At 70.9% G+C, this 57671-nt stretch carries 50 protein-coding genes (2 of these 50 cut by a window edge); 32 read left to right on the forward strand and 18 right to left on the reverse strand.

The annotated features are described in order from the left end of the window. A protein-coding gene (locus ACGFIK_RS24185) for a RyR domain-containing protein (protein ID WP_327025793.1) crosses the window boundary here: on the forward strand, positions 1-779 show its 3' end. It extends 1009 nt beyond the left edge of the window; 779 of the gene's 1788 nt are visible here — the last part of the coding sequence; the start codon falls outside the window, past its left edge; its stop codon occupies positions 777-779. After that, a complete protein-coding gene (locus tag ACGFIK_RS24190; protein ID WP_327025794.1) occupies positions 769-1266 on the forward strand; it encodes a hypothetical protein in 498 nt (165 codons plus the stop codon). The genes ACGFIK_RS24185 and ACGFIK_RS24190 overlap by 11 nt, the downstream gene beginning before the upstream one ends. Before the next feature lie 11 nt (positions 1267-1277). On the opposite strand, the gene ACGFIK_RS24195 is transcribed toward ACGFIK_RS24190, so the two are convergent. The 5 genes from ACGFIK_RS24195 to ACGFIK_RS24215 form a co-directional block, all read right to left on the reverse strand. Further along, a complete protein-coding gene (locus ACGFIK_RS24195) occupies positions 1278-1904 on the reverse strand; it encodes a response regulator transcription factor (protein ID WP_327025795.1) in 627 nt (208 codons plus the stop codon). Beyond that, entirely contained in the window at positions 1901-3091 is a 1191-nt protein-coding gene (locus ACGFIK_RS24200; RefSeq protein WP_393341462.1) for a sensor histidine kinase, read from the reverse strand. Before ACGFIK_RS24200 ends, ACGFIK_RS24195 begins: the two co-directional genes overlap by 4 nt. A gap of 10 nt (positions 3092-3101) precedes the next feature. Beyond that, positions 3102-3539 carry an ABA4-like family protein gene (locus tag ACGFIK_RS24205; RefSeq protein WP_393341465.1) on the reverse strand — a complete coding sequence of 146 codons (438 nt, stop codon included), beginning with the start codon at positions 3537-3539 and terminating at the stop codon, positions 3102-3104. Between the two features lie 46 nt (positions 3540-3585). Beyond that, complete coding sequence (locus ACGFIK_RS24210; protein ID WP_393341468.1) at positions 3586-4470, reverse strand: hypothetical protein; 885 nt, start codon at positions 4468-4470, stop codon at positions 3586-3588. A 150-nt stretch (positions 4471-4620) separates the two neighbouring features. Next, on the reverse strand, positions 4621-5682 hold the full coding sequence (locus ACGFIK_RS24215; RefSeq protein WP_393341471.1) for an FAD-binding oxidoreductase: 1062 nt from the start codon (positions 5680-5682) through the stop codon (positions 4621-4623). A 302-nt stretch (positions 5683-5984) separates the two neighbouring features. Here ACGFIK_RS24215 and ACGFIK_RS24220 point away from each other — a divergent pair, with 302 nt between their 5' ends. Beyond that, entirely contained in the window at positions 5985-7469 is a 1485-nt protein-coding gene (locus ACGFIK_RS24220; protein WP_393341474.1) for a helix-turn-helix domain-containing protein, read from the forward strand. Then, positions 7466-8005, forward strand: coding sequence for a GNAT family N-acetyltransferase (locus ACGFIK_RS24225; protein WP_327025801.1), 540 nt, complete (start codon positions 7466-7468; stop codon positions 8003-8005). The genes ACGFIK_RS24220 and ACGFIK_RS24225 overlap by 4 nt, the downstream gene beginning before the upstream one ends. A 9-nt stretch (positions 8006-8014) precedes the next feature. On the opposite strand, the gene ACGFIK_RS24230 is transcribed toward ACGFIK_RS24225, so the two are convergent. Continuing rightward, the gene (locus tag ACGFIK_RS24230) at positions 8015-8182 is read right to left on the reverse strand and encodes a hypothetical protein (RefSeq protein ID WP_327025802.1); all 168 of its coding nucleotides are present in this window, start codon (positions 8180-8182) and stop codon (positions 8015-8017) included. 231 nt (positions 8183-8413) lie between these two features. On the opposite strand from ACGFIK_RS24230, the gene ACGFIK_RS24235 reads away from it, so the two are divergent. After that, the gene (locus tag ACGFIK_RS24235; protein WP_327025803.1) at positions 8414-9544 is read left to right on the forward strand and encodes a methyltransferase domain-containing protein; all 1131 of its coding nucleotides are present in this window, start codon (positions 8414-8416) and stop codon (positions 9542-9544) included. Between the two features lie 210 nt (positions 9545-9754). Here the strand turns inward: ACGFIK_RS24235 and ACGFIK_RS24240 are convergent, their stop codons facing one another. Genes ACGFIK_RS24240 through ACGFIK_RS24260 form a run of 5 tightly spaced genes read right to left on the reverse strand, consistent with a single transcriptional unit; the run spans position 9755 to position 14761 of the window. Beyond that, the gene (locus ACGFIK_RS24240) at positions 9755-10651 is read right to left on the reverse strand and encodes a hypothetical protein (RefSeq protein ID WP_327025804.1); all 897 of its coding nucleotides are present in this window, start codon (positions 10649-10651) and stop codon (positions 9755-9757) included. A 13-nt stretch (positions 10652-10664) separates the two neighbouring features. Then, complete coding sequence (locus tag ACGFIK_RS24245; protein ID WP_327025805.1) at positions 10665-12227, reverse strand: AAA family ATPase; 1563 nt, start codon at positions 12225-12227, stop codon at positions 10665-10667. A 10-nt stretch (positions 12228-12237) separates the two neighbouring features. Continuing rightward, positions 12238-12792: a hypothetical protein gene (locus ACGFIK_RS24250; RefSeq protein ID WP_327025806.1), complete on the reverse strand. Its 555-nt coding sequence runs from the start codon at positions 12790-12792 to the stop codon at positions 12238-12240. A gap of 3 nt (positions 12793-12795) precedes the next feature. Next, entirely contained in the window at positions 12796-12990 is a 195-nt protein-coding gene (locus ACGFIK_RS24255; RefSeq protein WP_327025807.1) for a hypothetical protein, read from the reverse strand. A 1-nt stretch (position 12991) separates the two neighbouring features. Next, positions 12992-14761 (reverse strand): hypothetical protein, encoded by a 1770-nt coding sequence (locus tag ACGFIK_RS24260; RefSeq protein ID WP_327025808.1) that lies wholly within the window; start codon positions 14759-14761, stop codon positions 12992-12994. Between the two features lie 664 nt (positions 14762-15425). Between ACGFIK_RS24260 and ACGFIK_RS24265 the strand changes: the two genes are divergently transcribed. From ACGFIK_RS24265 to ACGFIK_RS24275, 3 genes are read left to right on the forward strand one after another with little or no spacing between them, the layout of a single operon-like run. Next, positions 15426-16739 carry a hypothetical protein gene (locus ACGFIK_RS24265; protein WP_327025809.1) on the forward strand — a complete coding sequence of 438 codons (1314 nt, stop codon included), beginning with the start codon at positions 15426-15428 and terminating at the stop codon, positions 16737-16739. Beyond that, complete coding sequence (locus ACGFIK_RS24270) at positions 16739-18673, forward strand: caspase family protein (protein WP_327025810.1); 1935 nt, start codon at positions 16739-16741, stop codon at positions 18671-18673. Before ACGFIK_RS24265 ends, ACGFIK_RS24270 begins: the two co-directional genes overlap by 1 nt. Next, complete coding sequence (locus ACGFIK_RS24275; protein WP_393341479.1) at positions 18670-22602, forward strand: CHAT domain-containing protein; 3933 nt, start codon at positions 18670-18672, stop codon at positions 22600-22602. Before ACGFIK_RS24270 ends, ACGFIK_RS24275 begins: the two co-directional genes overlap by 4 nt. Positions 22603-22794: 192 nt before the next feature. Here the strand turns inward: ACGFIK_RS24275 and ACGFIK_RS24280 are convergent, their stop codons facing one another. Next, the gene (locus ACGFIK_RS24280; RefSeq protein ID WP_327025812.1) at positions 22795-23133 is read right to left on the reverse strand and encodes a hypothetical protein; all 339 of its coding nucleotides are present in this window, start codon (positions 23131-23133) and stop codon (positions 22795-22797) included. A 428-nt stretch (positions 23134-23561) separates the two neighbouring features. Here ACGFIK_RS24280 and ACGFIK_RS24285 point away from each other — a divergent pair, with 428 nt between their 5' ends. After that, positions 23562-24263 carry a CBS domain-containing protein gene (locus tag ACGFIK_RS24285; protein WP_327025813.1) on the forward strand — a complete coding sequence of 234 codons (702 nt, stop codon included), beginning with the start codon at positions 23562-23564 and terminating at the stop codon, positions 24261-24263. A 94-nt stretch (positions 24264-24357) separates the two neighbouring features. Here the strand turns inward: ACGFIK_RS24285 and ACGFIK_RS24290 are convergent, their stop codons facing one another. Next, entirely contained in the window at positions 24358-24987 is a 630-nt protein-coding gene (locus ACGFIK_RS24290; RefSeq protein ID WP_393341482.1) for a DUF6518 family protein, read from the reverse strand. A 101-nt stretch (positions 24988-25088) separates the two neighbouring features. After that, the gene (locus ACGFIK_RS24295) at positions 25089-25724 is read right to left on the reverse strand and encodes a hypothetical protein (RefSeq protein WP_393341485.1); all 636 of its coding nucleotides are present in this window, start codon (positions 25722-25724) and stop codon (positions 25089-25091) included. A 116-nt stretch (positions 25725-25840) separates the two neighbouring features. Here ACGFIK_RS24295 and ACGFIK_RS24300 point away from each other — a divergent pair, with 116 nt between their 5' ends. Next, on the forward strand, positions 25841-26188 hold the full coding sequence (locus tag ACGFIK_RS24300) for a hypothetical protein (RefSeq protein ID WP_327025816.1): 348 nt from the start codon (positions 25841-25843) through the stop codon (positions 26186-26188). A gap of 26 nt (positions 26189-26214) precedes the next feature. On the opposite strand, the gene ACGFIK_RS24305 is transcribed toward ACGFIK_RS24300, so the two are convergent. Then, complete coding sequence (locus ACGFIK_RS24305) at positions 26215-26982, reverse strand: FadR/GntR family transcriptional regulator (protein ID WP_327025817.1); 768 nt, start codon at positions 26980-26982, stop codon at positions 26215-26217. 176 nt (positions 26983-27158) lie between these two features. Between ACGFIK_RS24305 and ACGFIK_RS24310 the strand changes: the two genes are divergently transcribed. From ACGFIK_RS24310 to ACGFIK_RS24365, 12 genes are all read left to right on the forward strand, one after another. Continuing rightward, on the forward strand, positions 27159-28409 hold the full coding sequence (locus tag ACGFIK_RS24310; RefSeq protein ID WP_393341488.1) for an ABC transporter substrate-binding protein: 1251 nt from the start codon (positions 27159-27161) through the stop codon (positions 28407-28409). A gap of 69 nt (positions 28410-28478) precedes the next feature. Further along, complete coding sequence (locus ACGFIK_RS24315) at positions 28479-29429, forward strand: sugar ABC transporter permease (protein ID WP_327025819.1); 951 nt, start codon at positions 28479-28481, stop codon at positions 29427-29429. Next, positions 29426-30241 carry a carbohydrate ABC transporter permease gene (locus ACGFIK_RS24320; protein WP_327025820.1) on the forward strand — a complete coding sequence of 272 codons (816 nt, stop codon included), beginning with the start codon at positions 29426-29428 and terminating at the stop codon, positions 30239-30241. Before ACGFIK_RS24315 ends, ACGFIK_RS24320 begins: the two co-directional genes overlap by 4 nt. Before the next feature lie 5 nt (positions 30242-30246). Beyond that, positions 30247-31395, forward strand: a complete 1149-nt coding sequence (gene dgoD / locus ACGFIK_RS24325) for a galactonate dehydratase (RefSeq protein WP_327025821.1) — start codon at positions 30247-30249, stop codon at positions 31393-31395. A gap of 2 nt (positions 31396-31397) precedes the next feature. After that, positions 31398-32036, forward strand: a complete 639-nt coding sequence (locus tag ACGFIK_RS24330) for a bifunctional 4-hydroxy-2-oxoglutarate aldolase/2-dehydro-3-deoxy-phosphogluconate aldolase (RefSeq protein WP_327025822.1) — start codon at positions 31398-31400, stop codon at positions 32034-32036. After that, the gene (locus ACGFIK_RS24335; protein ID WP_393341492.1) at positions 32033-32992 is read left to right on the forward strand and encodes a sugar kinase; all 960 of its coding nucleotides are present in this window, start codon (positions 32033-32035) and stop codon (positions 32990-32992) included. Before ACGFIK_RS24330 ends, ACGFIK_RS24335 begins: the two co-directional genes overlap by 4 nt. A gap of 21 nt (positions 32993-33013) precedes the next feature. Continuing rightward, entirely contained in the window at positions 33014-34243 is a 1230-nt protein-coding gene (gene manD, locus ACGFIK_RS24340) for a D-mannonate dehydratase ManD (protein WP_327025824.1), read from the forward strand. Continuing rightward, the gene (locus ACGFIK_RS24345) at positions 34233-34814 is read left to right on the forward strand and encodes a gluconokinase (RefSeq protein WP_327025825.1); all 582 of its coding nucleotides are present in this window, start codon (positions 34233-34235) and stop codon (positions 34812-34814) included. Before manD ends, ACGFIK_RS24345 begins: the two co-directional genes overlap by 11 nt. Beyond that, a complete protein-coding gene (locus tag ACGFIK_RS24350) occupies positions 34708-35154 on the forward strand; it encodes a lantibiotic dehydratase C-terminal domain-containing protein (RefSeq protein ID WP_327025826.1) in 447 nt (148 codons plus the stop codon). Before ACGFIK_RS24345 ends, ACGFIK_RS24350 begins: the two co-directional genes overlap by 107 nt. Next, positions 35151-36386, forward strand: coding sequence for a M50 family metallopeptidase (locus ACGFIK_RS24355; RefSeq protein WP_327025827.1), 1236 nt, complete (start codon positions 35151-35153; stop codon positions 36384-36386). The genes ACGFIK_RS24350 and ACGFIK_RS24355 overlap by 4 nt, the downstream gene beginning before the upstream one ends. Positions 36387-36855: 469 nt before the next feature. Further along, complete coding sequence (locus tag ACGFIK_RS24360; RefSeq protein ID WP_327025828.1) at positions 36856-37509, forward strand: hypothetical protein; 654 nt, start codon at positions 36856-36858, stop codon at positions 37507-37509. A 191-nt stretch (positions 37510-37700) separates the two neighbouring features. After that, positions 37701-39530, forward strand: a complete 1830-nt coding sequence (locus tag ACGFIK_RS24365) for a RiPP maturation radical SAM C-methyltransferase (protein ID WP_393341497.1) — start codon at positions 37701-37703, stop codon at positions 39528-39530. Positions 39531-39542: 12 nt separating this feature from the next. Here ACGFIK_RS24365 and ACGFIK_RS24370 read toward each other — a convergent pair whose 3' ends face one another. Together ACGFIK_RS24370 and ACGFIK_RS24375 are read right to left on the reverse strand one after the other, a co-directional pair. Further along, complete coding sequence (locus ACGFIK_RS24370) at positions 39543-39839, reverse strand: hypothetical protein (protein WP_393341500.1); 297 nt, start codon at positions 39837-39839, stop codon at positions 39543-39545. 134 nt (positions 39840-39973) lie between these two features. After that, entirely contained in the window at positions 39974-42826 is a 2853-nt protein-coding gene (locus ACGFIK_RS24375) for a BTAD domain-containing putative transcriptional regulator (protein WP_393341503.1), read from the reverse strand. A 199-nt stretch (positions 42827-43025) separates the two neighbouring features. Between ACGFIK_RS24375 and ACGFIK_RS24380 the strand changes: the two genes are divergently transcribed. Beyond that, complete coding sequence (locus tag ACGFIK_RS24380) at positions 43026-43991, forward strand: LuxR C-terminal-related transcriptional regulator (RefSeq protein ID WP_393341505.1); 966 nt, start codon at positions 43026-43028, stop codon at positions 43989-43991. Between the two features lie 41 nt (positions 43992-44032). Here the strand turns inward: ACGFIK_RS24380 and eis are convergent, their stop codons facing one another. Beyond that, a complete protein-coding gene (gene eis, locus ACGFIK_RS24385) occupies positions 44033-45220 on the reverse strand; it encodes a GNAT family N-acetyltransferase (RefSeq protein ID WP_327025833.1) in 1188 nt (395 codons plus the stop codon). A 447-nt stretch (positions 45221-45667) separates the two neighbouring features. On the opposite strand from eis, the gene ACGFIK_RS24390 reads away from it, so the two are divergent. The 9 genes in view from ACGFIK_RS24390 to ACGFIK_RS24430 are tightly spaced (at most 1 nt apart) and all read left to right on the forward strand, a layout consistent with a single transcriptional unit that may run on beyond the window. After that, positions 45668-46954, forward strand: coding sequence for a SidA/IucD/PvdA family monooxygenase (locus ACGFIK_RS24390; protein ID WP_393341507.1), 1287 nt, complete (start codon positions 45668-45670; stop codon positions 46952-46954). Beyond that, a complete protein-coding gene (locus tag ACGFIK_RS24395) occupies positions 46954-47319 on the forward strand; it encodes a cupin domain-containing protein (protein ID WP_327025835.1) in 366 nt (121 codons plus the stop codon). Before ACGFIK_RS24390 ends, ACGFIK_RS24395 begins: the two co-directional genes overlap by 1 nt. A 1-nt stretch (position 47320) precedes the next feature. Further along, positions 47321-48943, forward strand: a complete 1623-nt coding sequence (locus tag ACGFIK_RS24400) for a class I tRNA ligase family protein (protein WP_393341510.1) — start codon at positions 47321-47323, stop codon at positions 48941-48943. A 1-nt stretch (position 48944) separates the two neighbouring features. Next, the gene (locus ACGFIK_RS24405; RefSeq protein WP_327025837.1) at positions 48945-50102 is read left to right on the forward strand and encodes an FAD-dependent oxidoreductase; all 1158 of its coding nucleotides are present in this window, start codon (positions 48945-48947) and stop codon (positions 50100-50102) included. Continuing rightward, positions 50099-51448 (forward strand): ATP-grasp domain-containing protein, encoded by a 1350-nt coding sequence (locus tag ACGFIK_RS24410; protein WP_327025838.1) that lies wholly within the window; start codon positions 50099-50101, stop codon positions 51446-51448. The genes ACGFIK_RS24405 and ACGFIK_RS24410 overlap by 4 nt, the downstream gene beginning before the upstream one ends. After that, positions 51445-52482, forward strand: coding sequence for a methyltransferase (locus tag ACGFIK_RS24415; RefSeq protein WP_327025839.1), 1038 nt, complete (start codon positions 51445-51447; stop codon positions 52480-52482). The genes ACGFIK_RS24410 and ACGFIK_RS24415 overlap by 4 nt, the downstream gene beginning before the upstream one ends. Then, positions 52479-55832, forward strand: a complete 3354-nt coding sequence (locus ACGFIK_RS24420) for an amino acid adenylation domain-containing protein (RefSeq protein ID WP_327025840.1) — start codon at positions 52479-52481, stop codon at positions 55830-55832. Before ACGFIK_RS24415 ends, ACGFIK_RS24420 begins: the two co-directional genes overlap by 4 nt. Next, positions 55829-56620: an alpha/beta fold hydrolase gene (locus ACGFIK_RS24425; RefSeq protein ID WP_393341514.1), complete on the forward strand. Its 792-nt coding sequence runs from the start codon at positions 55829-55831 to the stop codon at positions 56618-56620. Before ACGFIK_RS24420 ends, ACGFIK_RS24425 begins: the two co-directional genes overlap by 4 nt. Next, on the forward strand, positions 56617-57671 hold the 5' portion of the coding sequence (locus ACGFIK_RS24430; RefSeq protein WP_327025842.1) for an FAD-binding oxidoreductase. The gene runs 343 nt beyond the window's last position; only the first 1055 of its 1398 coding nucleotides appear in the window; the start codon lies at positions 56617-56619; its stop codon lies off the right edge, out of view. Before ACGFIK_RS24425 ends, ACGFIK_RS24430 begins: the two co-directional genes overlap by 4 nt.

Genomic DNA, 57671 nt, shown 5'->3' on the forward strand with positions numbered 1-57671 from the left:
CCGGGTTGGCGCAGTTCACCACGGGCGGATACGACCGCATCTACCTCTGCCTGCCCGGCGAGAACAACGGACTGCAGTTCGCCCTGGACACTCCCGCCTTGTGGCAGGGCACCCGAGGCAGTGTCTTCGTGCCGGTCTACCGGCAGGCCGCTCTGGCGGCCGCCTTCCACGGCGACTCCCGACACGACCTGCTCGACGAGGTGCACGGCAAGCTGTGTCTCTACCCGGTGCTGACCCACGCCTGCGAGGCCGGGCTGATCGCCGAGGATCTCACCGAACGGTTGGCCCGGCAGATCCACGAGCGGTACCTGCACGCCCGACAACAGGCCGGGATGAGCTTCGGGGAGGCACCCGCAATGGTCGACTGGTCCGGGCTGCCCGAATCCCTGCGCCGGGCCAACCGCAGTCACGTCCAGGACATCGCCGCCAAGCTGCTGAACCTGGGCTGCGTGGTCGCCCCCCGGCACGGAAACACCGGTGACGCCTCGGCCGCCGGGCAGGCCATCGCCGACGGCATCGAACAGTTGGCCCGGCTGGAACATGAACGATGGTGCCAGGAACGGCGGGCGGAAGGCTGGACGTACGGTGAGCCGCGTGACGAACTCCGACAGCGGCATCCCGAACTACGCCCCTGGGACGAGCTGAGCCCGGCCGTGCAGGAGCAGAACCGTGAGGAGATCCGGGCGCTGCCGGATGTGCTGTCCGACAGCGGCTTCGAGTTGATCCGGCTGACCAGCCCGGTGCCCGCCCCACGGCCGGGAGCGGTCGATGGGCCGTGAACCCGGCCCGCTGCGGGTCGGCATCACCGGCCACATCCACCTGACCCGCGGCAGTGTGGGGCCGATCGCCGCGGCCCTGCGGGCCGAACTGGGCCGGCTCAGCGACCACCCGGTGCGGGGTGTCACCTGCCTGGCCGACGGCACCGACCAGATCTTCGCCCGGGTGGTGCTGGCCACCGGCGGCACCTACGAGGTGATCCTGCCCGCCCTGGACTACCGCGACACGATCACCGCCGCCCACCGGGCCGACTTCGACGACCTGCTGGGCCGGGCCAGCGTCATCATCCACACCGGGCACCGCCACTCCGGCACGGCCGCCTACCTGGCCGCCAACGAGGAACTGCTGAGCCGGGTGCAGTGGCTGATCGCGGTCTGGGACGGGTCGGCCGGCCGCCACGCGGCCTCGACGGACCGGACCATCGACATGGCCCGGCAGCGGGGCATCCCCACCACGGTGCTCTGGCCCGAGCAGGCCCACCGCAGCTAGATCTCGGCCCCTCAGACCCCGTGGGCGAACAACGCCAGGCGTACCCGGTTGGGGCTGCCGGTCTTCGTCATCAGGCTGGTGATGTGGGTCTTGACGGTGGTGACACCGATGTGCAGCCGCTGGGCGATCTCCGTGTTGGACAGGCCCTCGGCGACCAGCCCCAGCACCTCCTGCTCCCGCGCGGTCAGCCCGTCCAGACGTTGGGGGGTGCCCGGGCGGGCGTGCACCGCCCGCTGCACCAGCCGCCGCAGCACCTGCGGGCTGAACGGGCTGTCCCCGGATGCCGCCCGTCGGATGCCGTTGAGCAGCTCGGTGGGGGGTGCGTCCTTGAGCAGGAACCCGCAGGCCCCGGCGGTCAGGGCCGGATACAGGTGGTCGTCGTCGCCGAAGGTGGTCAGCACCAGCACCCGGGTGGCCGGCCGCTCGGCGAGGATGCGACCGGTGGCGGTGATCCCGTCCACCCCCGGCATCCGCAGATCCATCACCACCACCTCGGGCCGCAGCCGGGCGGCCAGGGACACCGCCTCCCGACCGTTGTCGGCCTCCCCGACCACCTCGAGGTCGGGGGTGGACTCACACAGCATCCGCAGACCGGCGCGGATCAGATGCTGATCGTCGACCAGCAGCACCCGGATCATGACACCCCTCCCGTGGCGGCGGGCAGCACGGTGCGTACCTGCCAGCCCCTGCCCGGCTGCTCGACCGGCCCGGCCGCCAACCGGCCGCCGAGCACCGCCACCCGTTCCCGCATCCCCGCTATGCCGTGGCCACCGCCGTCCGGCAGCCCGGCCGGCACCCGGCCCGGCCCGTCGTCGACCACCTCCCAGTGCACGGCCCCCTCGACCACCCGCACGGTCAGCCGGGCCACCGCGGCGGCACCGGCGTGCTTGGCCACATTGGTCAGCGCCTCCTGGGTCAGCCGCAGCACCGCCAGACCCCGTACCGCGTCGATTGCACCGATCGCCGGGTCGATGTCGGCCTCCACGGTGATCCCGGCCTGGCGGGCCCGGTCCACGGCCGCCCCCAGGGCGGCCGGCAACGCCGACGGCTCGATCGCGGTCAGCGCCGCGTCCCCGCGTACCGCCTCGGGGTCGCGCAGCACCGCGACCAGCCGGCGCAGGTCCGCCAGGGCCGCGGTGCCGGTGCCGTGCACGTCGTCGAAGACCGCGCCCACCCGGGGATCCAGGTCGGTGAGGACATGCCGGGCCACACCGACCCGCAGCACCATCGAGGCCACATGATGGGCCACCACGTCGTGCAGTTCCCGGGCGATGGCGCTGCGTTCGTCCGCGCGGGCGGCCCGCTGCTCCGACTCCCGGCGGCGCTGCTCCTCCGCCGCCCGCTGCTGCGCCTGGGCGGCCAACTCCCGGGTCGTCCGGACGACCAGGCCGAGCAGCAGCGGAACCCCGACCTCCAGCAGCAGCCCGACCACCCCGGAGAAGAACCGGGGCAGGGGCCTGCCGATCGAGTCGGTCAGGGCCACCGCCGCCAGCCCGGCCGCGGCCAGCCAGATCGTCCGGGTGGACCCGGCGCGCATGGTCAGTTCGAGCAACGCCCAACTGGCCCCCACCTGGTTGATCGTGATGTCGTCCAGGAGTCGGATCGCCACGGCCAGCAGGGCGGTCTGCGCCACCAGGTTGACCACCGGCCGGTGGTGCAACAGCAGGCCGAGGGAGAAGGCGATCACCGCCAGGGTCCACTGGGTGGCCACCGGCCCGCTGCCACCGAGCGGGTTGAAGATCAGGTAGCCGAGGCCCGCGAGGTCGAGCAGGAGCATCCGCGCGAAGCTGTCCCGCGCGTCGAACAGGCGTCCCACCCACCCCACGGAGATCACCCTAGCCCTCCGGATCGGTACGGCGGGGAGTCCACCTGCCCCGTAGGGCCAGGTACGCGCCCAGGCCGAGGGGGCCGAGGAGGATGGTCAACAGCAGCACCGGCGCCATCACCAACGACGGCACCTGCCGCTTGCGACTGTCCAGCCAGGCCCACCGGCCGACGAACAGATCGAACACGATCATGTGCGCCCAGCCCGCCGCCGCGCCGTTCTGCTCACCCAGCAGGCCACGTACCCCCTGAAGGGTCGGGGATGCCACCGCCGGCAGCACCTCGCCGAGGGCGGGCAGCACCAGCAGCGCGTAGATCACCACACCGGGGAGCACGATCCACGGCGAGGCGATGACCCGGGCGGTCACCGACCACTTCGGTGCCAGGATCATCAGCGCCCAGAAGGGCGCGGCCACCGCGAAGGTCAACGTGAACAGCACCTCGGTCATCTCTGCGCTCCTTCTCCCGGCCCCGCCCACCTGATGCTGCGCGCCCTCATGCCGCCAACGCCACCTCGGGTTTGCGGCCCCGGACCACCACCAGCGCGGCGGCGGTGACCGTACCGACCAGCAGGGCCGCCGCGACCCCCAGGGTCAGCAGGTCCGGCCGCAGCAGCGGCTGCCCCCGCAACGCCTGCCAGGTCAACAGCAGGGTCAGCCCGGCGTACGCGCCACCCGCGACGAGCAGCAGCCGAGCCCGGGTACCCCCGTCGAGACGGCCACCGCCGAACCGGCCCAGCAGGATCGCCAGGATCGGCAGCACCTGCATGGCGTGCAGCCCCACGAAATGGCCGATCCGCAGATCCCCACCGGTGCTGCTCCACCCCACCAGCGGCAATCCGGGGCCACCGTCGGCCACCCCCACGCTGTGCGCCCCGGCGATCCCCTCGACGGTCGACGTCTCACCGGCCATCACCATCGGGGTCGCCACCACCATGCCGAGCAGCGCCAGCCCCATCCCCAACCCGATCGCATACCGGCCGGCCCGGTCGGCGATCGGCTGCCGCAGCACCACCACCGCGAGGACCAGGTGCGCCACGGCCAGCACCATGATCGCTACACCCATCAGCATCCACAGCACCGCGTTCAACGGGCTGCTCACGTTGTAGTGGCTGGTCGTGCCCCGCAACACCTGACCGACGATGATGGCCATCTCCACCACCCCCAGCGCCACGATGAGGGTGGCCGTCCACTCCGCGACCCGGCTGCGTCGGCGCAGCAGGGAGAGCAGCCAGGCCAGGGTCACCCCGTACAACACGAAGGACACCGCGAACTTCAACGGCTTGAGCCAGATCGGCACACCGGTCGACACCCGATCGTCGACCACGACGCCGACGGCGGAGACGACGGCGAGGCCCGCCATCGCCCAGACGAAAACCATAAGTGGACGGTGCCAGGACGTCCCCTGGCGCGGATAGGTAGCAGTCATACCCCGATGCTGTTCGGCGGGCTGCCGCCGCGCGCCCGACCGCAGGCCCCAACCGCGACCACAGGTCTGGCCGCCACCTCCTACCCAGGTAGGAGAGGTCGGTCAGCGCCACGGGATCCCCTCCGGCAGGTGGATGCGGTCGGCGGGCACCCCGGCGGCGAGCAGCCGCAGCCGGGAACCGGCGAGCATCGCGGGTGGCCCGCAGACGTACACCTGCTGGTCGGGGCGCAGATGGTCCAGCGCGACCGTGAGGGCGTCACCCTGCTCACCGGGCTCGGCGCTCAGGTCGTGGGAGAGGGCGGCCACGATCCGCAGCCAGGGATGGGCCTGGGCCAGCCTGTCCAGGGTGATCGCGTCGTACAGGTCGGCGAAGGTCCGGGCCCCGACGACCAGGGTGACCTCCGGTTGAGCTGCTGCGGCGGCGATCTGCTCGACCAGGGCACGCAGCGGCGCCAGCCCGGTGCCACCGGCCACCAGCAGCAGGGGAGTCGGGGAGTCGGGCAGGGCCAGGCCGGTGGGGGTCGGTGGGCCGAGCCGCAGCAGGTCGCCGGGGCGTACCTGATGGGCCAGCCGATGTGAGACGTCGCCGCCGGGCACGGCACGGACATGCAGCTCCACGGTGCCGTCGGCGCGCGGCGCATTGGCCGGGCAGTACCAGCGCCACCGCCCCGGATGCTGCGGCACGTTAACCGGCACCGCGTCACCGGGCCGGAACGGCAGCCGCCGCCAGGGGCGTACGGTCAGGGTGGTGATGGTGTCCCCGGCCCGGTCCCGGCCGAGGACCTCGACCGGCCAGGAGGCCGGCCCGTCACCCACCCGGGCGGCGGCGCGTTCGACCAACCGCCAGGCCCGCCGCCAAGTCGCGGCCCCGGGCGGCATCGACGGTACGGCGACAGTCAGCGCCGCCCCGACCAGGGCCGCATGGTCGGGGCGCAGCCGGTGCTCCCGGTACACCCGGCCGAGGACGGTCAGCAGGGCCGACCGCCCCGGCCGGTCGTCACCGCCACCCACCAGCCGCAACAGCCCGGCGACGATCAGCGGCGCATCCCCCTCCGGCAGCAGCCCCGGGCAGCCCTCCTGCACGGTGTCCCAGAACCGGGCGGCGGCGCGACCGAAGACCGCCTCGGCGATGCCGCCGGATGTCACGGCAGGGTGGTCGCGCATGTGAGCCTCCGGTGCGATGGACATTCTGAGACGGCACCGAGGCGGGCGGGAGCGGTGACAGATCGTACGGGGGAAGGCCGATCCGCCACCGGAGCCGGCACCCGCCCCGGGCCGTGTCTCCACCCTGGACCCGGCCGACCCACCCCGATATGCCGGAATGATCGTCAGCGGAATTCGCGCACCGTATGCAGTCGGTGGCAGAATGTGGCCGGGTCGATATGCGTGGCGCGCATACCGGCATCGCCGGAAACGGCTTGAATAGACGGGCTCGACCCAGTCGCCCACGAACGGCGAGGTTGCCGGTGACACCTGCCAACTGCCCCCGCTGCGGGGGACGCCTGGCGCGCGACAACCACAGCGGACGCTGCGCCCACTGCCAGGCCGCCGAACGCGACCGGCTCACCGCACCCCCGGCCGTGCCACCACCCTTCTGGGACCACCAGCCGGTACGCGCCGCGCTGGCCCGACGCCACCTGGGGCACCTCATCCGGGCCTACCGGCACCACCCGTACCACGGTCGGCTGCCGCTCACCCAGTCCGTGGTGGCCGGGTGGCTCGGCATCACCCAGGCCCAACTCAGCCGGATCGAGAACGGCCCCGCACCGATCCACCTGGACCGCCTCACCCACTGGGCCACCCTGCTGCGCATTCCCGAAAAACTGCTCTGGTTCCGGCTGCTCCGCAAAGGTGCGGACCCGGCTCCGGTGGGCTGGGCCTCTTCCGCACCGCATTCACCCGACGAGAAGCCGGGTACTTTGGACGCATCACCCTATGGGGAGGTGGTCACCACGAACCGCCGACAGTTCACCACTCTGGCCGCTCTGGTCGGTCTGGGCTCCAGCGACCAACTGGACCTGCTCACGCGATCCGTCGACGCCACACCCGCCATCGGCATGGACCATGTGCGGCTGGCCCGCAGCGTGGTGGATGATTTCCGACGGGCGGACGCCGTCATCGGCGCGAACGGTCTTCGGGAGGTGGCGATTCACGTCCACGCCCGCCTGTCGGAGTTGGCGGCGAAGGCACGCTACAGCCGTGATGTGGGTGAAGCCCTCCAGAGTGCCCTGGCTGACCTCGCCATCGAAACCGCCTGGCTGGCGATCGACTCCGAGCACCGGGCCACCGCCCGGCCATACCTCAACGAGGCGATCACCCGCGCACGGATCGCCGACGACCCGCACGTCGAGGTACGTGCTCTCACCCAACTCTCGCTGCTGCTGCGGCCGGTGCAGCCGATCGAGTCGTTGCACTGCGCCGAGGCCGCCCTGCGCAACTCCGCCGGTTGGGCCACCCCACGCCTGCGGACGCTGCTGCATCTGCGCCGGGCGCACACGCTCGCCGAACTCGGTGACGCCAGCGCTCACGAACGCGCCATGGCCAAGGCCCGGCACGAGTTGGAGCGCGGCCCGCACGAGGACGACGAAGGCTTCGTGCACTTCGTCAACGAGCAGGAGGTGCAGGGCATCCGTGGCCTGTCGTACCTAGACCTCGACAAACCCGACCGCGCGGCCGAGGCGTTCCGGTCGGTCGCCGAGCATCCCTCGCCACAACATCGGCGCAACCAGGTCTATTACGCCGTCCACCTGACCGAGGCGACCCGCCGGCAGGGAGACATCAACGAAGCTGCGCGAATGGCCCTCGATGTGCTGCCCGCCGTGCGGCGGCTGAACTCCCAGCGAGTCACGAAGCATCTGGGCCAGATCAGGTCCGACCTCGGTCGACTGCGGCAACCAACAGCGCCGGTCCGAGAATTCACCCAGGCATATGACGAGCGGATCGCCCCATGATCGACAAGCTTGTCCTGGAGACCATCAACGCCGCGGAATCCGAGGAGCGCACCGACGATCTCGTCGCCCTCTACGTGGAGATCTACACGGACGCCGGGGAGTTCTACGGTGAGGACCGGTACCGACGCCAACTCACGCTGCACCGCCAGCGACCCGGGTGGCAGATGGTGACGGCAACGGTCGACGGCGAACTGGTCGGCTACATCTACGGATTCCCACTGGCGCCGGACACCAAATGGTGGAACGGCATCGAGGAACCGTATCCGGCGGGCTTCACCGAGGAGGACGGGCGGCGTACCTTCGCCCTCAGCGAGCTGCTGGTCCGCCCCGCCTGGCAGCGCCAGGGGATCGCACGGGCGCTACATGACGAACTCGTCGGTGCCCGCCCTGAGTCCCGAATGACCCTGCTCGCCCGGCCCGACAATGCCCCCGCCCAGGCGGCCTACCGGTCCTGGGGCTGGCAATGGGTCACCTGCCTACGCCCCGCCTGGGGAAACGCCCCCCTCTTCGAGGTCCTCATCCGAGAGCACCGATAACCCGATGTCCTACGTCGTCTCACCCTGTTCGGGCAGGTTCGCCAGCAGCTCACCAATGGCCTGGGCGTATTCGGCAAGTCCGATCTTTTGGGCGGCGGCCAGGCTCATTTCCAGCACCGAATGGGCCTTATCGGTGATGCCCGCCCCTGCCAGCAGTCGCCCGAGGATGGGGCCCACCGGTCGACTTCCCGCCGTGGCAGACGGTGTGCTGGTACTTCATCCGCTGGAGGAAGACGACTTCACCGAGCGGATCCTCGTCGCGCTGCGCCGAAGGGTCCGACCTGCACGATGTGCCACAACTACGCTTCGGCCAACAACACTGCATGAACACCCGTGAGCGCCTCCCGGTCCGCCCTCAGCGGCACCATCGCCCAGCCTCGATGACAGATCCATCTCACAAACCAGTTCGTGATCGGTGGCGTCTCGGGGCGGATCGTCACCGCCGCCGCACCCAGCGGCGAGCTCGCTGACGGTAAGCCACCGCCCGTGATGGAAGGGAGTCCTGTGGCCGTCGCCGATTCACTGCTCGGAGGTGTGCCTGAGCGCTACTACGTCCACAACGAGAACCGCGGTGAAACCCTGCATCGGTCCGCGCCGGAGGCCATCCAGCGGGACGTGATCGCCCTTGAGGTCAGCGAAGGTGACCACGTGCTGGAAATCGGCACCGGCACGGGATACTCCGGCGCGCTCCTCGCCGCCCGAGCCGGCACGTCCGGGCGCGTGACCAGCGTCGACATCAGCGACCACCTCGTCACATGGGCGAACCGGCTGCACCACCAACGCGGCGTCACCACGATCACCTGCCACGTTGCCGACGGCATGATCGGCTACCGGCCAAACGCTCCCTACCAGCGAATCGCGGCCTGGTGCACGCCCCCACGGCTGCCCAGAACATGGGTCGACCAACTCGCCCCAGACGGACGCATCGTGGCCTGCCTTCCCATCGCCGCGCAACCATCCACCACCCTGGTCGCGACCATCACCCTCACCAAGGGACAACCGCGAGTCGAAACGGTGACCTTCGGCGGCTACGCCCAGAGCACCGCTACTGCCGTGGAAGACGCCCTGACCATCCCCGCCCGCTGGGTGGACTACCGCGTTGACCATCCCGAACTGGCCTGGATGTCCATCGGCTGGCGCGACGATGACGACCCGCAGCACACCGGTGCCCGCACAGCGCTCAACCTGCTGCTCGACCCCGACCACACAGAGACCTACCACCGCGCGCCCTTGGACTGGCTGTCATGGACGGCCTACTCGGTCATCGTCGGCGGGCCACAACGCAGTCTCACCGCCCTGGGCGACGGCAGGCGCGGCATCGGACACACCACCGCAACCTCCGCCGCCGTGATCCTGACCGATGGCACCATCCTCGCCGACAGCGCAGACTCCCCGTCCCTGGCAGCGCTACGGACCTGGCTACAACGATGGGAACAAGCGGGACGGCCAAGCGCCACCTGGTTCGACGCAAGCCTTCTACCCAACGACGAGAGTGATCCTCCAGGCTGGGATTTGCGGATCACGGCCCCGCGCCGGTAAGTGACCCCCGCTCGCCACAGCCACGTGGTCGAATCCGCGCACGCTGACGAATCCCCGGCTTCCGGTTCGCCCCCTTGTCGACAAGCCGACAGGCTTCGAGCCTCGGCGAGCGCGTCGCCGCTTCGCCGAAACGGCGGGGTACGCGGCGGTCGGAAGCCGCCACTTCGGCGTAACGGAGTCGATCACCACCCCACCCGACGGCAGCGCGGCTCAAGAGGACCCGACAGGATTCAGCCGGCGCGGCACGCACTGGTTGTCCAGGTCGGTTCCGGTGAGTTGGGGGAACTGGTTGGCGCACCAGCGGGCGACGGCCTCCTTCGAACTGCCCGGTGGGAGGGCGAGGGTGATCCAGAGCGGCTCGCCGCCGTACAGTTGCTGCCGCCCGTAGTCCGTGCTCAGCAGCAGAATCACCCGGGTCTCGCCGTCGAACCTGTTCCGTAGCTCAAGATGCTCGGCCAGGATGTCCTGCGCGTAGAAGGTGTGTGAGCCGTTGGCCGCGATCTGGTTGCGGTCGACGATGCCCACCGTCTTGGAGGCCAGTTGGGCGACGTACTGGCCCGCCAGGGAGACCGTCGGCAGGTCCTGCTGGCGGAACTGGTCCAACTGGGCCAGGGCCAGGTCCTCCGGATCGTCGAAGGTCGGCTCAGCGGGTTCGGTCGTCGGGACGAACGACGGTTCCGGCAGCCCCGCATCCTCGGGGGGAGGGTAGTGCGGCCCCCCAGCGGGGAAGTCGGGATAGGAGGTGCCGGTCGAGGTGTCGTCGTCGGTCGACCCGACCGCGACGACGAGCGCCACGACCATCACCAGCAGGGTGACACCGGCCGCCGCGACCGCCTTGCCCATCGAGATTCCGCTCGACTGCGGGACCACCTGGCCGGAACTGACCCACTCACCCCGCACCGGCGGCTGAGGGGTAGCGATCCGTCCCGGCCCGGTCGCCTGCGACGCAGCCGGGCCGCCGACCGGGCGGCTCGACTGCGGCCTGCCGGCGGGTGACTCCTGCGGCCTGCCGGCGGAGGACTCCGGTGGCAGCTCATCGGCCAGGTCCCCGACCAGGGCACGAACGTTCCAGATGATCCCGCCGTCGGGCTGTTGATCATTGCTCATCTGATTCTCCTGGTCAGGTGTCTCCCGGGACGATCACCCGGCGGCGGCCACCGGCAGCCGGCGTACCGGCGGCACCGGAGGCACCGGCGGGAATCGCCCGCTCCCGGCCCCAGGCCCGCAGCTCGGCGATCTCCTCGGGATGGGTACGGCTCATCGGGTTGGTGTTGACGAAGGTGTCCACGACGAACTCGGGCCGCAGGCTGGCGGCGCCCTCGGTGTGGACGGTGTATCCCAGCTCGCGCAGCGCCGCCTCGATGTCGGAGCCGGCGAAGCCGTCGGAGGCGGCCACGAGCCGACCGACCAGTTCCTCGTCCGGCTCGGTGCGCAGGTAGCGGCCGTGGTAGAGCCGGATGATCTCCGCCCGTTCGGTCTCGTCCGGCAGGTCGACGAAGAAGAGTTCGTCGAAGCGCCCCTTACGCAGCAGCTCCGGTGGCAGGGAACGGACGTCGTTGGAGGTGGCCACGACGAACACCCGGGACCGTGACTCCTGCAACCAGTACAGGAACTGTCCGACCATGCGCCGGCTAACCCCGGTCGAGTCGTACTGCCCGGACAGGCCCTTCTCGATCTCGTCGATCCAGAGCACACAGGGCGCGGTCCGGTCGGCCATCTCCAGGGCCTCCCGCAACCGGGCCTCGGACTGCCCGACGTACATGCCGAGTATGGCGGCGAAGTCGAGCCGGTACAGCGGTAGCCGCCACTGGGCGGCCACCGCCTTGGCGGAGAGGGACTTTCCGCAGCCCGGCACCCCGACCAGCAGCACCCCCCGGGGTGGGCGCAGCCAGGTCTCCCGCAGGTCGGAGAGCATCACCTTGTGGCGGAGGTCCAGCCAGGTACGCAGCTGGTGCAGACCGCCGATCAGGTGGTCGGCCGCTCCCAGCGGGACCCGTTCCAGGCCGGCCAGGTCGGAGAAGTGCTTGTCCTTGACCTCGGTGAGCCGATCGAGATCCTCCCGGTGCAGGCGTCCGGCCGTGGCGATGGTGGCGAGGATGTTCACCGCGGTGCCCTCGGGCACCCCGACCAGGAACTGGGCGGCGCGTCGGGCGTCGGCGGCGGTCCAGTCGATGGTGATCGCGCCCTGCTGCTCCTTGAGGAAGCCGACCACGATGTCGTACATCTCGTCGACGTTCGGCGGCTCCAGGGTGATGCTCATGCCCAGCCGTTGCAGCCCGCTCCACAACGGGGTGTCGGTGATCAGGACGATGCTGCCGGAGTGGTCGTCGGCCAGTCGGGCCAACTCCGCCAGGTGACGGGTGACCGGGGAGTCGGAGTCGAGCATGTCCGGGTCCACGAAGGCGGTCGTCGCCTGTGCCCGCCGGGTGAACTGACTGGCGGCGAAATCCATCGCGGCCACCAGCGACCGGTCGTCCTGCAGGGAGTTGTTGGTGCGCAGGTCCCGCAGGCCGGTGGCCCGGGTGTAGATGGAGAAGGGCAGGTTGACCCGACGGGTGCTGGAGGCCACCTCGCGCAGCAGCCGCACGGCGCGTACCTGCTCGGGGGTTCGGATGCCGATGAGGGGGACCCGTGCGGCGATGTAGCTGTCGAGGTCCCGGCGGGCCTCGTCGTAATGGGACAACGGGCGCTCCTCAGGTCGGTCGTACGGGAGGATCGACGATGATCCGGCGGCCTGGACGGGCCGGGGCGGCGGCCCAGCCGGTCCCGGCGGCCGAGCGGTCCGGCACGGTCAGTGGGTTGTCCCGCAGGGTGCGCAGTCTGGCCTGTACGAGCCGGTCGTCGAGCCCGGCCCGGCGGGCGTCGTCGATGCCGTCCTCCAGGGCCCGCTGGACCAGCCGGATCTGTTCGTCGACCTGATCGCGTAACGCCCGCGTCAGCTTCCCGGGCAGGGCGGGATGACCCGCGACGGCCCGGATGGCGGCCAGTCCGCGCCGGGCCTGGGTCAGGGCACGGGCCGTCTCGAACTCGTCCCGGGTCGCGGCCATGGCGTCGATCAGCCCATCGGCCCAGGTCTGCAAGCGGTGCGCCAGGGCATCGGTCAGTCGGGTGACCAGCCGCAGCCAGACCTCCGCCGGGTAGTCCTGCTCGACCAGGGTCGGCAGGTCCGGCGGGTGGTGGGCGGAGCCGGCCCGCCACTGCTCAAGGAATGCGGCCCACCGCTGGTAGCCGCCGTCACCGACCAGCACCGGTCAGCCCTGCCGAGGGCGGCGGATCACCATCTCGCCCGGCGGCATCGGCTCCCAGTCAGGCAACCCCTCGGCGATCCGGCGTACCCGATTGGTTTTGCGTTGACGCGGCGGTGTGGGCTGCCGGGCCCACGGCACCACCTCAGCTTCGACGGGCCCGTCCGGGGTCGGCTCGGCGGCGCGGTCGGTCGACGACATGTCAGTTCTCCTCCAGAGGGTCGACCGCGCGTCGCTCGTGCGGGTTGCGGGGTGCGCCCGCCGTGGCGAGGTTGGCGATCAGCTCTTTCACCTGCGTCTCCTTGCCGTCGGCTGCGCTGAACCGGCTGGTCCAGTCGGTCAACTCGGCCGCGGCGGCCCGCAGCAACAGCACGGACTCCTTCTTGGCCTCCGCCACCTTTCTCCGAGCCTTGTCCTGGGCGGCGCGGGCCTTGTCGGCCTCACCCTTGAGGTAGACCAGCCAGGCGACCCCGCCGAAGACAGCGATCACGATGCCCAATCCCACGTTGCTGGCGGCGGCGACGAACAGCAGGACGAGAATGAGCACCACGGCCGGCACGATGAGCTTCTGGCCCCACCGGAAGGCCAGGGTGTTGAGGTACGCCTGCGCGTACCGGTCCCAGTGCTGGTTAAGCGACCGTTCCAGGGCGTCCATCGGCTGGTCGAAGGAGCCTGTCCAGGCAGGTGGTCGGAATCCGGCCAGCCCGGCGCTGCCGCTCAGGTCGAATTGCACCTGGACCTTCGCGGGCATTGCCAGGCGGTAGTCGCGGGTGAAGGCGGTGTGCGCCTCGTCCATCCAGACATGGCAGAAGGCCACGGCAAGCCGCTGGGTCTGCGTAGACACCCCGATGTCCTCGGGTTCTAGTGCCGACTGGGTCTGGATGGTCAGATAGTCGCGGGTGTCGTCCAGGGTGGTGGTCTCGGAGCGGGCGGTCTCGGCCGCCGCCAGGTCACCACCGGCCCGGACGATCGACTCGTTGGCGGCGAGTTCCCGACGCAGTGGCAGTTCCTCGTGGTCGTACTCGTCGACCAGCCGGTCGAGGATGTCGTCGATGGCGTCCTCGATGCGGCTGTTCGGCGGCGCCTCCGCGTCCATCAGCGCGGTGTACCGGTCGATGATCGACTGGTGGGCCTCCGCACCGGCCAGGACCCGTTGCAACTGGGGCCACTGGGGTGACGCGGTCGCCAGGCGGGGAAAGTCCTTGGCGAGTTCCTCCACCCGGACGTGGGTCTCCATCTCCCGGCGCCAGCGGTTGACCTGGGCGACCATCGACTCCTTGTCGTCGAGCAGCAGGCGACGCCAGGTTTCCAGTCGGTCCCGGACCACCTCCATGCCGGCCGGTCCGAAGGCGCCCTGGGCGATGGCCTCCAGGATCACCGCGAACTCGCGGTTGAGCGCCTTGGGGTCCTGCGCGTCGAGGTAGTGCCGTAGCCACCGGGCGGCGCTGGTCAGCCGCCCCTGCCGACGCAGGACGAGCATCATGAACAGGGAGGTGCGATGCGGGGAGCGGCGGTACGCCTCCTCGACCGCCCGGACACACAGCTCCGGATCGTCGCCGGCCCAGGAGGCGAGCGCGACCAGCACGGGGGCCAGCCAGTAGCGGGGGGTCTGCACCATCAACTGGTCGCCCACCGCCCGGACGGCCTCCTCGCTGACCAACCCCAGGTCGAACGACTGGAGCATGCCGACCGCGGTCCGGCGGACCACCTTGTGATGGCCGAACTGATGCTCGAGGTCACCCTTGAGGGTGTTGATCGCGATCTCGGCGCGTTGCAGGTTGGCGGTCCGTTCCGCTTGCTGGACGAAGCGGAGGAAGTCCGCGCGCAGCGCCAGGAGTTCCTCCCTGGCGACCTGCTGCTGTTGCCCGAGTTGGACGACATGGTTGCCCACCAGGCCCAGGGTGCGGTCGAGGTCGACCAGCATCCGCTTCGCGTCACGGACTTCGCTTCGTATCGCGTTCAGTTCGGACATGATTCTCCGGCTCAGGTGTCAAAGAGGGGAGGGGCGAGCGTTCCCGGTATCGGAGTGAAATGTGATTGATGGTCCCACGGACGGTACTGGTAAATGTCCTGACGGCTACTTCGACTGAAGGGACTGAATGAGTGTCCAAACGGGTGCCGGAAACTGTGTCCGGGTCAAGCTGATCATTCATGGTCGACTGACGTTCGGCTGATCGTCGGCGGCCGGGAGGCTGGGGTGTGATCGCCCCGCAGGGCGGTGTGGCGGGGTGGCGTCGACCCGTCGGGCCGAGGGCTGGCCCCACCTCGGCCGTTTGCCGCCGTCCGAAGTGGGGCCAGGGTAGTCGTTCCTCTTGTTGCCTCAGGCTTGAGCCTGACACGCCCTGGCCTGCCGGATCCCGCATTTCTACGGGATTCCCGTGACGGGGTCGGACCATCGTGGGGGATGTCCGGGTTATCCGGCGGCCGGCCGGAATCTGTCGACTGGGCGACACTTCCGTTCCCGTTCCAGCGGTTTCGGTGATGATCGGAGCCCGCACCGGAAACTCGTCGTTCGGGTGCATCTAGACGCCAATTCTCCTGGCATCCCAAGAGCGTGACATCAGGTGCCTCGAACGGCCCGGCAGTGCGCCGTTGTCGGTTGCCGACCAATGGACGAACGGTGGATTGGAGGGGCGATGACCGGGAACCATTCGACACAGCCGGAGGAGGATCGGCTGCGACCCTCCGAGGTGCTGGCTCGACTGTCGCTTCGACCGGACCAGGTGCGAGGGGACGACGATCCGGATTCCACCTTCGGCGTCGGTACGGTCAGCTGTGGTCGCCCGCTGATCTTCCCGGTGCCGGTCGAGGATCTGCCGGTCGAACTGCGCCGCCGGGCGCAGGCCTCCGGACGGCACTACTACGGGCTGCTGGTCGCCTTCGACCTGACCGAGCCGCCGGACGCCCGGCGCTACACCTCGGTCCGGTTCGAGGTCACCCTCGACGACGAGGAGTCCCTGGCGGTACGGCTGGACCGGGACGGCGGCACCCTCGGCCTGAGCTACACCGCCGCCTCCCCGTCTCCGTTGACCCCGGCCGCCGACCTGGCGATCCACGCCGCCACCACCCGGCAGGGCTGGCTGCTCCGCCTGGCCCCCCGCTCCGGCCGTCCCCGAGCCTGGTCCTTCGGCCTGCACCGGCACCGGTTCGGCTGGACCTACGAGGACCCCTCCGGGGCGATGTTCCTGCCGCTGACCTACGGGATGCACGCCCTGATCGAGGTGCCCCCCTCGACCCGGTTCCTGTCCGGGCGCATCGGGCTGCGGGTGGAAACCCTCGGCACCTGGCGACAGCGGCCGGTACGCCGATCCGCCACCCTGGTGGACTCGATCGCCTTCGGCGAGGCCCTGCCGGAGAACCCCGTACCGAGTGGCGCGGCCGTGCGACTGTGCCTGGCCGCCGACGTGACCGGCTACAGCCGCCGACCGAACCACTTGGCCGAACGGACCCAGTCCTGGCTGGTACGGGCCCTGGCCCAGGCCCGCGCCAACGCCGGCCTGGACGAGGCCACGGTCGTGTTGCAGGCCCAGGGCGACGGGCAGTTCGCCGTCCTGCCGGTGGGCATCGACGAGTCGCGGGTGATCCCGGACCTGGTCGAGGGTCTGGCCGAAGCCCTGCGCCGCACCAACCACGGCCTGAGCGCCGAGGAACGGGTACGCCTGCGGGTAGCGCTGCACCGTGGCCTGATGAAACCGGCCGACAGCGGCTGGGTGGGCACCGCGGCGATCGCGGTGCACCGGATCCTGGACAGCCCACCGCTGCGGGCCGCCATCCGGGACACCCCGACCGCCGACTACGTCCTGGGCGTACCCGACCTGCTCTACCAGGACGTCATCCGGCACTCCGCGGTTCCTCCGCTGCCCCACCAGTTCACCGAGATCACCATCGACCTGCCCGACAAGGGCTTCGTCGAACACGGCTGGCTGCATGTGCCGGTGGGGAGCCGATGATGACCAGGCGGGTCTTCGCGCTGCTGGTCGGGATCGACCGCTACCAGGCCGTGGGCCCGCTTCAGGGATGCCACAACGACGTGCTCGCGGTGCGGGACTATCTGCGGGTACGCGCCGGGGTGAGCGACCCGCAGGCCATCCGGCTGCTGGCGAACGAGGATGCCACCCGTGAGGCCGTCATCGCGGGCCTACGCGAGCACCTGGGCCAGGCCGGGCCGGGCGACACCGCCCTGTTCTGGTTCAGCGGGCACGGCTCCTGGGCTCCGGTGCCGGAGGAACTGTCCCACCTGGAGCCCTCCGGTCAGATGCAGACCCTGGTCTGCCACGACAGCCGACACGACCAGGTGCCGGACCTCTACGACAAGGAACTGCTGCTGCTGTGCGGCGAGATAGCCGCCACGGGTGCGCACCTGGCGGTCGTGCTGGACAGCTGCCACTCCCACAGCGGCACCCGTGACCTGGTCCGCTACGCCCCCGCCGCGACCACCCCGCCGAGGCTGGAAGCACTGCTGCCGCAGTTGCGCCAGGTCCTGACCCGGCCACCCACCCAGCATGTCGCACTGGCGGCCTGCCGGTCGACCGAGACGGCCGGGGAGACCTGGGCGGACGGACGGGCGTACGGCCTGTTCAGCTGGTCCCTGCTGAGCGCCATGCGCCGGCTGGCTCCCTCGACGACCTACCGCGACCTGCTGGTGGCCGCGCGATGCGAGGTGGAACGCCGGTCCCGGCAGCAGGTCCCGCAGTTGGAACCGGTCACCCCCGGCATCGCCGACCAGCCCTTCCTGGGTGGACGGATCACCCTGCCCGCCATCGGCATCCGGATGCGTAGGGTCCGGGGAGAATGGGAGATCGATGCCGGCTCCTGCCACGGGTTGTCCCTGGCCTCGGCCGAGCAGGACGTCCGGGTCGCCGTACCCGGGACACTGCTGCGGGAGGCGCGGATCATGCGGGTCCATCCGGAACGCAGCGTGGTCGCGCCGCTGGGCTGGGAACCCGACGAGGACACCCAGTACCCGGTGGTGCTGAGCCGGGTCCCGATGCCGAGGGTCACCGTGGCGGTCGACGGGGCGACCGACCCGGTGCTCACCGCGCTGGCCTCGGCCGGGCCGGGGGGAGGACCCTCTCCGCACGTACGACCGGTCGAGGGCGGTGCCGACCTGCTGCTGGAGGTACGCCAGCCGGACCGGGTGCACATCCGGGACGCGGACGGGTTCCCGCTCTGCCCGGAGCTGCCCCTCGACGACGGCGGTCGACGGGCCGTCCTGGCCCTGGAACACCTGGCCCGGGTGCATCAGGTCAAGGCCCTGGTGAACCCGATCTCCCGGCTGACCGGAGCGGTCGGCCTGGAACTGGTCGAGGCCCGCCCGGGTGAGCCGGCGGCACCCGCGCACCGCCCGCCCCTGCTGCCGGGCGGAGACGGCACCCTGCATCTTCGCTACCGGTGGGAGCAGGGGACCTGGCGACCCCCGACGGTCTTCATCCGGTTGCGCAACGACAGCGACCGGCCACTCTTCTTCGTCCTGCTGAACATCACCGAACGGCACCGCGTCCACGCCACCCTCTTCGCCGGGGAACATGTCGCACCCGGGCAGGTCGGGGCGGCGCTGTACGGCCGAGCGGTCGAGTTCACCATGCCGGCCGGCGATCCGGTGCGACCGGGAGCGCGCACCCGGGACTGGCTGCTGCTGCTCGCCGCCGAGGAACAGTTCAGCTCCGCCCCGTTCGAGCTGCCGGCGATCGAGGACATCTGGCGCGACCGGAGGCGTACCCCACTGGCCGTCGCCGGTCTCCTGGGCCGACTGGGGTTGGCCGCGGTGCACCGGGACGCCGGTGCCGCCGGCGCGGGCGCCAGCGACTGGATCACCCTGGCCGTGCCGGTGGTCACCGAGGTGCCCGCCGGTCGCGGTGCCCAGCTGGCCGGTGAGCGTCGGTGAACGGCTACGAGGAGACCGAGGAGGTACCCCTCGACGACTGGATCGCCCACCTGCGGGTGCTTGCGGCCGCCCCACCCCCCGGGGAGGACCCCGCCGAACTGGCCGGGCTGCTCGGGCAGGCGTACGGCGAACGCTACGCACGCGACCAGGACGAGGATTCCCTCCGGGCCGCCATCGTCGAGTTCGACCGGGCGTTGACCCGTGCCCCCGACCACGAGCAGGCACCGCTCTGGCACTGGGCGAAAGGCATGTCCCACCTGGAACGGACCTGGCTGGACGACGACCGCACCGACCACGAGGGCGCGGTCCGGCACCTGATCGAGGCGTACCGGGGGTGGCCGCCGGACGACACGGAACGCGAGGACGTGGCGGAGAGCCTGCTGGAGTCGATCTGGAACCGGTACCTCTGGCGGTACGCGCAGAGCGAGACGCCGCAGGCCACGATCGAGTACGGCGTCGAAGCCATGCAGGACCTAGAGGTCGTGCTCTCTGCCCCCTCGGGTGAGGAGTCCACGGCGTACGCCCGAATGCTGCTGGGTGTGGTCCTGCTGAACCGGTACGACCACGCCGGCCAGGAGGTACCGGACCTGGATCAGGGGACCGCCCTGCTGGCCGAATCTCTGGCCAGGCTGTCCCCGGACACCACCCCCCACTACTTCCTAGCCTGCACGGAACTGGTCGCGGCCTACCTGGAGGCGGCCGGCCTGCGCGAGGACCGCATGAGCCTCGAGTCGGCGATCCAGTTCGTCGACCGGGCAGTGGCGGCCTGCCCGCCCGGGCAGGCCATGCGGCTTCACCTGCGCCGCCACCAGGCCGAGGCGTACGCCGCCCGGTGGCGTCTGGACCCGGATCCGGCGAACCTGACCCGGGCGATCGACTGCTGGCGTGCGGTGTGTGCCGACGATGACGATCCTGCCTGCGGAGTCGCCCTCGCTGAGCTCCTGCACGCCCTCGGCGACCTCGACAGCCTCACCGAGGCGGTCACCCTGTTGGAACGGGCGCTGCCCTCGGCCCCCCGGCCGATGTGGGTGTGGCGACAGCTCGGTGAGACCTACCTGGCGCGCTGGGAGACCGCCGAGGTGCCGGGCAGCCTGGAGACCGCCGACCGCTGTCTGGATCGCGCCCTCACCGAGGGGGGAACGCCGGACCAACTGCTGTCGGTGCACGCCACGCGGGTGGTCGTCGCCAAGGCCCTGCTGGAACACGAGTCTGCCCGGGACCCCGACCGCGCTCCACCCAGCCTGCACCGGGTGCGGGAGATCCTCGATGAGGGGGGCCACGCACTGGATGACGCGACCGAGAGCAGCACACGCGACCGAGCGCTGCTGGCCACCGTACTGCTGAGCACCGAGCTCGGCCATGCCGTGGAGGCGCTGGTCGAGATCGACTCGCCGAGGTTGCACCACCTGTTGGCCGTGGGGCGAATGGTCGGTGACGACCCGCCTGCGGGCATGACGGTGATGCTGGACTTGTCCGAAGCGATGCTGGAGCAGTTCGACCAGGTCACCGTCGGCAGAGGCGCCGCAGGCGACAGCCTGCGGACCTTCTTGCGAGCCGCTGCCGACGAGACGGTGACCAAGGCCGACGCAAAACTCTTCCGGGCGATGTTGCCGCACTTGCTGCATACCCGAGCAGCACGATACAGGGATGACCGCTCGCACCGCGCCGCGCGCGTCATAGCGGCCGACCTTGCGCGCGGCGAGTCCCCGACTGCGGTCGTCGTTGAGACGCAGGTGGTGTCGGCCGTGATGGCGGCACTTGGTTCGGGGCGTATGGGGGATGTGGAGGGCATGCGGACGGCGACCCGGCGAGCCGTCGCGTTGCGGCGTCGACTCGGCCCGTCGCGGCTGAACGCGGCCCTGCTGGATCCAATGGTCCACCTCGTTGAGGACCTGGTGGCCAACCTCGACGGTCGAGAGATCCGGCCGCAACCGCCGGTTCCGCTGCCACCGGGTCCCCTCACCTACGTCACCAGCCTCTCGGTGCTGGCCGGCGCGGTACAGGTGATGGCGGCTATCCGGCGTCTCGACCTCACGCTGCTGCGCCAGTGGGCAGACCATCTGACCGACCTCGCCGGCCGGTTCGAGCAACGCCATGTGATGCGGGTGGCCAGCCTGGCGACGGCCGCGAAAGCCCAACTCCCCCTGGCGCGCCTTGGGCAGCGGCAGGCCGCCGTTTCCGCCGTCGCCCTCTTGGAGCAGGCGACGGCGGAGACGGCGACCGACCTGGCGATTCGGGTCGAACTCGTGCACGACCTCGCGTACGCCCTGCGTCTGGCCGGTGACCCGGACCGGGCGCGGACCCGGCGGCTCGGGCTCGACGGCCTGCACGGCCGCGCCCGGCGGGTGCTTCTGCAGGCGGGTACGGATCACGCCATGGCGACCGCCCGGCAGGCCGCCGCGACCGCGACCACCGTCGTCCGGTGGTGCCTCCAGGACCAGGCCGACGACGACCTGGTCGCCGCCCTCGACGCGGGGCGTGGTCTGGTCCTGCACGCCGCCACCGCCTCCCGCAACATGGCCGACCTGCTGGAGGAGGCCGGGCAGGCCGAGTTGGCCCGGGAATGGCGACAGACCAGAGGACTGGGCCGCGACCAGCTCACCGGCGACCCCCTCGGTGCGGTGTTCGCCGGCGAGGAGGTCCCCGACGACCTGCGGTTGCGGGTACTGCATGCCCTCGACCTGACCACCCACGGCCCGCTGGCACAGGTACGCCCCGACGAGATCAGCAGCGCCCTCACCGAATCGGGGGCCGACGCCCTCGTCTACCTGGTGCCGGCCGCGCACCCGGTGCCGGGCCTGGCCGTGGTGGTCCCCAGGGTCGGCCAGGTCGAGATCCTCGAACTACCCGACCTGGCGGCCGACGACAACGCGCCGGTACGCAGGCTGCTGCGAGCCGCCTTCGGCACCGACCTCACCGAGTCGGGGAGCCGAGCACCCCGAGATGCCGGTCCGGTCGGCGGGCCCCGTGATGCCGGTCCGGTTGGCGGGCATCGTGCACCGTCGGTGGGAACCGCCATCGACGACCTGTGCCGGTGGGCCTGGCGGGCGGCCATGAGTCACCTGGTGGAATACCTGCGGCCGCCGGGTTCGGCGAGCCCGGCCCGGGTGGTCCTCGTCCCGATGGGCGTACTCGGGTTGGTGCCCTGGCATGCCGCCTACCGCGAGACTGCGTCCGGTCGCCGCTACGCCGTACACGACCTGATCGTCTCCTACAGTCCCTCCGCCCGGCTGCTCTGTTCTGCCGCAGCGCGTCCGGTACAGCCGGTCCGCTCGGCGTTGGTGGTCGGGGATCCGCTCGGTGACCTGCCATTCGCCGGCATCGAGGCCCAGGCTATCCACGGACGGTTCCACCCCGAGGGTCGCTATCTCGGCGGACCAACCGACGACCCGGAGCACCTGGCACGCCCGCAGGCCGTCCTGGAGTGGGTACGCACCGTCGGGGCGGGATCATCCCTGCTGCACCTCGCCTGCCACGGGCGCGTCGACCCGGCCCGACCAGCCGACTCACACCTGGTGCTGGCCGGTGGTCTGCTGCCGGCCCGTGAGCTGTTGGAGGTTTCCCGGGTGGCCGCCCTCGACCTGGGCCAGGTGTTCCTAGCCGCCTGCACGACGAACCTCGCCGGTGGGCTACCCGACGAGGCGTTCAGCCTGTCCACCGCCTTCCTGGCGGCCGGCGCCCAGACGGTCTTCGGCTCCCTGTGGTCGGTGCCCGACGTGGGCACCTCTCTGCTGATGTACCAGGTCCACCACTTCCTGCATCAGCAGGGATGTGCACCGGCCGAGGCGTTGCACCGGGCCCAGTTGTGGATGCTGGACCCGCACCGTGCCCCACCGGAGGGAATGCCGCCGGAGCTGGCCGTTCATTGTTCCCGCGTCGACAACGCCGCGCCGCTGGCCTGGGCCGCCTTCACCCACCTGGGCCGATGATCCGGTGTCGGTGTCGGTGTCGGTGTCGGCCAGGTCTGCGGTGTGCCGCCCCGCTGCACCCGCGATCGCCCACCTGCGGGCGGTACGGGGCAGGGCTAACGCGAGATCTTGGACAGTTACCGCTAGCGCGTAACGCCAACTGTCCAAGATCTCGGGCGGATGGTGTTCGGAGGCCTCCGGAGAGGCCAGTGGTCACGATCCGGGGTGTTCTGGAAACCCCGCAGCATGGGTGGCATCCACCAACTGTTGAAGGTGACCGAGGACGACTGCCTTCCGCCCGGTGTCGGGAAGCTGTGCCTCGCCCGCCGAGACCAGGCCGTTGCGCAGATGCCCGATGATCTCCTGTTGCGCGGAGCCAGGCAGCTCGTGCAGCCACAACGACCCCAGGTTGTTGTCCACGATCTCCTGTAGCTGCTCGGCAATGGTCCGGTCGGAGAGGCGGGAGATCAAGAATTCCAGTGTCCAGTCGAAGAGCCCTCCGGTGGCGGTCCAGCCCACCCCGGGCCGGAGCACGATGAGACCAGCCTCCACTTCCCCACGATAAAGACACGCGGAGCAAGACCGCGATCGGCGATGAAACGCTCGACCTGCGCAACCTGCGCGCTGTGGTCGGCGTTGTGGGCGGTGCCGGTCAGGGTGCTCACCCGTGCCGACAGGGCCCTGGCCCGCTGGGCCCGGTCGGCGAATGACGTCTCCCACTCGTCGAGGCGGCGTCGCGTGGCGTCCAACGCAGCCTCGTCCGCCCACATGCGAGCCTCCCCGGGACGCCGCCGACCGCCAGAAGCGAGATCGTCGTCACGTTACCAACCGGTCGCGCTGCGTGCTGCCCCGCGCGGCCGGGTGCCGAGGTGCCCGGGCGGGGTGGGCCAGAGGTCCCGGTCGGCCGGGTCGGGCAGCACTGACCTGGCCGGTGGCATCCGGAATAGCGTGAACTCGCAAGACTTACAGAGGAGGTCGTGATGCGGGCCTGGCAGGTGGAAGACGTGATGACGAGGGACGTCGCCACGGTGGTGGAGCAGACGCCGTACCGGAAGATCGTCGATCTGCTTGCCGAACGGCGGATCAGTGCGGTGCCGGTGGTGGACGACTTCGGGCACGTCCGGGGTGTGGTGTCCGAGGCGGATCTGCTGCACAAGGTGGAGTGGATGGGGGAGCCGCACGAGCGGCGGATCTTCGAGGGTTCCCGGCTGCGCCGGACCCGCCGTAAGGGTGAGGCCGGCATCGCTCGGGAGCTGATGACCGCGCCGGCGGTGACCACCTCCCCGCACACCTCCCTGGTGGCTGCGGCCAAGCTGATGGACCGCGAGCAGGTCAAGCGGCTGCCGGTGGTGGACGACCTGGGTCGGGTGGTCGGCATCGTCACCCGTTCCGACCTGCTGCGCGTACACCTGCGCCCGGACGCGGACATCCGCCACGACGTGGTGCAGGAGGTGCTGCGTCGGGTCCTGGCGGTGCGCGCGGGAGCCGTCCGGGTTGAGGTACGCGACGGTGTGGTGACCATGCGCGGACGGCTGGACCGCCGCTCGGCGGTGCACATCGCGGGTCGGCTGGCGGCCCGGGTGAGTGGTGTGGTGGAGGTGGTCAACGAGTTGGATTACGACTTCGACGACAGCGAACTGCCTCCCGTCCCGTCCTTCCCGGTGCAGCCGACCCGCGTGTAGGCCGGTAGCGCACTCGGCCGGGCCCGACCGGAAGACCCCCGTGGTCTCCCGGCCGGGCCCGACCTGTCTCGCAAGCAGCCACGGAAAGAGCAGGTCAGACGCCGTCGAAGCCGGCCAACCGGAAGGCCACGAAGCCGAGCAGGGCCAGGGGGAGGGCGGTGGCCAGCGCGAGCAGCCGGGACCGGGCGGTACGGCCGGCGAGGACCACGACCAGGATGGCCAGCCCGACCTTGATCAGGGCGTCCCAGAGCGGGTCGATGCCGTAGTTGGGGTGGTTGATGCGGCGGGCGTTGATCAGGGCTTCGGCCAGGAGCACCGCGCCGGGCAGGGCCAGGCCCACCGTCTGCCACCAGCCTCGGCCGCGTGCCCAGACTCCGCCGACGCCGAAGATCACTCCGGCGAGGACCCCGAAGCTCATCCAGAGCAAGGAGGTGGGTGCCCACAGGATCGCCCAGTCGTCGCCCTGGATGATCGCCGCCGCCAGGTAGTAGCCGGGTACCGCGATGACGAGCGCGGCGGCGCCGCCGAGGGCCGCCCGCACCCAGCCGGTACGCACCCAGTAGCCGAAGCCGAAGGCGGCTACCGCCCAGACCGCACTGGAGTTGCCCAGCTCGGCGACGGGATAGGGCAGGAACTTGATCCAGATGAAGTCGAGGATGCCGAGCAGCAGTCCGCCGAGCACGGCGGTGAGCGCGACGGTGCGGTGCGTGGGGTGGGGTCGCATGATCCAGGAGCATACTGGGTATGCACGAGGTCCGTGGCGGCCCGGGGGCGGTGGTCGCGGCACCTCGGGGTTCGCCGGGCGTCAGCGCACCGAGGCGCAGGTCAGCGCAGCGAGGCGTACGCCAGCGGGACCCTGGCCCCGTCCCAGGCGCCGGTGAGGGTGGCGGCCGTGCCGGTCGGTGCCTCGCCGCTGGCCGCGTCCGGTCGGCGGACCAGGGTCAGCTGCACGGTGTCGGTGACGATCAGGGTCAGCGCCCCGTCCTCGACCCGGCGTACCTCGCCGACGGCCGGCACCTGGATCCCGCCCGGGTCACTGGTGATCTCCATGCTCGGCGGGCGCACCTCACGGTGGCCGTCGACCTCGTAGTACTCCTCGGCCTGCCCGCTACCGGCCAGGACGGCCTCGGCCAGGGCGGCGGCGTACACCCCGTCGGCGCAGGCGTCGTAGATCCAGCGGGTGCCGAGGACGGAGTGCTCCATGGTGCCGAGCAGCCAGGCGTCGGCGCCCGGCAGCGGTGCCCCGCGGTAGGTCAGCGGCACCTGGTGCACCGGGCCGGCTCCGGCGCGCACCAGCAGGGTCTCGATGCCGACCTCACCGGCCGGGTCGTCGAACCGGTACGCGGCCACCCGCACCAGCTCGGCGGCGGCGTCCCCCTGGTACCAGTCGCGGCTGGGCAGCCAGGCGGCCACGAGTTCGAGTCTGGTGGGGCGGGCGTGGGCCCGGTGCAGCAGCGCCATGCGGGGCATCGTAGGCCTGTTGGCGCCCCGGCGTGGTCCCGTGACGGTCAGGGTGTGTGCGGCGACGGTCAGCGGGTAACCGAGGGCTCCCACAGGGCGAAGCGAGGGGAGGGGCCGTGACGGATCTCGGCGCGCAGGTCTCGTACCTGGTGCTCGCCGACGGCACCGCGGTCTACGCCCCCGACTCGGCGTACCTCGGAGTGGTCGAGCATGTCGTCGCCGACGAACGGCAGGACATCTTCCACGGGGTGATCGTCAAGCTGCCCCGGGGCCAGGACCCGCACCGCTTCGCCCACCGCGACCAGATCGCCGCCCTGCACGAGCGGGGGGTGGTGCTGTCCGTGCCGGCCGGGCAGTTGCCCGAGCTGAGCGCGGACCGGCCGGCCGAACAGGTCGAGGAAGCCGGCGACCCGGTACGGCTGGGGCTGCGGCGGGCCTGGGAGTGGCTGGTCCGACCGCGCTGACCCCCGGGCTGCGTTGACCCCCGGGCTCAGGCCGGTTCGGTCTCGGCGTGCAGGGCCTGCTCCCAGATCGAGGACATCTCCTCGAAGGCGTGCTCCATGATCTGCACCATCGCCCGGCGGGCGCTGTCGCCGTCGTGTCGCTGGATCCCCTGGGCGACCTCGGCGTGCAGTTGGAGGGCCTGCTCGTGCGGGTAGTGCGGCATCAGGTGGTAGTGATGCCGACCGATGAGCACCTCGGCGACCAGGTTCTGGAGTTTGACGAACATCTCGTTGCCGGAGGCCCGCAGCACCCGCTGATGGAACTCGATGTCCAGGCGCAGGAAGCGCTCCTCGTCACCGGCCTTGCCGGCGGCCCACATCTTCGCGGCGAGCCCGACCAGCTCGCTGGCGTCGTCGTGGTCGACCCGTTGGGCGGCCAGCCAGGCCGCGTGCGGCTCGATGGCGGTACGCAGCTCGGTGATCGAGCGGATCTGGGCGATGCGCCCGGCCGAGGCCAGCCGCCACCGGATCACCTGGGGATCGAAGACGTTCCAATGATCGGCCGAGCGGATCATGACCCCGACCCGGCGACGGGTCTCGATGAACCCCATCGAAGCCAGCACCCGTAACACTTCGCGGACCACCGATCGGGAGACCGCGTAGCGGTCGACGAGTTCATCGATGTTGAGCACCGCGCCGGCGGTCAGCTCCCCGCCGCAGATGGCGGTGCCGAGGTGGTCGAGGACCCGTCCGTGCAGCCCAGCCTCGACTGGGGCGGCCTGAGCGGGTGCAACCCCAGATGAGGGCACAATCACGTCTCGGATCGTATCAGTTAGGAGTACCCCTTGTATAAGTCTGCTTTTTCGGCCTAGCATCCGGACGTTAAGCGGATGTAAAACCCCGTTGTCGTGTCCGTTCCCCCACGGTCGCGACCAACACAGAAGGAGAGACGGACGTGGGACGTCGGTCGAAAATCGGGATATCTCTGGCGATGGTGTCCGCCCTGACGCTGTCCGCCTGCGGCAGCGGTGACGACAGCGGCTCCTCGGACACCGTGCGGGTCACCCTGGTCAACCATGTCTGGACCGAGAACATCCGGAAGGCGTTGCCGGAGTTCGAGCGGGAGACCGGCCTCAAGGTCGAGGTCACCCAGCTCGGTGAGGACCAGCTGTCCGACCAGTACAACGTCAAGCTCAACGCCGGTTCCAGCGACATCGATGTGATGATGTACCGCCCGCTGCAGGAAGGCCGGCTGTTCGCCAAGAACAAGTACCTCGCCGATCTGACCGACAAGGCCAAGGGCAGCAGCGACTTCGACCTAGCCGACTTCCAGGCCGCCCCGCTGAGCGCCACCACCTACGAGGACAAGGTGGTCGGCGTGCCGATCATCACCGAGCAGCAGGTGCTCTACTACCGCAAGGACCTGCTGGAGAAGTCCGGCTTCAGCGCCCCGCCGGCGACCCTGGACGAGCTGAAGACCCAGGCCGCGAAGATCCAGGCCGACAACCCGGGTGTGGCCGGCTTCGTCGCGCGTACCGGCAAGGCCGCCGCGGTCACCCAGTTCTCCAGCTTCCTGTTCAGCTTCGGCGGCGACTTCGTCGACGAGTCCGGCAAGTCCGCGGTCAGCACCGACGCCGCCAAGCAGGCGTACGCGTACTACGGCGGTCTGCTGCGGGAGCACGGCCCGGCAAACATCAGCACCGACATGAGCTGGTCCGAGGCGATGGCCATCTTCACCCAGGGCCAGGCCGCCTTCTACCCCGAGGCGAACTCCCTCTACAAGAACGCCACCGACCCGGCCAAGTCGAAGGTCTCCGAGAACGTCGGGTTCGCGCCGTTCCCGGCCGGCCCGGCCGGCTCGAAGCCGTACAACGTGCCCTCCTGGGGTCTGGCCGTCAACGACGCCTCGAAGAACCAGGACAACGCCTGGAAGTTCATCCAGTGGGCGGCCGGTAAGGCGCAGACCCTGGAGCAGCAGAAGGCCGGCGTGCCGGGTGCCCGTACCTCCGTGTGGGAGAACCCCGAGGGCATCGCCACCTACCCGAAGGACATGGCCGAGGCGATCACCGTGAGCCTGGCCAACGGTGTCGGTCACGACCGTCCGGTGGTCGAGCGGGTCGCCCAGGCCCGCGAGATCGTCGGTCAGCCGATCGTCGACGCCATCACCGGCAAGGACGCTGCCGCCTCCGCCGAGGCCGCCAACCAGGCCTTCCAGAAGTTCCTGGACGACGAGGCCCGCTAAGTCCGGGCACGGGGGTGGTGGGGGCGTCGCCCCGCCACCCCCGTCCGGCCTCCCCCTCACGGAGATCTGATGCCAGCTGTAACCGCACCCAGCCGGACGCCACGCGGCGCCGGAGTCATGCCCGACACGCCCGGCTGGGCCCGTTGGGCCAACGACCATCGCAAGTGGCTCTTCGCGGCCCCGGCCATGGCCTTCGTCGCCGCGCTGATCATCTTCCCGCTCGCCTGGACCATCTACCTCAGCCTCACCGACTCCTCGGGGTCCGTGCGGGCCGAGTCGGAGTTCATCGGACTGCGCAACTACCTGGACGTGCTCAGCGACACCGACCGGTTCTGGCCGGCCGTGGGCCGGACCGCCGCGTTCACCGGTGCCGCGCTCTTCTTCGAGGTAGTGCTCGGCATGGCGATCGCCCTGCTGCTGTGGCGTCCGTTCAAGGGCGAGAAGTGGGTCCGGGTCGCGATCCTGCTGCCGCTGGTCGCCACCCCGGTGGCCGTCGGCATGATGTGGCGGCTCATCTTCGACCCCAACATCGGTATGGCCAACCAGATCCTCGGCTGGGTCGGCATCGGCCCGCAGCCCTGGCTGGCCGGGCAGAACAGCGCGCTGGCCACCACCATCTTCATCGACATCTGGCAGTGGACCCCGATGGTGGTGCTGATCCTGCTGGCCGGTCTGACCTCGCTCTCCGACGAGCCGCAGGAAGCGGCGATGATCGACGGCGCGAGCACCTGGCAGCGGTTCCGGCACGTCACCCTGCCGCTGCTGATGCCCACCGTGATCGTCGCGGTGCTGCTGCGCGGCATCGACGCGCTGAAGACCTTCGACATCCTCTACGCGACCAAGGGCCGCGGCGGCGGTTCCTTCAACGAGGTGGAGACGCTCAACGTGTACGCCTACGGGCTGAGCTTCGACTACAACGAGTACGGCCTCTCCTCGACGGTGCTGATTCTGTTCTTCCTGATCATCATCGGTGTGATGTGGCTCCTCACCTCCCGTAAGAAGAAGGAGGCCGGACGATGAAGGCAAGCGCCGGGTTCCGGGCCTTCCGCGCGGTGGCCCTGGTCGTCGTCGTGCTCTCCCTGGTGGCGCCGCTGGTCTGGATGGTCGCCGCCTCCTTCAAGACCAACGTCGACATCTACGACTCCAGCAAGGCCCTGGTCTTCTCGCCGACGCTGGACAACTACAGCACCGTCCTCCAGCAGGCGAACTACATCCAGTTCATCGGCAACAGCCTCTGGGTGGCCTTCGCCGCCACCGTGCTGTCGTTGCTGCTCGGGGTGCCGGCCGCGTACGCGATGAGCCGGTTCAACATGCGCAAGTCGGCGCTGGTGGTGCTGATGGCCCGGGTCATCCCCGGTGTCTCGCTGCTGGTGCCCTGGTACTACGTCTTCTCGAACATGCGCATGGTCGGCGGTTTCACCGTGCTGATCCTCAGCCACATGTTCGTCTCGCTGCCGTTGATCGTCTACATCATGATGGGCTTCTTCGACGGCCTGCCGGACGAGTTGGAGGAGGCCGCCCAGGTCGACGGGCTGACCCCGATCGGAGCCTTCCGGCGGGTCACCCTGCCGCTGTCGGTGCCGGGCATCGCTACCGCCGGCATCCTCTCCTTCATCTTCTCCTGGAACAACTTCATGTTCGCCCTGGTGCTCTCCGGCGCGGACACCAAGACCCTGCCCGTGGCGATCTTCGACTTCGTCGGCTACGCCAGCATCGACTGGGGCGGTCTGATGGCGGCGACCACGGTGGTCACCCTGCCCATCATGCTCATCGCGCTGTTCGTGCAGAAGTACATCGTCTCCGGACTCACCGCAGGCGCGACGAAGGGCTGAGCACCATGACCACCATCTCGCGCGTCGAGACCTTCCTGGTAGCACCCCGCTGGCTGTTCGTCCGGGTGGAGACCACCGACGGCCTCGTCGGCTGGGGCGAGGCCACCTGCGAGGGCCGCTCGGAGACCGTACGCACCGCCGTGGAGCAGCTCAGCGAGCTGCTGATCGGCCAGGACGCGCTGCGGATCGAGGACCACTGGCAGGTGATGACCAAGGGCTCCTTCTACCGGGGCGGCCCGATCCTGGCCAGCGCCGTCGCCGGGCTGGACCAGGCCCTGTGGGACATCGCCGGCAAGCGGTACGGCGCCCCGGTGCACCAGCTGCTCGGCGGACCCGTCCGAGACCGGATCCGGGTGTACGGCTGGGTCGGCGGTGACGAGCCCAGCGAGGTGCGCGACCAGATCGCCGCGCGGGTGGAGTCCGGACTGACCGCGGTGAAGATGAACGCCTCCGGGCGGATGAGCCCGCTGGCCACCGTCGCCGAACTCGACGCGGTGGTCCAGCGGGTGGCCGCCGCCCGGGAGGTGCTCGGCGAGCACCGGGACGTGGCCGTGGACTTTCACGGCCGGTTCACCCTGGCCAACGCCCGCCGGGTGGCCCCGCTGCTGGAGCCGTACCGGCCGTTCTTCCTGGAGGAGCCGGTGGTGCCGGAGAACTCCCACCTGATCGGGGAGTTCGTCCGCTCCACCACCACCCCGGTCTCCACCGGGGAACGGCTCTACAACCGGCAGGAGTTCCTGCCGGTGCTCCAGGCCGGTATCGCGGTGGCCCAGCCGGACCTGTCGCACGCCGGGGGCATCACCGAGGTACGCAAGATCGCCGCCCTGGCGGAGACCTTCGACGTGCAACTGGCCCCGCACTGTCCGCTGGGGCCGATCGCCCTGGCCGCCTGCCTCCAGGTCGGGTTCGCCACCCCGAACTACCTGATCCAGGAGCAGAGCATCGGCATCCATTACAACCTCGGTGCCGAGGTGCTCGACTACTGTGTCGACCAGCAGCCGCTGACCTTCGTCGACGGGTACGTCCAGCGCCTCACCGCACCGGGGCTGGGCATCGAGATCGACGAGCAGGCGGTGCGCGCGGCGGACAAGCGGGGTCACGCCTGGCGCAGCCCGATGTTCCGGCACCCCGACGGCTCGTACGCGGAATGGTGATCATGACCGACCTGCTCACCACCGAACTCACCGCCCAGCGGCTGCTGGCGATCATCCGGGGTACGGACACCACCGCCGCGATCGCTGCCGGCACCGCCCTGCTGGCCGAGGGGGTGTCCATCGTCGAGGTGGCCCTGACCACCCCGGGGGCCCTGGACGCCATCGCGGCCATCCGGGCGGACGCCCCCGCCGGCACCTTGGTGGGTGCCGGCACGGTGCTCACCCCGGCGGCCGTGGCCGACGTGGCGGCGGCCGGGGCCCAGTTCGTGGTGACCCCCGCCGTGGTCGACTCCATCCCGGAGGCGGTCCGGCGGGGCCTGCCGGTAGCCGCCGGGGCCCTCACCCCGACCGAGGCGTACACCGCCGTGCGGTGGGGGGCCAGCGTGGTCAAGCTCTTCCCGGCCTCGGTGGGTGGTGCGGGATACCTGAAGGCGCTGCGGGACCCCTTCCCGGACATCGGCTTCGTCGCCGTCGGTGGGGTGGGCCTGGCCGAGCTGCCCGGCTACCTGGCGGCCGGGGCGATCGCGGTCGGGGTCGGGGGTCCGCTGGTGGGCGACGCCGCCTCCGGCGGCGACCTGGACGCCCTGCGGGAGCGGGCCCGCGCCTACCGGGTGGCGGTCCGCGAAGCGGGGCCCCGGTGACCGTACCCGGCGTGGAGGTGCTCACCCTGGGCGAGGCCCTGGTGTCCCTGCGCTCCGCCGGCCCGCTGGCCCTCGGTGGTCCGCTGACCATGCACCTGGCCGGGGCGGAGACCAATGTGGCGATCGGGCTGGCCCGGCTCGGCCACCGCAGCGCCTGGGTGGGCCGGGTCAGCGACGACGAACTCGGCGAGTTCGTGCTGCGCCAACTGCGGGCCGAGGGGGTGGCCACCGAGGGGGTGGCCCGCGACCCCGACCGGCCCGCTGGAGTGATGTTCCTGGAACGGCGCACCGCCGACCTGACCCGGGTGCGGTACCACCGGGCCGGTTCGGCCGGCTCCGCCCTGCGCCCCGACGATCTGGCCGGGCCGCTGGCCGCCGGTGCCCGGGTGCTGCACCTGAGCGGCATCACCCCGGCCCTGTCCGACAGCGCCCGACAGGCCACGGAGTACGCGGCCCGCCAGGCGGCCGTCGCCGGGATGACGGTGTCGCTGGACGTCAACTACCGGGCCCGGCTCTGGTCCCGGGACGCCGCCCGCGCCGTGCTGACCCCCCTGGCCGGGTACGCCTCGATCGTCATCGCCTCCGCGGACGAACTGGACCTGGTCGCCGAGCCCGGCACCGACGAGGCCGGGATGGTCGCCGCCCTGCTGGACCGGGGGGTGCAGACCGTGCTGGTCAAGCTCGGTTCCGACGGGGCCCGCGCGTACACCCCCGAAGGGGTGCGGGAGATGGCGGCGGTACCGGTGACCGCGGTGGACACCGTCGGCGCCGGTGACGCCTTCACCGCCGGTTACCTCTCCGGCCACCTGGACGGCCTGGACCTGCCCGACCGGCTGCGGCGGGCGGTGGCCCTCGGCGCCTTCGCGGTCACCGCGCACGGTGACTGGGAGGGTCTGCCCCGCCGTGACGAGCTTTCCCTGTTGACCGGCAACGCCGCCGGCACCACCCTCCGCTGACTGCGAGAAAGGCACCCCCTCGTGAAGATCGTCGCTGCCGACGTCATCGTTTCCAGCCCTGACCGCAACTTCGTCACACTGAAGATCACAACAGCGGACGGCATCACCGGTCTGGGTGACGGCACCCTCAACGGCCGGGAACTCTCCGTCGCCTCCTACCTGCGCGACCATGTGGTGCCCCTGCTGATCGGGCGGGACGCGCACCGCATCGAGGACGCCTGGCAGTTCCTCTACCGCTCGGCGTACTGGCGGCGCGGCCCGGTCACCATGGCCGCCATCGCCGCGGTGGACGTGGCCCTGTGGGACATCAAGGCCAAGGCCGCCGGCATGCCGCTCTACCAGCTGCTCGGCGGTGCCTCCCGCAACGGCATCATGGCGTACGGTCACGCCTCCGGCCGCGACGTGCCGGAGCTGTTCGACTCCATCCGCGCCCACCTGGAGCAGGGCTACCGCTCGATCCGGGTGCAGACCTCCGTGCCCGGCATCAACGCCGTGTACGGGGTGGCCGCCCAGCCCAGCTCGGACGGCAAGCGCTACGACTACGAGCCGGCCCAGCGCACCCCCCTGCCCGCCGAGGAGGACTGGGACACCCGCGCCTACCTGCGGCACCTGCCCGGGGTCTTCGAGGCGGTCCGCAACGAGTTCGGCCCGGAGCTGCCGCTGCTGCACGACGGTCACCACCGGATGACCCCGATCCAGGCCGCCAAGCTGGGCAAGGCCCTGGAGCCGTACGACCTGTTCTGGCTGGAGGACTGCACCCCGGCGGAGAACCAGGAGGCCCTGCGGCTGGTCCGGCAGCACACCACCACCCCGCTGGCCATCGGCGAGGTGTTCAACACCGTGTGGGACTACCAGACCCTGATCCGGGAACAGCTCATCGACTACGTGCGGTCTGCGGTCACCCACACCGGCGGCATCACCGCCATGCGCAAGCTGCTCGACTTCGCCGCCCAGTACCAGATCAAGTCCGGCATCCACGGCCCGACCGACATCTCCCCGGTCGGCATGGCCGCCGCCCTGCACCTGGACCTGGCCATCCACAACTTCGGCATCCAGGAGTACATGCGGCACGGTCCGCTGACCAACGAGGTGTTCCGGCAGTCCTTCACCTTCACCGACGGATACCTGCACCCGGGGGAGCAGCCCGGTATCGGGGTGGAGTTGGACGAGGAGGCCGCGGCCCGCTTCCCGTACCAGCCGGCGTACCTGCCGTTCAACCGGCTCAAGGACGGCACGGTCCATGACTGGTGAGCCGCCGACTCGCCACATAGTGGTGATGGGGGTCTCCGGCGCGGGCAAGACCACGGTGGCCCGGGGGATCGCCGCGTCCACCGGACTGACCTTCGCCGAGGCCGACGAGTTCCACTCCGAGGCCAATGTGGCCCGGATGCGGGCCGGCATACCACTGGACGACGACGCCCGCTGGCCCTGGTTGCAGGCCCTGGCCGACTGGATGACCGCCCGGCACCGGGAGGGGGTCTCCACCGTGCTGACCTGCTCGGCGCTCAAGCGCTCCTACCGGGACCTGCTGCGGCAGGGACCCCCGGGGGTGTTCTTCGTGCACCTGCACGGCCCGACCGAGGTCATCCGGGAGCGGATGTCGGTGCGTACCCATGAGTACATGCCGCCCAGCCTGCTCGACTCCCAGACGGCGACCCTGGAACCGCTCTGGCCGGACGAGCCCGGCATCGTCATCGACCTCCGCTCCACCAGCGATGCGCTGGTGGCCGAGGCGGTACGGCGGCTGGGCCTGCCGGTACTCGAGGAGACGCCCGAGCCGGTGGCGGCCGAGGGGCCGCCGCCGGAGGCCTCCGCACGATGACCGACGAGCGGTGCGACCCGAGAGGGTCGCACCGCTCATCGGTCGGGATGACGGCGGACGAAGTCCTGGTAGGTCTCGTTGGCCACGCTGGGCGGCGCACTGCCGGGAACTGCGTGACCGGGTGGCCGCCGCGGCCGAGCAGGGCACCCTGGTCTTCCAGCGCGGCGACGCCGAGCCCCGGGTGGTCAGCGACCTCGACGCGGTCGTACCGATCCTGCTCAGCTCGTACGTGCACATGACCAACAACCGACTCGGGGTGAGCATCCTCGACGAGATCTACCTGTCGTACCTGATGCGCGCCGCGTTGCTCGACGAGCCGGCGCCGGCCGGATCCCGATGACCACGGTCGAGGCCGGGCAGCAGGCCACCTGGGCCCGGCCCCGGCTGCGGTCCGAGATCGTGCTCGGCCCCGGGGTGTGGCGCGAGGGCAAGCTCGTGCACCACGTCAAGGACCCGGAGACCGGGTGGTTCTACCGGGTGGGGCCCCGGGAGCACTTCCTGATGTCCCGGATGGACGGCACCCGCAGCCTGGAGGACCTAGCAGGCGAGTACGCCAGCGCCTACCAGCGTCGGCTGGGGCCGGAGAACTGGCAGCAACTGTTCGGCATGCTGCACAAGCGGCAACTGCTGCACGGCGCTACCGATCCGGCGGCCCTGGCCGCGCTGACCTCCTCGGCCGCCGAGGGGGCGGCGAAGACCCGGCGTGGTCCGCTGTCGGCCCGGAAGCCGCTGTTCGACCCGCAGCGGCTGTTCGACCGGGTGCTGCCCTGGCTGGCGCCGGTGTTCAGTTGGTGGTTCGTGCTGCCGGCGCTGGCCCTGGCCCTGGCGGTCCTCGGGTACGTGGGGTGGCAGTTGCCGGATCTGGCCGCCGGAATCGGTGGTGGTCGGCCGCTGGCGGCGATCCTGATCGCGGTGGCGGTCACCTGGGTGATCATCTTCCTGCACGAGTGCGCCCACGGACTGACCTGCCGATATTTCGGCGGCCGGGTCACCGAGATCGGGGTGATGTGGCGGTTCCCGCTGCTGGCCCCGTACTGCAAGGTCGACGACGTGGTGCTGTTCACCCCGCGGCGGCGGGTCGCGACCGCCTTCGCCGGGGTCTTCGTGAGCATGCTGGCGCTGGTGCCCTTCGCCGCGATCCGCCTGTGGGGTTCACCCGGGATGCTGTACGACCTGGCCGGCACCATGTTGCTGTTCGGTACCGCCACGGCCGTGCTCAACCTGGTGTCCTTCCTGCGCCTGGACGGCTACCACATGCTCAGTCACGCGCTGAACCTGGCCGACCTGCGCACGGACACCTACCGGTTCTACGGCCGGCTGGTGCGCCAGGGCCCCCGCGGGGTGACCGACTACCGGACCCGTGACCGGGTGGCCTTCACGGTGTACGGGCTGGCCTCCGTCCTGTTCATCGGCACCGTGCTGACCTTCCTGATCCGCTACTGGTACACCAGCCTGGCCACCTGGCTGAGCCCCACCTGGGCCGTGGTCATCCTCACCGCCGAGGCCATCCTCCTGGCCGCCATCATCACCCACCTAACCCGCCGCCGCCCCACCCCCACCCCCACCCCCTGACACCCCTCCCGCCCGCCCTCCCCGCCCGCGCCCCGCCCTGCTTTTCCCGCCGATCATGCACTTCCCGCCGGGACATAACGCCCGAAAGCCGCGAACCGGCGACCAAAAGTGCAAGATCGACGGGGTGGGGAGGGTGAGGCGGCGGGGGTGGGGGTGTGTTGGGTGCGACACGCCGGACTCTGTGTGATTGTCTCGTTGCGACGGGTTAGGGTTCGTTCGCATCGTTGGCTGGGGAGTTGGAGACAACCGGTGACGGATCGAGGGTGGCTGAATCCTGGGCTGCTGCGGCTCGGGCTCCGGGCGGGCCGGCGAACGACTGATTCGGGCGGTCCGGTGGCGGTGGCGATCCCATCGCCCGAGGACGCGAGCGGCCGGTCCGGCGTGTCTAGGCATCCCATCGCGCCCTCCGGCTAGCGCTGGTCGCCGCCTCCCGGCCGCCCCTCGGACTTGTGTCTCATCAGGAGTTTCCATGCGCCCTGTCTCGCCGGTCAAACGCGCCCGCTGGCGTGACATCGACTGGATCACCGATCTGGTGACCGCCACCCTGGCCCCCACCACCCTGGGGGCCTGGCTGGTGCCGGATGAGCGGCGGCGTCCCGCCGTGCTGGCCGCGGTGTCCCGCATCTGGGTGGAACACGCCCTGCTGTTCGGGGACGCCTTCCTGCTCACCGATGGTGCGGCGGCCACGGTCTGGTTCCACCGCTATCGTCCGATCCCACCCCCGACGCGCTACCTGGAGCGCATCAGGTGGGCCTGCGAGGAGCATCTGGTCCGGTTCCACCGACTGGACCGGTTCCTGGCCGCGCACCGTCCGCAGGAACCCCACAACCACCTGGCGATCCTGGCGGCGCCGCCGGACGCCAACCGGGCGGGCCAGGCCGCGACCGTACTCGCCGACAGCCACCGACTGATGGACACCCACGGTCTGCCGATCTACGCCGACCTGCACAGCGAGGCCGACCGGCGGCTCTACCGGCGGCTGGGCTACCGGGAACACCACCAGATGACGCGCCCGGACGGGGCGATCGTGGACCTGCTCTGGCGACCCAGGCCGGCGACCCGGGTTGCCGCCACGACCCACCCCGGCCCCGCCGTGACCAGCGGCTGCCCGACCAGGCCCTGACCCCGCCCGCGGACGCCCGCCGTACGAACGCTGTCCGGCTCGGCTTGACCGCCGGTTGTCGGTGGCGCATCCTGCAACCCGTACCCACACCGAACCTCGACCGCCTGCGCGGTGGCTGCCGAGTAGCGGAGGTCGATACGTCCGGCGTCGATCAGTGTGACCGGCCGGCAGCCGGGCACCCGGACTGGCCGGTGATCCTCGTGTCCATGCCGTTCATGGGCATCTACCGGCCCTCGATCCAGCTAGGGCTGCTCAGTGCCACGGTGGCCCAGGCCGGGTTTCCGGTGCGTACCCTGCACGCGAATCTCGATCTCGCGGCCCTGATCGGGGCGCAGGAGTACTCCCTGCTGGCGGAGCACCGGGGCCGGCTGGTCGGTGACTGGTTGTTCTCCGTCGCCGCCTTCGGTGAGGCCGCGCCGGACGGCGGGCGAAGGCTGCCCGTCGACTTCGCCGCCGACCTGCGGCACCTGGGCGGGTCCGGCAAAGACCTCCAGGACCGACTGGCGTACCTGCGCGATGTTCAGGTGCCGGCCTACCTGGACACTCTCGTGCGGACCTTTCCGTGGGACCGGTTCCGGGTAGTCGGCTTCAGCTCGACCTACCAGCAGAACACGGCCTCGATCGCCCTGGCCCGACGGCTCAAGCAGGAGTGGCCCGAGCTGGTCACCGTCTTCGGTGGCGCCAACTTCGACGGCGAGATGGGACCGGAGCTGGTGCGGACGGTGGACTGCATGGACCTGGCGGTCACCGGGGAGGGGGAGCGGGCTCTACCCGGGCTGCTGCGGGCCCTCGCCGCCAGTACGGACCCGTTGACCGTGCCCGGGGTGCTGGGCCGGGTGGCGGGTGGGGTCGGTGGGGCTGCACCCGCCCCGCCGCTGGAGTTGCCCGACGCCACCGTGCCGGACTATGCCGAGTACTTCCAACGGATGGCCGACCTGGCCCTGATGCCGGCCGCCGGCCGCCACCGGGTGTGGATCCCCTTCGAGTCCTCCCGGGGCTGCTGGTGGGGGGCCAAGCATCACTGCACCTTCTGCGGACTGAACGGCACCACCATGCGGTTCCGGGCCAAGACCACCGATCAGGTACGGGCCGAACTGGACCTGCAGGCCCGCCGTTACGGCAGCTTCCGGTTCGAGGCGGTGGACAACATCCTCGACCCGACCCACCTGCGGGAACTCATGCCGCAGCTGGCCGGGGCGGACACCGGTTACGAGCTGTTCTATGAGGTCAAGGCGAACCTCACCCGTGATCAGATACGGCTGCTGGCACAGGCCGGGGTGACCCGCATCCAACCCGGTATCGAGTCGCTCAGCTCGCATGTGCTGCGGCTGATGCGCAAGGGGGTCACCGCCGCCCAGAACATCAACCTGCTGCGCTGGTGCCGCTACTACGGCATCGAGGTGGCGTGGAACATCCTCTGGGGTTTCCCGGAGGAGACCGCCGACGACTACGCCGAGCAGGCCGCCCTCCTGCCCCAGCTGTGGCATCTCCAGCCACCCGGCGGCGCGGCCCGGATCTGGATCGAACGGTTCAGTCCGCTGTACGCGGCGGCCCGGGCCGCGACGGATGGTGTGCGGCCGGAAAGCAGCTACGGGTACGTGTATCCGGCCGAGACCGACCTGGACCGGGTCGCCTACTTCTTCGAGCAGCCACCGACGGACGGCCTTTCCGACGAGGCGTACCTGCCGTTGGCCCGGCAGGTGGCGGCCTGGACCGAGGCCGCCGGGACGGACCCACCTCCGGTGCTCACCTACCGGTCGAGCACGGATCACCTGCAGATCTACGATGGCCGCCAGCCCGGTCGGGAGGGCACCTACACCTTCGAGGGTCCGCTGGCCGAGATCTATCTGGCCTGTGTGGATCGTCCGGTCACCCGGTCGGGCCTGCACCAGCGGTTCGGGGAACGCCTGCCGGCCGATGACATCACCGAGGCGGTGACGGAGTTCGCCGGACGCGGGCTGATGGTGCTCGACGGGCCGCGGGTCCTGTCGCTGGCCCTGCCGGCCGTCGGGGGCAGATGACCCCGGGGCGGGTCAGTCCTTGGGTGGCGGCTTGATGCTGAGCACGACCGGAGGATCCCAGGCCGGGCCCCGGGTGAAGGCCCGGGCGAACTGGTCCCGGACGGATCCGGTCGGCCCGGCCTCTACGGAGATCTCGACCGGGGAGGACTCCTCCGATCCGAGGTCCGCGACGGCCCCGGCGACCAGGACGACCCCGGCGGCAGCAGCCACCAACCTCGGCGAGCGTGGCCGGTCCCGGCGACGGGAGCCGACCTCCGCCGGAGGGTGGCCCGGATCAGGGGTACCGGTCGAGTCGCCCGGATCAGACATGAACCCTCCCGTATCGCCTCGCGGCGGTGTCGTCTCCGCACCCCGGCTGGCCTGTGGCGCAGGCCGCGAGTCAGGGTGCCCGGCCGGTCATGCCCCGTCAACCAGGGGTGGTCGGGGTCGCCGGCCTCCGGCGGTCAGCACCGTGACCGGGCGGGCATCTTATCGAGCTTGCCCAACTTCCCTCTCACCTGCGCGGCATCCGGGTGGTGGAACTCGTCGAAGATCGTCAACGCCGCCGTCCAGGCGGCGCGGGCCGCGGCAGGCTCGGCCACCGCGTGATGTAGATCACCTAGCTGGTGCAGGGCCTCGGCCTCGTAGTGTCGGTCACCGAGTTCCCGCCACAACCGGACGGCGTCCCGATAGTTGGCCAGGGCCTGGCGGGGTTGGTCGCCGAGCTGATGGATGTAGCCGAGACTGTCCCTGATGTGGGCCTCGCCGTCCTCGTCACCCGTCTCCCGCGCCAACGCCAGCGCCTCGGCGCAGTAGGTCAGGGCCGCCCGGTACCCGCCGAGCTTGGCGTGGAACCAGCCCAGGGCGTTCAGGGCATCCGCCAGGCCGATCCGGTCGTCGCACCGCTGGAACAGTGCCACCGCCTGTCGTACGTGGGGCAGAGCCTCCTGATGGCGTCCCTGCTGCTCGCACAGCCAGGCGAAGTTGAGCCGGGTACGCGCCTGACCCTGCCGGTCCCCGACCCTGGTGAACAACGTCAGTGCCGCCGTCAGATGCGACCGGGCGTCCGGCCGTTGCAGCCGGACGGCCGCCCGGCCGAGTCCTCGGTGGGCCAGGGCCAGGGCCCGTTCGTCGCCGAGCCGGCGGGCCGCCGCGAGCGCCCGGGTCTGGATCGCCGCCGAGTCGTGCCAGCGTCCGCGCCGGTCCAGATAGGTGGTCATCGCCCAGGCCAGTTGCCAGACATGAGTGTCGAATCCCTGGCCGGCCGCCAGTTCCAGGGCGGCCAGCAGGACGGTCTGTTCCTCGGTGAACCAGCGCAGGGCGGCCTGCCGGTCGGTCATCCGCTCCGGACTCACCCCTGCTGTGGCCGGTACCGGGGTGATCGGCTCCCGGGAGGGGCTGAGCAGTCGGTCGGCGCCGTGGGCACTGAGCACCAGGTGGTCGAGGAGTCGGCGTACCGCGGCCCGGCGGGCCGCCTCACCCTCGTGCCTGTGGGTCAGCTCCACGGCGTAGGCGCGGAGCAGATCGTGCAGTACGTGCCGGCCGGGGGCCTGCTCACTGATCAGGCTGCTGTTGACCAGAGTCGCGATCAGCCGGTCGGCATGGGCCCGGGGGACACCGACCAGGCTGGCCGCCGCCGGTACGGTCACCTCCGGTCCGGGATGCAGACCGAGGAGCCGGAACATGCCGGCGGTGGCCGGGTCCAGCACCTGGTAGGAGTGGGAGAAGACCGCCCGTACGTCGACCTGCCGTTCCTGAACGCTGAAGGCGTCCAGGCCGTCGCGGGCGGTGTCCAACCGGGCCACCAGCGCGGACAGCGGGAACCGGGTCTGGTTGGCGGCCCGGGCCGCCGCGATCGACAACGCCAGCGGCAGACCGGCGCACTGCTGGATCAGCTGATCGGTCGCCGTGGGCTCGGCGCTCAGCCGCCCGGTGCCCAGCCGCCCTACGAGCAGTTTCCGGGACTCCTCGGCGGTCATCAGGTCCAGGTCGATCAGGGTGGCGGCGTCGGTGGCCATCAGACCGGTCATCCGGTTGCGGCTGGTCACCAGCACCAGGCAGCCGCAGGAGCCGGGCAGCAACTGCCGGACCTGCTCGGCGTCGCGGGCGTTGTCCAGCAGGATCAGCAGCCGCCGGGTGGACAGCAGGGTCCGGAACATCGCGGACCGGGCATCGAGGCCGGCCGGCACCTGCTCCGGCGGCACTCCCAGTCCGTGCAGCAGGGTCTGGAGCACGGCCGCCGGCTCCGCCACCGCCCCGAACTGGTCGTATCCCCGCAGGTTGACGTAGAGCTGCCCGTCCGGGAACCGGCCGCGTACCCGGTGGGCCCAGTGCACCGCCAGGGCCGTCTTGCCCACCCCCGCCATGCCGGCGATCACCGCCACCGGGCTGGTCCTGGTGGCCGTCTCGCAGCCCTGGGACAGCAGGCCGTCCAGGCGGGCCAGGTCCGCCTGTCGGCCGACGAATCCCGGTACGGGATGGGGGAGCTGGGCCGGTACGGGCAGCCGGAGGCCGGTCAACGGCGCCGCCGTGCCGACCGAGGGCCCCGGCTCGTGGATCACCAGTGTCGGATCGGCGGCCAGGATCTGCTGGTGCAGTCGGTGCAGGTCGGCCCCCGGCTCCACCCCCAGACCGTCCAGGGTGTGCCGCCGTACGTCATGGAAGGTCATGATCGCCTCGGCCTGGCGGCCGGAGCGGTACAGCGCGACCATCAGTAGACACCACAGCCGCTCCCGGTACGGGTGGTCGGCGACCAGTTGGCGTAACTCCCCGACCACGGCCAGGTGCCGCCCGAGGTTCAGGTCGAGCTCGATGCGCTCCTCCAGCGCCGCCAACCTGCGCTCGTCCAGCAGGGTGCGTTCGGCGTCGAGGGCCGGACTGGTCAGCCCGGCGCAGAAGGGGCCCCGCCAGCGGCGCAGGGCGGAGTGCAGGGCGGTGGCCGCGGCCGAGGTGTCTCCGCTGTCGCGGGCCGTCCGCGCCGCGGCCACCTCCCGCTCGAAGTCCACCAGGTCCAGCCCGCCGGGGGCCACCGCCAGGCGGTATCCGGAGCCGGTCCAGGTCAGGAAGGTCGACGGCCCCCGCTTCTGCGGTGTCGGGTCGAGGACCCGCCGCAGGGCGGAGATGTGTTTCTGTAGTAAATTCACTGCATACGCTGGCGGGGTCGAACCCCAGATCCCGGTGATGAGCCGGTCTCGTTCGACCACCTTGTCGGCATGCAGCAGGAGCACGGCCAGCACCACCTGCCGCTGCACAGGCCCCAGGTCGAGTCGCCGCTCATCACACCAGACGCGCAACGGGCCCAGCACCTCGAAGCGCACGCCCTGATCCGCGATCGCCCGTCACCGCCTCCGTGAGGATCTCGCCGGGTGCCCATTCTGGTCCACGCGGGCGAACTCCAGAGGTCACTCCAGGGGTAGCTCCAGCGGCAACTTCTACCCTACCGACAAGTGGACCGTCCAGGACCCGACCGGACGGCGGCGACGATGCCGGTCAGCTTGTTGGGAAAAAGGGGTATGGATGAAGACCTGTCTGGCGGAAGTCCTCTCCGCGGAGGCGGCCGCGCTCTACCAGCGCCTGTTGGCCGCCGGCACGTTGCCTCTGCACGAGGAGCCCATGCTGCGCGACGCCGGGCCGACCCGGGAGCTGATCGAGCGGGGCTTCGCCCGGGAGCGGCATGTGGGGCGGCCGGAGTTGGTGCCGGTCGAACCGGTGCGGGCCATGGACAACGCGATACTGCTCATCCAACGGCAGATCACCGATCGGTACGAGGGCCTGCTGCGGGTACGCGAGGAGGTCGAAGCCCTGCAGCAGCACTATCTCGGCGCCAAGGACTGGGGTCGGCTGCCGGAGGACCGGATCCGGGTGTTGACCGACGGGGCGGAGATCGGTGCCCTCTCGGTCGAGCTGTGCCTGTCGGCCCGCCGGGACGTCATGAGCATCGAGACGGAGCACTTCAACCGGCCACCCGACCCGCAGTCGGTCCGCCGGCCCCCGGCCGCCGCCGTGGCCCGAGGGGTGACCTTCCGCAACATCTACACCAGAGGGGTCCTGGACCTGCCCGGCTCCGCGCAGATGTTACGGGCCTCGGTCGAGGCCGGTTGGCAGTGCCGCATCTATCCCGAGCTGCCGATGAAGATGGTGCTGGTCGACGGGCAGACGGCGCTGCTGCCGCTGGGACCGACCGGCATGGAAGGCGCCATGCTGGTGCGTACCCCGGTCATCGCCTCGGCGCTCCGGACCTTCTTCGACCTGCTGTGGCATCGGGCGGTGCCGGTGACCGGCACCCGTGAGCGGCTCAGTTTCGAACAGGACCAGGTGCTGCGGCTGCTACTCACCGGCATGATCGACAAGGCGATCGCCCGGCACCTGGGCATCAGTGAGCGCACCGTACGCCGTCATGTCGGTGCCCTCATGCAGCGCCTGGGCGCGAACAACCGGGTGACCCTGGCCGCCACGGCCGTACGCGAGGGCTGGGCCGACTGACCCCGGCCGCGCGTCACCGACGGCCCTGGTCGTCGGCGCGGCTATCGGGGCGGAAACACACACGGCACCGCCCGAGGGAACAGGGCCCGCAACTGGGTGACCGCCTCGTCGGAGAAGGTGCCGAGCCCTCGGGCCAGCACCTCGACCGGATCGAGCACACCGTAGACCAGCCCGGAGAATCCGGCCGCGGTGAGCACGGCCGACACCGGCCCGGGATCGGGCTCCACCACCAGTCGTCCGTCGACGGCCTCGAGGTGGTACTCGCCGGCCAGGAAAGGGTCGTCGACCACCTCGATGCCGACCCGACCCGCCCCGACCTCCAGCCCGCGCAGACCCTCGACGCTGAGGACCCGGGCCATCGGGGGTGGGGCGCAGGGAAAGGAGAGCACGGTCTCGACTCGGGCGGTCAGGTCGTCCAGCCACAGTTCGGGCAGCTCATCGGCGGGGACGGTCAGCACCACCTCGGAGACCTGGTCGATGTGGTGGGCGAAGAACCTCAACAGCAGGGCCCGCCCGAAGGGATCCGTGGTCAGTAGGTCGTCCGCGCGTAGCTGTCCACCCTGGCCGTCGATCCGGTAGGTCAGCATGCCGACGATGTCACCGTCGCGGCGGGCGGTCACCAGCCAGCGGGTGCCGGCGTCGCGGCCGGCTGCGCTCTGCTGCTCCGGCGGCAGCGCGAAACCGTGCCGCCGGTGCAGCAGCCGGCGCAGGAACCCCCGGTATTCGTCGAACCCCTCGGCGTACGGCTGCCAGGTGACCTCGCCGGGCAGTTCCGCCTTCAGCAGCGGTGCGCAGTCCTCCGGCCGGAAGGTGACCGTCCGGGGTTTCGGCAGGTTGACGTAGCCGAACCGGGCGTAGAACGAGGACCGGAAGGGGTACAGGGCGGTCACCACGTGCCCCCGCCGGCGCATCTCATCGAGCAGGTGGTGGAGCAGGTCCCGGCTGTGACCCCGGCGCCGGGCCAGGGGATGGGTGGCGACCCAGGCGACACCGGCCATGTCGAGCACCCGGCCGCGCAGGTTCTGCCACATCGGGATGGCCGAGGCCGCAGCCGCGACCAGACCCTCGTCCTCCACGATCATGGTGCAGTTGCCCTCGTGGTACGGCAACGCCGCGCGAAGCTGCTCCTCGGTCGTCGGGGTCGGGGAGGGGCCGAAGGCGTACGACTGCAACGGGAAGGAGGTGCGCAGTCGTTCGTCGCCGAGCACCTCACGGATCTTCACCGGCACCCGTCCCAGGTGAGTCGCCGACCGGGGCGGCTCCGCTGCCACTCGTACGGCCGGGGTGAACCTGCCGCGGTCACGGCCGTCCCCTCCGCCGTGGCCGGACCGACCTGCCGGCCGCTCGGCCCTGCGGTTGGTGCGGGCATGTCGCCTCCTCCTGCTGCCATCGCGGGCGGCATTCCGGCGCCCCGCGAAAACGGTACGGAAATCATGTACCGAGATACGGCTGTCGATGCGGCCGGTTACGGCAACCGGCCGGCACCGGCCACCGAAATCGCCATTAGGAGGCGCCGGTCTCCGCCCGGATGTCCTCGATAGGCCACTGGCCGACTTCGCCATATCGGCGTCGCCCGCCGATGTGCTTCTCTGATGTACGTCGATACCCGTGATCGGGAGTCACCCGTCGGCAACCCGCAACCAAAGGGAGCAGATGTGGCGCACCAAGAGGTAGATGTGCTGGCAGTTGGTGCCGGCCCGGCCAACCTGGCCCTGGCAGTGGCAATCGAGGAATCCGGACACACCGGCCTGGCTGCCAACACGCTCCTGATTGAGCAGCACGCGGACATCAAGTGGCAGCGCGGACTGCTGTTGCCCGGGGCGCGCAGTCAGGTCTCCTTCATCAAGGACCTGGTCACCCTCCGGAATCCGCGCAGTGATTTCTCATTCCTGAACTTCATGCACAGCAAGCGGCGGCTGGACGAATTCGTCAACCTGTCCACCTTCTACCCGTACCGTAGCGAGATCTCCGAATACCTGGCCTGGGTGGCGGATTCCCTGCGCAATGTCCGGGTGCGGTACAACGCGCGGTGCGCGAGCATCGCCGTCAACCGGGACGCCGACGGCGCCCCCCACGACTGGACGGTGACCCTGGTCGGGGGAGACACCATCACCTGCCGTGACCTCGTCATCGGGGTGGGGCGGGAGCCCCAGGTGCCGGAGGTGTTCCGCCAGTTGCCCGCCGACAAGGTCATCCACAGCAGCCGCTACTGCGCCGGGATCGCCGAACTCGACCGCGAACGGCCGTACCGGGTGGCGGTCGTCGGTGGCGCGCAGAGCGCCGCCGAGATGTTCTACGCCGTGCACGAGGATCTGCCCGCCAGTCGGCCGACCATCCTGCTGCGGTCGGTCGGCTTCCAGAACTACCAGACCAGCAAATTCGTCAACGAGTTGTTCTACCCGTCCTTCGTGGACGAGTTCTTCGACTGTGACCAGGAGTCACGGCGTCAGATCCTGGACGAAATGCGAATCACCAACTACGCCGGCCTGGCCCCGCCCTTCCTCGACGAGTTGTACGCGATGCTGTACCGGCAGCGCCTCAACGGCGACGACCGGTCCCGGGTGATGACCCTTACCGAGATCGTCACCGCCCGCCAGGACGGCGAGGAGATCGTCCTAGAACTGAGCGACCGACGGACCAGAAAGATCACCGAATTGCGCTGCGACCTGGTGCTGCTGGGCACCGGTTACCGCAACGAGCCCTCCCCGTTGTTCCGGCAGCTCGAACCGCAGTTGGGAATCGACCCCGTCGGAGTGTCCCGGAACTACCGGGTGGAGATCGACAACGCCCCCTGGGGTGCCATCTACCTCCAGGGGACCAACGAGGAGACCCACGGCATCGCCGACTCCCTGATCAGTGTGCTGGCACACCGGTCGGCGGAGATCGTCGAGGACATGGTGACCCGGCGTACCGCCTCCGGGCAGCGTCTCGGCACCCCCCAGCCGGCCGGTCGGGGGGCGTGATGGAGATCCGCCGATTCGATCAGGGCAGACTGGCCAGCGGGTACGGCCTCAACTACGAACTGCTCCTGCCGTGGCCCGAGCTGAACGCCCCCTTCGAGGGAGCCTGGTGCGTGGTGCCCCCGGGCGGCGCCGCGACGGCGCACGCCCACCACGAGTACGAGATCTTCATCGGTCTGGTCGGCCGCGGGGAGATCATCGTCGACGGGCAGCGCAGCGACTTCGCGGCCGGCGACATCGTCCGCCTGGCCCCCGGCTCCCACCACCAGGTGACCAATCCCGGTGATCAGGAGTTCACCTACTACGCCATCTGGTGGGACACCGACATGGCCGCCCGCTTCACCGACCGGCACCGGGCGGAGGGCTGAGATGGCACGCAGCATCGTCATCGTCCCCGCGCCGACCGCCAACGGCGACCTGCATGTCGGTCACCTCTGCGGGCCCTTCCTGGCCGCCGACGTCTACGCCCGGTACCGCCGGGCGGCCGGTGTCCGGACCCTGTTCGGCAGCGGGGTGCAGGAGACCCAGACCTTCGTGGTCTCCACCGCACGCCGGCTGGGGATCGCCCCGGAGACGCTGACCGAACGGGCCGAGGAACAGGTCCGCAGCTCACTGGCCGCGCTGGGTATCTCCATCGACGGATTCGCCCCGGGAGACAAGGGGTTCCGCGACTTCCTCTGCGAGTTCCTCGGCCGACTGCACGCCGAGGGGGTGTTCGAGCTACGCCGGATGTCCTTTCCCTACCTGCCTCGCACGGGGGAGTACCTGATGGAGGCGTACGTCCAGGGGATCTGCCCGACCTGCCTGGCGGACAGCTGCGGCGGAGTCTGCGAGAGCTGCGGTCACCACATCAACCCCGGGGAACTGCGGGAACCGCGCTCCACCGAACACCCCGACGAGGAGTTGACCGTACGGTCGGCGGAGATCCTGGTGCTGCCCCTGGAGCGCTACCGGGAACGGTTGCGGGCCCACTACCTCAGGCCGGAGACGGTGATGCGGCCGCACATGCGGCAGGCCCTGGGGGAGATGCTGAGTCGACCGTTGCCGGACTTCCCGATCACCTTCCCGACCGGTTGGGGGGTGCCCGCCCCCTTCCCGGAGGTGCCGGGTCAGGCGATCAACCCCGCCGTCGAGGCGATCCCGGCCGGGATCCACACCGCCGCGGTCGCCGCCGCGGCGACCGGCCACCCTCCGCAGGCCGTCGACGACCTCTGGCTGGCCGACGGTGTCACCGAGGTCGTCTACTTCATGGGCTTCGACAACACCCACCCGTTCGCCCTGGTCGGGGTAGCCCTGTTGATGGCCTTCGGTGACCGGTACCTGCGTCCCACCATGCTGACCAACGAGTTCTACGAGTTGGAGCACGAGAAGTTCTCCACCAGCCGGGGGCATGTGGTCTGGGCCCAGGAACTGGCCGCCGACACCCCGCGTGACATCGGCCGCTTCTACCTCGCCAGCACCAGCCCGGAACACCAGCGGACCAACTTCAGTCGATCCGCCCTGGCCACCCTGGCCGGCACCCGACTGATCCAGCCCTGGAACCGGTTGGCCGAGGCCCTTAACCGGTGGTACGACGCACAGAATCCACCTGCCGGGTGGACGCTGCCGGTCAGCCCGGCCGGCCGAACCGCCGCCGCCACCATGATCAGCCGGTTCACCGGGCAGGCCGAACTGTCCCACTACAGCCTGAACCGGATCGCCGAGACGATCACCGCCCAACTGGCCCGCCTGGCCGAACTGGCTGCCCGATTCGAGTCCGGCGACCAGCCCGCCACATCGGAGCGGGCCGGCGACCTCTACCACGAGGTGGAGACCTTCCTGCGCGCCGCCGCGCCGGTCCTGATCGACCTCGCCGACGAGGTGCTGGGCGCGACCGCACCCCACCTGCTCGACGGGGCCGCCGAGGCCCGGCAGGTGCACCCCCGCCGGCTGCCCCGGCTGGCCGACCTGGAGGTGGCCGCCCCGCAGCGGCCCGCCCCGCCGGCGGCCTGAGATGCCGGCCGCCACCCCGACCGGACGGCGGGTGCTGATCGTGGGGGCCGGTGTGGTCGGGCTCCTCACCGCGCTGGAGTGCGCCCGTCGCGGCGACGAGGTGACCGTGCTGGACCAGGGCCCCATCCCCAACCCGGCGGCGGCCTCCTTCGACCAGCACCGGGTCGTTCGCGCCCTGCACCTGGGCGACCCGGCGGCCACCCGGGCGGCGGCCGTCCTGCCCGGACGCTGGACGGAGCTGCAGGGTCTGCTGGCCACCCCGATCTATCGCCGGGTGGGTGTCCTGGTCGTCCAGTCGCTCACCGAGGCGACCGACAACCTGCGCCTGATGCGCGCCGCCGGAATCGAGGGCGAGCTGTTGGGGCCCCGACAACTGCGGCAACGGCTTGAGCATCTGACCTTTCCGGGGCAAGCCGCCGGTCTGCTGGAGCCCGGGGCCGGGGTGCTGCTGGCCCGTCGGGTGTTGACGGGGACGACCCGGTGGCTGCGGCAGCACCACGGGGTGCGGCTGCTGCCGTACCACCGGGTGGTAGAGGTGGATCCCGCCGCCGCCACGGTCACCCTGGCCGGGGGGTCGAGCCTCGCCGGTGACCTGCTCTTCGTGGCGGCAGGGGCCTGGTCCCGGTCGCTGCTGGCCGGGCTGCTCCCGACACCGGTGACCCTGTACCGGCAGAGCATGCTCTACCAGCGGCCCGACCCGGCGGAGTCGACCGCCTGGGACTCGACCCCGGTGGTGCTGTTGCGCACCGGCCCGCAGGCCGGAGGCTGGCTGCTGCCCCCCGGGGCCGACACCGACCTGAAGGTGAGCACTCAGGCGGTGTGCCGGCCGGTCGAGCGGATCGGCTCCCGGCGTACCCCGCCGTCGCGGCGCCGGGTGCTGAGCCACCTGCTCAGCTCGATGGTGGCCGGCGAGACGGCACCCGCACCCCTGCGAACCCGGGAGTGCTACTACCTGGCCGACCAGGCCACCGGCGGTGCCCTCCTGGCCACTCTGGGCCCCTCCTCGTCGCCGACCTGGGCGTACGCGGCCTGCGGCGGTGGCGGATTCAAAGCCGCACCCCTGATCGCCGAGAAGGTCGCCGGACTGCGCGCACCCCCACCAGGCCTGGACACCTCCCGCAGACGGGGCACGGCACATCATCGGAAGGAAGCGGTATGAAACCCCATGACGGGATGCTGCTCGTGGTTGGCAGCGGACTGAGCGTCTACCGGGAGTACCTGGTCTCCTCGGCGTCCCGCCGGGCGCGGGAGGCCGGCTACGACCTCTGGCTGATCAACGGCACCACCCCTACCTGGCAGCGGCCCTACCTGGCCGGCTGGACGGTGACGAACGTCCACGACCATGAGAACCTGGCCGCCACCGCCCGGAAGCTGGCCGCCACCCATCGGGTCGTCGGGGTGCTCTGCTGGGACGAGCCCCTGGTGCTGCCCAGCGCCATGATCGCCGCCGAGCTGGACCTGCCCGGCCTGGGCATCGACGGAGTCCTGGGCTGCCGGGACAAGCACCGCACCCGCCAACTGCTGCACGCAGCCGGGCTGACCCAACCCGCGCACGGGTACGCCACCAGCCCGGCCCAGGCCCGCGAGCTGGCCGCCTCGATCGGCTACCCGGTCGTGGTCAAACCCCGGGCCCTGGGCGCCAGCATCGGGGTGGTGCTGGCCGAGGACCAGGCCGAACTGGACCGCGCCTACCAGGTGGCGGCGCAGGCCAGCCTCGCCGGTGACCAGCCCTACCAGGGGGGCGCCCTGATCGAGGAGTACCTGGACGGTCCCGAGGTCAGCATCGACGGAGTCGTCGTCGACGGCGACTACCGGCCGATGTACCTGGCCCGTAAGCAGACCGGGTGGGAGCCGTACTTCGAGGAGATCGGCCACGTCGTCGACCCCGCCGACCCGCTGCTGGCCGATCCCGCGCTGCGGGAACTGCTGGCGGTCAGCCACCGGGTGCTCGGCATCGGCTACGGGATGACCCACACGGAGGTCAAGCTGACCCGCCGGGGCCCGGTGATCGTCGAGGTCAACGGGCGCCTCGGTGGCGACCTCATCCCGTACCTCGGCAAGCTGGCGACCGGGATCGACCCCGGTGAGGTGCTGGTGGAGGTGGCGACCGGCAACCAGCCCCGGTTCACCGTCGTTCACCGCAGGGCGGCCGGGATTCGGTTCGGCTACCCCCCGTACGACTGCCGGGTCACCGAGCTGTCCCTGCCGCAACCGGACCCGGCGGCCGGCCTGGTCTCCGCCGTGGCCATGGTCGGACCCGGTACCGAACTTCGCCTGCCACCCGGCGGCTACATCGCCCGGCACTCCTTCGTGGTCTGCACGGCGGACGATCCGGACACCTGCACCACCCGGCTGGGACAGGCGATCGGCCGGGTGCGGCTGGCGGCCGAACCCCTGCCCCCACCGCCGGAGGGGACCCCCTTCCAGATGCCGGCCGGACTGCTCGACGTCGAGGACGACGGAGCACCGGAACCACTGACCGACGCTGTCCGGGAGCGACTGTGACCCCCCAGATCGAGCAGGCCATCTACGGCCTGGTCTCCACCCCCGTGCTGCACCTCGTCGACCGGCACGACATCCTCACCTGCCTGATCAAGAACGGACCCCTGCCCGCCGGTGCGGTCGCCGACCAGTTGGGTCTCGACGGTGACACCGTCCAGCGGCTGCTGCTGGTCTGTGTGGCGTTCGGGGTCGTACGACGTGACCCGGCCGGTGCGTACCGCCTGACCGAGGAGGCCCTTCCGCTGTTCGACCGGGGCAACCCCCGGTACATCGGCGGTTTCGTCGAGCACCTGACGATCGGGGCAGCCGAACGGATGCAGCGGCTGGAGGAGTACCTGCGTCGGGGCAAGGCCGAGGTGGACGCCACCCGGGAGGGCCCGTACGACATCTTCTACCGCGACGAGGAGTCCACCCGGGAGTTCATGGACGCCATGTGGCACCTCAGCCACGGGGTGTCCAAGGAACTGGCCGCCCTGGCCGACCTGCCCGCCGCCGGCCTGCTGGTGGACGCGGGAGGCGCCAACGGACCCTTCGCGGCCGCCGCGCTACAGCAGTCTCCCGGGCTGCGGGCGGTCGTGTTCGACCTGCCGCCGGTACGTCCCCACCTGATCCGGGCGGGGCTGGCCGCCGGGGTGGCCGACCGGCTGGACTTCGTGGCCGGTGACTTCTTCACCGAGAACCTGCCGCCCGGTGATCTGGTCTCGCTGGGCTACGTGATGTCCAACTGGCCGGACGAGGAGTGCCTGCACATCCTGCGCAACGCCTACCGGGCGTGTGCCGTGGGCGGCCGGGTCCTGGTGATGGATCGACTGTTCGCCGACGATCACACCGGTCCGTTGGCGACCTCGGTGATGAACCTGCTCATGCAGTTGGAGACCCGGGGACGGCACCGGACGGTGGCCGAGTACCTCGCCCTGCTGACGGCGGCCGGCTTCACCGACTGCACGGTGCGACGGTCCACCGGCGACAAGCACCTGATCATCGGTCACAAGGCCGGTGACCCGCGCGACCGGTCCGGGGGAGACGAGGGGGCATGACACCGACCTTCGACCCGCGGCGACACGGCATCCACCTGCTCGGTCGGCCCGAGGTGATCGCCGATCCCACCGGCTACTTCGACGCCGTCGCCGAACTCGGTCCCCTCTTCTACGACACGGTGGCCCGGGTGTGGGTGTGCTCCGGGTACGCCGAGACCGCGGAGATCCTCTCCGACCACCGGCGGTTCCGTTCGGCCCGGATCCACTCCGCGCAGACCCTGACCTCGCGCGGGCTGTCGGAATTCGCCGGAGTCGGCGGGATGCTGCTGGAACAGATGATCTTCATGGATCCGCCCGATCAGGTCGAGATCAGAGCGGCGGTACGCGACCAGTTCGCCCCCTCCAGAGTGCGCCAGCGCGACCCGGAGCTGCGGGACATCGCCACCGCGATGGTCGAGGCCCTGCCGGAGCGTGGTGAGGTGGACCTGGTCGAGGACTTCGCCCAGCGGCTGCATGTCGCCCTGGCGGAGACCCTGCTGGCGGTCACCGGTCAGCCGCAGCGGCTGGTCGCCTGGGCCGACGCCTACGGTCGGCTCATCGGCAGCCTCTCCACCCTGCCGAACCTGCGGGACCGTGCGGTGCTGCCGGTCCTCGACGAGGCCATGGCCTACTTCCGGGCCGAGGCGCAGCGACGGCTCACCGAACCCGGACCGGACCTGGTCAGCTCCCTGGCGCAGGCCCTGGCCGGTCGCCCCCGCAGCTCGAACCGGGACACCGAGTACGGTCTGGAGACCGTCGCGGCCAACTGTGTCGTCTTCACCGCCGGCGGCTACCAGACCCTCACCCACCTGGTCTGCACCGGGCTGCTGCACCTGGCCGCCCACCCCGACCAGCAGGCCCTGCTGCGGGACCGCCCAGAACTGATCGACCAGGCCATCGACGAGTTCATGCGGATCGACGGCTCCAGTCAGTACCTGGCCCGCCAGGTGGCCGAGGATCTGGACCTGGCCGGGGTGGCCCTGCGGGCCGGACAGTCCGTCGTCGTGCTGCCCGGGGCTGCCAACCTGGACCCCCGCAGGTTCACCGACCCCCGAAGGCTGGACATCACCCGCCAGCAGGGCCGGCACCTGGGGTTCGGGATGGGTCGGCACCACTGCATCGGCGCACCCTACGCGCAGCGGCTGGCCGGCTGGGCGATCCTGGCCTTCCTGGACCGGTTCCCCCACTACCGGCTGGCCGACCGACCGGACGCCCTGCAGTGGGGCCCGCACGTCAACACCCGCTGCCCGGCCCACGCCTGGACGACGCTGCACCCGGCCGCCGAACCGGCCCCGGCCGCCGGTGCCGGCCTGGACCGCCCCCCACGGCCGGAACCGGTCACCCGGATCACCGCGGACCCGCAGCCCTCCGGCTGTCCGGTCACCGCAGTCGCGCCGGTCAGCCCGGTTCCGCAGGTCACCCCGATCGCGCCCGCCACCCCCGGGCAGACCGCCGACCCGTGGTACGAGCAACTCGTCACCTGGAACGACACTGCCGCGCCGCTGGGGACCCTGCGCCTCTGGCATGAGGTGTTCGCGCACCGGGCCGGGCTCGATCCGGAGGCCGTGGCGGTGCTGGACCGGGGGGTGCCGCACACCTACCGGGAGGTCGAGGAGCGGGCCAACGCCCTGGCCCGGGAGCTGCGTACCCGGGGGGTGGAACCGGAGAGGGTCGTCGGGGTGGTCCTGGATCGCTCCGTCGAACTGCTGATCGCCACCTTGGCGATCGGCAAGGCGGGGGGCGCCTTCCTGCTGGCGGAACACACCTGCCCGCCGGAGCGGCTGCGAGTCATGCTCCAGGAGGCCTCGGTGGGGATCGTGTTGACCGATCCCGCCTCGGCGGCCCGGCTGGCGGCGCGGCAACTGGCGGCCGATCTGCTCGTCGTCCCGGGCACCGGTCGGGCACCGACGGCACCGGTGACCGGGGTGGCGCCCGGCAACACCGCGTACGTCGTCTTCACCAGCGGAACCACCGGAAAGCCGAAGGCCATCGCGATCTCCCACGAGGCGGTGGTGAATCTGCACCTGGCGCAGCGGCGGGTGTTCGGCATCCGTCCCTCGGATCGGATTCTGCAGTTCCTGTCGCCCAACTTCGACGGCTGCGTGTTCGACCTGACCATGGCCGCGCTGGGTGGGGCGGTCCTGGTGACCGTGCCGCTGACGGAACTGACCGTCGGGCCACCCCTGCTGCGCACGATGCGCAGGTACGGGATCACGGTGGCCACCCTCACCCCCTCGGTGTGGGCGGCGCTGGCCCCGGACCCCCTGCCCGACCTGCGAATCGCCGCCGCAGCCGGGGAGCGGCTGCCGGCGGGGGTGCTGCGGCGGTGGGCGGCACCCGGTCGACGGTTCCTCAACCTGTACGGTCCGGCCGAGACGGCGGTGTGGGCGACCTGGCACGAGTGCGACCCGGCCGAGGAGGAGCCGCCGATCGGCCGACCGGTGCCGAACAAGCGGGTGTACCTCCTCGACGAGGCGTTGCGGCCGGTGCCGGTCGGGCAGCCCGGCGAACTGTGCATCGGCGGCCTCGGGGTGGGGCGCTACCTCGGCCAGCCGGAGCTGATGGAGCAGCGGTTCCGGCCCGACCCCTTCGACACCCGGCCGGGGCGGCTGATCTACCGCACCGGGGACATCTGCCGCTGGCGTCCCGAGGGCACCCTGGAGTACCTGGGCCGACGGGACCGGCAGGCGAAGATCAGAGGCCAGCGGGTCGAACTGGACGAGGTCGAGCGGGTTCTCCAGGACGCCCCCGGGGTGCTGCAGTGCAGTGTGGTGGAGCGGGACGGGCAACTGACCGCCCTGGTCGTGCTCGACGGCTCGACCGGGGCCCAGGATCCCGTACCCGGTCGGCAGGAGGAGATCACCGCCCACCTGGCTACCCGGCTGCACAGCGCCATGATCCCGTCTCGATTCGAGTTCCTCGACGAACTGCCCCGGACCCTTACCGGCAAGACCAGCCACGAGCAGCGGGACCCCGCTGTCCGCGAGCCTCTCCCACCCACCACCGCGAACCCCCCGGCACTCCCGCCGGTCCCGACCCCTGCGGTCCCAGCACCGGCGGACTCGACGCCGACGCCGCCGGCTGCCGTGCCGCCCTCGGCCGACCCGCAGACCTTCACCCGGCTGACCCGGCTCACCTGGCGGATCGCCCGGATCTTCGCGACCAGCCTTCAGGTCCCGCAGCACCGGATCAGGGCGGACTCGGACTTCTACTCCCTCGGCGGGGACTCCCTGGCCGGCGCCGAGCTGCTGGCCGCCCTGGAAGCCGAGGCAGGACTGCTGCTCGACGTGGAGGACCTGTTGATCAAACCGACGCCGGAGGGCATCGCCACCCAGCTCATCGGTCGACCCAGGATCGGAGCACCGACATGAGCCCGGTAGCGGTACGACCATCTTTGGTGACCCTGCACGAGCCGCCGAACACCGACACCACCGGGACGGTGGTGCTGGTGCACGGCACCCTGGATCGGGCGGCGAACTTCCGTACGGTGGCCCGTCACCTGCCCCACTGGCGGGTGGTCGGCTGGGATCGGCGGGGCTGGGCCGGCTCCCGCGACCTCGGCGACGAGCACACCACCCTGCGGCACCATGTCGAGGACCTCTGCGAGATCCTCACCGAGATGCCGGGTGCGGTCGTCGCCGGCCACTCCTACGGTGGTCTCGTCGCCCTCTGCGCGGCGGCCCAGCGGCCGGATCTGCCGGCGGCCGTCGTGGCCTTCGAACCACCGATCCGTTGGCTGCCCTGGTGGCAGCCCGAGGTCGAGGCCGGCGGCAGCGGCAGCACCGATCCCGGCGAGGCAGTGCAGTCCGTGCTGCGGCACATCCTCGGTGAGGCGGGCTGGGCCCGGTTGAGCCCGCAGTCGCGGGCCGACCTCCAGCGGCAGGGACCGACCCTGCTGGTGGAGATGGGTGACCCCAGCCAGGACGAGGTGGCCTTCGAGCCGGCGGAGCTGTCCGTACCGGTGGTGGTCGCCGCCGGCACCCGCTCCCTGCCCCACCACCGGGAGGTGGCCCACCGGATCGCCGTGCTGGTCCCCCGGGGCGAGTTCGTCACCATCGCCGGGGCCGGTCACGCGGCGCACGTCAGTCACGCCCGCGACTTCGCCGGTCTGGTCGACCGGGCCGCGTCGCTGGCCACCGGAGAGGAGCGAAACCAGTGACCGTCGCGATCGCCGAGCGCAGTTGGCGCCGACTGGCCGACGAACTGACCGGTCGGCTCTGGCTGCCGGACCAGGCGCCGTACGAGACCAAGCGGAGCCTGTTCAACAAGCGCTACGCCGATGTCCGCCCGGCCGCGGTGGCCTCCGTGCGGACCGTGGCGGACATCCAACACTGCCTGCGGTGGGCCGGGGAGATGAGCCTGCCGGTGGTGGCCCGATCCTCCGGCCACAGCTACGCGGGCTATTCGGTCAACGAGGGCCTGGTGATCGACCTGTCGGCGCTGAACACGGTCACCGTGCAGGCCACGACCGGTCTGGTGACGGTAGGCGGCGGCACGACCATGGCGGATCTGTATCCGGTGCTGCAACAGCATCAGGTGGCCTTTCCGGCCGGCAACAGCCCTACGGTCGGCATCGGCGGGCTGACCCTGGGCGGGGGAGTGGCTGCGGTCTCCCGGGCCTTCGGCCTGACCTGTGACTCCCTGGTCGAGACGACCGTGGTCACCGCCCAGGGCCGGGTCCTGAGGTGCGACGCGACCGAGAACCCCGACCTGTTCTGGGCCTGTCGTGGCGGTGGCGGCGGCAACTTCGGAATCAACACCTCCTTCACCTTCCAAGCGCGGGAGGTCCGGGACGTCTCCGTGTTCGCGCTGGTCTGGTCGGCCTCCGACCCGATCGAGCTGCTCACCGTGCTGCAACGGATCGTCGCGCAGGCCCCGGAGGAGTTCTCCACCCGGCTGGGCCTGGACACCAGCGGCTCGGAGCCCGGTCAGGCCGGGCAGAACCTCCGAGTCTCCGCGGTGGGTCTGTTCCTGGGCCCGGCCGACGAGCTGCGGCAGCTCCTGTCGCCGGCCCTGGAGGTGGCGACCCCGGACCGATGCCACATCGCCGAGATGGACTACTGGGCGGGCGACGAGTTCCTCCGGCACGACACCTCGGCCGACCGGTTCGCCGCCCGTACCCGGGTGACCGGCGAGCCGCTGTCCGCGGAGGTGCTGGAGATCCTGGTGTCCCGGCTACGGGACTGGCCCGGCAGCGGCAACCCGGACGG

Origin of the sequence: Micromonospora sp. NPDC048871 (assembly GCF_043198155.1) — a bacterium.
Classification (GTDB): domain Bacteria; phylum Actinomycetota; class Actinomycetes; order Mycobacteriales; family Micromonosporaceae; genus Micromonospora.

Coding starts and splice junctions, on each gene's coding strand:
- ACGFIK_RS24370 (WP_393341500.1), bottom strand. CDS start 39,839: ATGTCTGATCCGGGCGACTCGACCGGTACCCCTGATCCGGGCCACCCT.
- ACGFIK_RS24240 (WP_327025804.1), bottom strand. CDS start 10,651: ATGAGCAATGATCAACAGCCCGACGGCGGGATCATCTGGAACGTTCGT.
- ACGFIK_RS24405 (WP_327025837.1), top strand. CDS start 48,945: ATGCCGGCCGCCACCCCGACCGGACGGCGGGTGCTGATCGTGGGGGCC.
- ACGFIK_RS24190 (WP_327025794.1), top strand. CDS start 769: ATGGGCCGTGAACCCGGCCCGCTGCGGGTCGGCATCACCGGCCACATC.
- ACGFIK_RS24400 (WP_393341510.1), top strand. CDS start 47,321: ATGGCACGCAGCATCGTCATCGTCCCCGCGCCGACCGCCAACGGCGAC.
- ACGFIK_RS24345 (WP_327025825.1), top strand. CDS start 34,233: ATGACTGGTGAGCCGCCGACTCGCCACATAGTGGTGATGGGGGTCTCC.
- ACGFIK_RS24215 (WP_393341471.1), bottom strand. CDS start 5,682: ATGCGCGACCACCCTGCCGTGACATCCGGCGGCATCGCCGAGGCGGTC.
- ACGFIK_RS24205 (WP_393341465.1), bottom strand. CDS start 3,539: ATGACCGAGGTGCTGTTCACGTTGACCTTCGCGGTGGCCGCGCCCTTC.
- ACGFIK_RS24195 (WP_327025795.1), bottom strand. CDS start 1,904: ATGATCCGGGTGCTGCTGGTCGACGATCAGCATCTGATCCGCGCCGGT.
- dgoD (WP_327025821.1), top strand. CDS start 30,247: ATGACCACCATCTCGCGCGTCGAGACCTTCCTGGTAGCACCCCGCTGG.
- ACGFIK_RS24330 (WP_327025822.1), top strand. CDS start 31,398: ATGACCGACCTGCTCACCACCGAACTCACCGCCCAGCGGCTGCTGGCG.
- ACGFIK_RS24410 (WP_327025838.1), top strand. CDS start 50,099: ATGAAACCCCATGACGGGATGCTGCTCGTGGTTGGCAGCGGACTGAGC.
- ACGFIK_RS24270 (WP_327025810.1), top strand. CDS start 16,739: ATGACCAGGCGGGTCTTCGCGCTGCTGGTCGGGATCGACCGCTACCAG.
- ACGFIK_RS24290 (WP_393341482.1), bottom strand. CDS start 24,987: ATGCGACCCCACCCCACGCACCGCACCGTCGCGCTCACCGCCGTGCTC.
- ACGFIK_RS24355 (WP_327025827.1), top strand. CDS start 35,151: ATGACCACGGTCGAGGCCGGGCAGCAGGCCACCTGGGCCCGGCCCCGG.
- ACGFIK_RS24310 (WP_393341488.1), top strand. CDS start 27,159: ATGGTGTCCGCCCTGACGCTGTCCGCCTGCGGCAGCGGTGACGACAGC.
- ACGFIK_RS24315 (WP_327025819.1), top strand. CDS start 28,479: ATGCCAGCTGTAACCGCACCCAGCCGGACGCCACGCGGCGCCGGAGTC.
- ACGFIK_RS24265 (WP_327025809.1), top strand. CDS start 15,426: ATGACCGGGAACCATTCGACACAGCCGGAGGAGGATCGGCTGCGACCC.
- ACGFIK_RS24260 (WP_327025808.1), bottom strand. CDS start 14,761: ATGTCCGAACTGAACGCGATACGAAGCGAAGTCCGTGACGCGAAGCGG.
- ACGFIK_RS24255 (WP_327025807.1), bottom strand. CDS start 12,990: ATGTCGTCGACCGACCGCGCCGCCGAGCCGACCCCGGACGGGCCCGTC.
- ACGFIK_RS24420 (WP_327025840.1), top strand. CDS start 52,479: ATGACACCGACCTTCGACCCGCGGCGACACGGCATCCACCTGCTCGGT.
- ACGFIK_RS24295 (WP_393341485.1), bottom strand. CDS start 25,724: ATGGCGCTGCTGCACCGGGCCCACGCCCGCCCCACCAGACTCGAACTC.
- ACGFIK_RS24360 (WP_327025828.1), top strand. CDS start 36,856: ATGCGCCCTGTCTCGCCGGTCAAACGCGCCCGCTGGCGTGACATCGAC.
- ACGFIK_RS24225 (WP_327025801.1), top strand. CDS start 7,466: ATGATCGACAAGCTTGTCCTGGAGACCATCAACGCCGCGGAATCCGAG.
- ACGFIK_RS24395 (WP_327025835.1), top strand. CDS start 46,954: ATGGAGATCCGCCGATTCGATCAGGGCAGACTGGCCAGCGGGTACGGC.
- ACGFIK_RS24350 (WP_327025826.1), top strand. CDS start 34,708: ATGCGCTGGTGGCCGAGGCGGTACGGCGGCTGGGCCTGCCGGTACTCG.
- ACGFIK_RS24425 (WP_393341514.1), top strand. CDS start 55,829: ATGAGCCCGGTAGCGGTACGACCATCTTTGGTGACCCTGCACGAGCCG.
- ACGFIK_RS24380 (WP_393341505.1), top strand. CDS start 43,026: ATGAAGACCTGTCTGGCGGAAGTCCTCTCCGCGGAGGCGGCCGCGCTC.
- ACGFIK_RS24210 (WP_393341468.1), bottom strand. CDS start 4,470: ATGGTTTTCGTCTGGGCGATGGCGGGCCTCGCCGTCGTCTCCGCCGTC.
- ACGFIK_RS24285 (WP_327025813.1), top strand. CDS start 23,562: ATGCGGGCCTGGCAGGTGGAAGACGTGATGACGAGGGACGTCGCCACG.
- ACGFIK_RS24320 (WP_327025820.1), top strand. CDS start 29,426: ATGAAGGCAAGCGCCGGGTTCCGGGCCTTCCGCGCGGTGGCCCTGGTC.